The organism is Thalassospira mesophila (genome assembly GCF_002115755.1).
Classification (GTDB): domain Bacteria; phylum Pseudomonadota; class Alphaproteobacteria; order Rhodospirillales; family Thalassospiraceae; genus Thalassospira; species Thalassospira mesophila.
Window position 1 is genome coordinate 57,672 of the sequence record NZ_JFKA01000011.1, and the last position, 57,671, is coordinate 115,342.

General features: G+C 52.6%; 38 protein-coding genes (2 of these 38 cut by a window edge). 17 read left to right on the forward strand and 21 right to left on the reverse strand.

Annotated features, from left to right (window positions below):
• The 10 genes from TMES_RS18180 to TMES_RS18225 all read right to left on the reverse strand — a co-directional run.
• A protein-coding gene (locus tag TMES_RS18180) for an LEPR-XLL domain-containing protein (RefSeq protein WP_085585199.1) crosses the window boundary here: on the reverse strand, positions 1-1,036 show its start. 11,120 nt of this gene lie to the left of the window's left edge; 1,036 of the gene's 12,156 nt are visible here — the first part of the coding sequence; the start codon lies at positions 1,034-1,036; its stop codon lies beyond the left edge, outside the window.
• A 582-nt stretch (positions 1,037-1,618) separates the two neighbouring features.
• Positions 1,619-2,047 carry a universal stress protein gene (locus TMES_RS18185; protein ID WP_085585201.1) on the reverse strand — a complete coding sequence of 143 codons (429 nt, stop codon included), beginning with the start codon at positions 2,045-2,047 and terminating at the stop codon, positions 1,619-1,621.
• Positions 2,048-2,059: 12 nt separating this feature from the next.
• Complete coding sequence (locus TMES_RS18190; protein ID WP_085585203.1) at positions 2,060-4,657, reverse strand: TRAP transporter permease; 2,598 nt, start codon at positions 4,655-4,657, stop codon at positions 2,060-2,062.
• A 188-nt stretch (positions 4,658-4,845) separates the two neighbouring features.
• Entirely contained in the window at positions 4,846-5,823 is a 978-nt protein-coding gene (locus tag TMES_RS18195; protein ID WP_085585205.1) for a TAXI family TRAP transporter solute-binding subunit, read from the reverse strand.
• 212 nt (positions 5,824-6,035) lie between these two features.
• Entirely contained in the window at positions 6,036-6,887 is an 852-nt protein-coding gene (locus TMES_RS18200; RefSeq protein ID WP_085585206.1) for a beta-keto acid cleavage family enzyme, read from the reverse strand.
• Positions 6,884-8,224 (reverse strand): aspartate aminotransferase family protein, encoded by a 1,341-nt coding sequence (locus tag TMES_RS18205; RefSeq protein WP_085585208.1) that lies wholly within the window; start codon positions 8,222-8,224, stop codon positions 6,884-6,886. Before TMES_RS18205 ends, TMES_RS18200 begins: the two co-directional genes overlap by 4 nt.
• The gene (locus tag TMES_RS18210; protein WP_085585210.1) at positions 8,221-9,156 is read right to left on the reverse strand and encodes a MurR/RpiR family transcriptional regulator; all 936 of its coding nucleotides are present in this window, start codon (positions 9,154-9,156) and stop codon (positions 8,221-8,223) included. The genes TMES_RS18205 and TMES_RS18210 overlap by 4 nt, the downstream gene beginning before the upstream one ends.
• A gap of 360 nt (positions 9,157-9,516) precedes the next feature.
• Complete coding sequence (locus TMES_RS18215; RefSeq protein WP_085585212.1) at positions 9,517-9,750, reverse strand: hypothetical protein; 234 nt, start codon at positions 9,748-9,750, stop codon at positions 9,517-9,519.
• 177 nt (positions 9,751-9,927) lie between these two features.
• Positions 9,928-12,315, reverse strand: coding sequence for a PIG-L family deacetylase (locus TMES_RS18220; protein WP_085585214.1), 2,388 nt, complete (start codon positions 12,313-12,315; stop codon positions 9,928-9,930).
• 13 nt (positions 12,316-12,328) lie between these two features.
• Positions 12,329-13,558 carry an ROK family transcriptional regulator gene (locus TMES_RS18225; protein ID WP_143589720.1) on the reverse strand — a complete coding sequence of 410 codons (1,230 nt, stop codon included), beginning with the start codon at positions 13,556-13,558 and terminating at the stop codon, positions 12,329-12,331.
• Positions 13,559-13,752: 194 nt separating this feature from the next.
• On the opposite strand from TMES_RS18225, the gene TMES_RS18230 reads away from it, so the two are divergent.
• The 6 genes from TMES_RS18230 (at position 13,753) to TMES_RS18255 (ending at position 20,336) form a co-directional block, all read left to right on the forward strand.
• Positions 13,753-15,006 (forward strand): sugar ABC transporter substrate-binding protein, encoded by a 1,254-nt coding sequence (locus tag TMES_RS18230; RefSeq protein WP_085585216.1) that lies wholly within the window; start codon positions 13,753-13,755, stop codon positions 15,004-15,006.
• A gap of 80 nt (positions 15,007-15,086) precedes the next feature.
• Positions 15,087-15,956, forward strand: a complete 870-nt coding sequence (locus TMES_RS18235; protein ID WP_143589721.1) for a carbohydrate ABC transporter permease — start codon at positions 15,087-15,089, stop codon at positions 15,954-15,956.
• A 1-nt stretch (position 15,957) separates the two neighbouring features.
• Positions 15,958-16,806: a carbohydrate ABC transporter permease gene (locus tag TMES_RS18240; RefSeq protein WP_211275955.1), complete on the forward strand. Its 849-nt coding sequence runs from the start codon at positions 15,958-15,960 to the stop codon at positions 16,804-16,806.
• Between the two features lie 4 nt (positions 16,807-16,810).
• Entirely contained in the window at positions 16,811-18,322 is a 1,512-nt protein-coding gene (gene argH, locus TMES_RS18245; RefSeq protein ID WP_211275956.1) for an argininosuccinate lyase, read from the forward strand.
• Positions 18,319-19,398, forward strand: coding sequence for an ABC transporter ATP-binding protein (locus TMES_RS18250; protein WP_085585222.1), 1,080 nt, complete (start codon positions 18,319-18,321; stop codon positions 19,396-19,398). Before argH ends, TMES_RS18250 begins: the two co-directional genes overlap by 4 nt.
• On the forward strand, positions 19,395-20,336 hold the full coding sequence (locus TMES_RS18255; RefSeq protein WP_085585224.1) for a carbohydrate kinase family protein: 942 nt from the start codon (positions 19,395-19,397) through the stop codon (positions 20,334-20,336). The genes TMES_RS18250 and TMES_RS18255 overlap by 4 nt, the downstream gene beginning before the upstream one ends.
• A 164-nt stretch (positions 20,337-20,500) precedes the next feature.
• Here the strand turns inward: TMES_RS18255 and TMES_RS18260 are convergent, their stop codons facing one another.
• From TMES_RS18260 to TMES_RS18285, 6 genes are all read right to left on the reverse strand, one after another.
• A complete protein-coding gene (locus TMES_RS18260) occupies positions 20,501-20,977 on the reverse strand; it encodes a GNAT family N-acetyltransferase (RefSeq protein WP_245835505.1) in 477 nt (158 codons plus the stop codon).
• A 67-nt stretch (positions 20,978-21,044) separates the two neighbouring features.
• Entirely contained in the window at positions 21,045-21,611 is a 567-nt protein-coding gene (locus tag TMES_RS18265) for a helix-turn-helix domain-containing protein (protein WP_085585226.1), read from the reverse strand.
• Between the two features lie 432 nt (positions 21,612-22,043).
• Positions 22,044-23,162, reverse strand: coding sequence for a replication initiator protein A (locus TMES_RS18270; protein ID WP_245835506.1), 1,119 nt, complete (start codon positions 23,160-23,162; stop codon positions 22,044-22,046).
• Between the two features lie 753 nt (positions 23,163-23,915).
• Entirely contained in the window at positions 23,916-24,401 is a 486-nt protein-coding gene (locus tag TMES_RS18275) for a hypothetical protein (RefSeq protein ID WP_085585228.1), read from the reverse strand.
• On the reverse strand, positions 24,401-25,276 hold the full coding sequence (locus TMES_RS18280; RefSeq protein WP_085585230.1) for a ParA family protein: 876 nt from the start codon (positions 25,274-25,276) through the stop codon (positions 24,401-24,403). The genes TMES_RS18275 and TMES_RS18280 overlap by 1 nt, the downstream gene beginning before the upstream one ends.
• A gap of 1,319 nt (positions 25,277-26,595) precedes the next feature.
• Positions 26,596-27,804, reverse strand: a complete 1,209-nt coding sequence (locus tag TMES_RS18285) for a winged helix-turn-helix domain-containing protein (protein ID WP_085585232.1) — start codon at positions 27,802-27,804, stop codon at positions 26,596-26,598.
• Positions 27,805-28,989: 1,185 nt separating this feature from the next.
• Here TMES_RS18285 and TMES_RS18300 point away from each other — a divergent pair.
• The 3 genes from TMES_RS18300 to TMES_RS18310 are packed head-to-tail and all read left to right on the forward strand — an operon-like array spanning position 28,990 to position 45,584.
• The gene (locus TMES_RS18300; protein ID WP_143589724.1) at positions 28,990-30,699 is read left to right on the forward strand and encodes a ShlB/FhaC/HecB family hemolysin secretion/activation protein; all 1,710 of its coding nucleotides are present in this window, start codon (positions 28,990-28,992) and stop codon (positions 30,697-30,699) included.
• A 15-nt stretch (positions 30,700-30,714) separates the two neighbouring features.
• Positions 30,715-44,763, forward strand: coding sequence for a beta strand repeat-containing protein (locus TMES_RS18305; RefSeq protein WP_085585238.1), 14,049 nt, complete (start codon positions 30,715-30,717; stop codon positions 44,761-44,763).
• 47 nt (positions 44,764-44,810) lie between these two features.
• Positions 44,811-45,584 carry a SapC family protein gene (locus TMES_RS18310; RefSeq protein ID WP_245835507.1) on the forward strand — a complete coding sequence of 258 codons (774 nt, stop codon included), beginning with the start codon at positions 44,811-44,813 and terminating at the stop codon, positions 45,582-45,584.
• A gap of 104 nt (positions 45,585-45,688) precedes the next feature.
• On the opposite strand, the gene TMES_RS18315 is transcribed toward TMES_RS18310, so the two are convergent.
• A complete protein-coding gene (locus tag TMES_RS18315) occupies positions 45,689-46,459 on the reverse strand; it encodes an IclR family transcriptional regulator (RefSeq protein WP_158091271.1) in 771 nt (256 codons plus the stop codon).
• Positions 46,460-46,578: 119 nt separating this feature from the next.
• Between TMES_RS18315 and TMES_RS18320 the strand changes: the two genes are divergently transcribed.
• From TMES_RS18320 to TMES_RS18355, 8 genes are all read left to right on the forward strand, one after another.
• The gene (locus tag TMES_RS18320) at positions 46,579-47,550 is read left to right on the forward strand and encodes a mannonate dehydratase (RefSeq protein WP_085585242.1); all 972 of its coding nucleotides are present in this window, start codon (positions 46,579-46,581) and stop codon (positions 47,548-47,550) included.
• Positions 47,551-47,557: 7 nt separating this feature from the next.
• Positions 47,558-48,496 carry a carbohydrate ABC transporter permease gene (locus TMES_RS18325; protein ID WP_085585244.1) on the forward strand — a complete coding sequence of 313 codons (939 nt, stop codon included), beginning with the start codon at positions 47,558-47,560 and terminating at the stop codon, positions 48,494-48,496.
• A 9-nt stretch (positions 48,497-48,505) separates the two neighbouring features.
• Positions 48,506-49,348, forward strand: coding sequence for a carbohydrate ABC transporter permease (locus tag TMES_RS18330; protein WP_085585246.1), 843 nt, complete (start codon positions 48,506-48,508; stop codon positions 49,346-49,348).
• A 49-nt stretch (positions 49,349-49,397) separates the two neighbouring features.
• Complete coding sequence (locus tag TMES_RS18335) at positions 49,398-50,675, forward strand: ABC transporter substrate-binding protein (protein ID WP_085585248.1); 1,278 nt, start codon at positions 49,398-49,400, stop codon at positions 50,673-50,675.
• Positions 50,676-50,776: 101 nt separating this feature from the next.
• Positions 50,777-51,526 carry a ribonuclease activity regulator RraA gene (locus TMES_RS18340; RefSeq protein WP_085585250.1) on the forward strand — a complete coding sequence of 250 codons (750 nt, stop codon included), beginning with the start codon at positions 50,777-50,779 and terminating at the stop codon, positions 51,524-51,526.
• A 45-nt stretch (positions 51,527-51,571) separates the two neighbouring features.
• Positions 51,572-52,654 carry an ABC transporter ATP-binding protein gene (locus TMES_RS18345; RefSeq protein ID WP_085585252.1) on the forward strand — a complete coding sequence of 361 codons (1,083 nt, stop codon included), beginning with the start codon at positions 51,572-51,574 and terminating at the stop codon, positions 52,652-52,654.
• A gap of 169 nt (positions 52,655-52,823) precedes the next feature.
• The gene (locus tag TMES_RS18350; protein ID WP_085585254.1) at positions 52,824-53,585 is read left to right on the forward strand and encodes an SDR family oxidoreductase; all 762 of its coding nucleotides are present in this window, start codon (positions 52,824-52,826) and stop codon (positions 53,583-53,585) included.
• 20 nt (positions 53,586-53,605) lie between these two features.
• Entirely contained in the window at positions 53,606-54,025 is a 420-nt protein-coding gene (locus TMES_RS18355; RefSeq protein WP_085585256.1) for a cupin domain-containing protein, read from the forward strand.
• 75 nt (positions 54,026-54,100) lie between these two features.
• Here the strand turns inward: TMES_RS18355 and TMES_RS18360 are convergent, their stop codons facing one another.
• The 4 genes from TMES_RS18360 to TMES_RS18380 form a co-directional block, all read right to left on the reverse strand.
• On the reverse strand, positions 54,101-54,898 hold the full coding sequence (locus TMES_RS18360) for an IclR family transcriptional regulator (protein WP_085585258.1): 798 nt from the start codon (positions 54,896-54,898) through the stop codon (positions 54,101-54,103).
• Between the two features lie 50 nt (positions 54,899-54,948).
• Positions 54,949-56,145, reverse strand: coding sequence for an aminotransferase class V-fold PLP-dependent enzyme (locus tag TMES_RS18365; RefSeq protein ID WP_085585260.1), 1,197 nt, complete (start codon positions 56,143-56,145; stop codon positions 54,949-54,951).
• An 11-nt stretch (positions 56,146-56,156) separates the two neighbouring features.
• Positions 56,157-56,648 carry a RidA family protein gene (locus TMES_RS18370; protein WP_085585261.1) on the reverse strand — a complete coding sequence of 164 codons (492 nt, stop codon included), beginning with the start codon at positions 56,646-56,648 and terminating at the stop codon, positions 56,157-56,159.
• 186 nt (positions 56,649-56,834) lie between these two features.
• Positions 56,835-57,671: the 3' portion of an ABC transporter ATP-binding protein gene (locus TMES_RS18380; protein WP_085585265.1), read on the reverse strand. It continues 75 nt past the right edge of the window; only the last 837 of its 912 coding nucleotides appear in the window; its start codon lies beyond the right edge, outside the window; it ends in the stop codon at positions 56,835-56,837.

Below are 57,671 nucleotides of genomic sequence, written 5' to 3' on the forward strand. Positions count from 1 at the left end.
TCACCCCGACGACATGCCCGGTCACCGTAATATCGGGGGTATCGCCAACATCGATACCTGAAATACCGGCAGCCGGACCTTCAAGGGTCAGGGGCAGACTTGCCAGAACGGAATTATCGCCGCCATTATTTTGCGCGCTGACGGTAAGGACGCTCGACAAATTTGAAATCGATGACAGTTGGGACGTTGTAAGGTCATCAAGATGGCCGCTATCGGCAACATTCAGTGTAACGGAATAGTTGATACCGCCCTGTGTTGAATCATTGGCAACACCGCCAACCGTTAACGGGATAATACCCAAGGTCAATTTATGCCCGGTCAAATCCTGATCAACGGTGCTTTGCAGGCTCAGACTATCGAGGCTGAATGTAATCGCGGATGTTTCATCAACGCTTTTATCAATCTTGATGGTGAAATTGATATCAAAGGTCAATTCCATTTCGCCATTGGTATCAAGCGAAATATTGTAGTCGTGGTTGGGGTCATCCACGCCAATGGTAAATTCACGGTCAATCGTCTGCGACATCGACACCGCGTAAATTTCATTCCCGTCAACGGTAGTGTGGGTAATGTTCAGCGTGCTGTCGCCGTCGGCATAATAGCCGGAATCTTTAAAAAAGGTCTGCCAGTCTGTTTCAAGATTGGAAAGTTTATCGTCCGGGTCATCCTGGCCGTCATATTGAATGATCTGGCTTAGCGGATCGATAATGTTCTGTTTGAAAATATCGCTCAGATCCGCAAGCGCACCCGCGCCCGAATTTTCATCTGTGCCAAACACCATTGGCAGCGGGTCCGCAAACAGGTCGTGCCCTTCAAGATTGTCGAGCAGGTTCTCAACCTGGGTCAGGGCGTCGCTAATGTCATCGGCATATTTTGCTTCCAGCGGATCAGCGGACAACAGAATACGGGGTTCAATTGGCTCCACATGCAAACGCCGCGTGTTCCGTACCGGTGCAGCCATCAAGGCAGCATGACTAACTTTCACGTCGCGAACGTGCTTGCGCCTGTTCGACACCCAGTCCCGGATTGTCCACATCGAATGAAGCCTTTCCCCAAATAACCGCCGAGCCCCCACGCCCGCACCCCTGCGAACGTCACTATACCTTAGTGGTGCCCCTCAAATTTTATACCGCAAACTTTCCGCAAACTGGACTCTGAAAATCTGACAAATACTGACAGATTTTCACATGATCCCCTTCGCCCCTGCCGCAGCGCGAAACGCGCTTGATATCATCCAATGCACTGAAACTAATAGTTTATTTATGTGGATTTTAAATGACGGGAAAAATAATCGCAATCATTGTTGCAACACAAAAATTTCTACCATTAGGTATTAAAGTACGGACGATTACTCTTATACATACGTCGAATTTAGCCTGTTTTTTAATCAACCCCGAAGATATTTCCGGGTCAAACAAATGCCTTTACCTGTTTGTAAATTAACAAATTTTAATCCAGACGGACGCTGCTGCCCTAAACGCGGCGTCACAACGGTACATTGACACGCCCGATCAATTCCCGGTCGCGGGCACCACCATTACAAAATTGCGGTACGAACAAAAAAAATGGGGCCCTCAAACGAGCGCCCCATTTCCAGATCCGTGATTTGTCCGACAGCCTAGTCACGGACCACCAGGACCGAACAATTGGCATGGCGAACCACGCGTGCGGCGTTTGGCCCCAACAGATAATCTTTCAGCTCCGGGCGATGCGCGCCCATAACGATCAGGTCACAATTGGTTTTTTCGGCGATTTGCAAAATCACCTCATAAACCGTGCCCTGACCGACGATGTGCTGAACCTTGATATCGCTCGGGACATTGGCCGCAACAAATTCGTGCAAGCGGTCGTTATAGGTGGCCAGGACTTTCTTTTCGTACCCTTTGGGAAAGAACTGCCCCACCATCGACATGCCAACTGTGGGAACAACGGTTAAAATATGTAACCGTGCCCCATCAATTTTAGCTTCCCGGATGGCGGCAGGCAGTGCCTTTGACCATGATTCATCATGATCAAAGTCGATGGTAACAAGGATATCCTTATACATCTTGATCCCTCCTTACGCGTTGCCGGTTGCGGTGTCGCGATGACGGCGCCGTTGAATGAAAATAATCAGCCCCAGCAACAAAAATGCCGGCAGGAAGAAAATTTCCTTGGGCATACGATCGGCTTGCAGCTTGATCGCCGTGATTTCAAAGTCGAAATCAAGACCAACCTTTTCCGCCGGGCCGCCAAACACCACGTCATCAATAAAGATCCGGCCATCTTCGTTCCGCACCACAATACCGGCATTTTCCAGGCGATCTTCGCCTGATGCCTGCGGACCCAACGGCAACATCACCGATTTTTTAACCTCATCGCCTTCAAGGCTGGTGCCTTCGACATCAATGCGCAAATTGGCATTGGCGGGAAGGGTGGCAACCTGTTCGACAATTTCAGCAGGGTTCACATTGTTAAAAGGCGGCTCAACCATATCAAGCCAGAAACCGGGCCGAAACAGGGTAAAGGCCACCAGCAACAAGGCCGCACTTTCCCACAGGCGCGAGCGGGTAAAGAAATAGCCCATCGTGGCTGCGGCAAAAACCAGCATCGCGATAATCGCCACCGCAATCACCCATATCGCCTCAAACACATGATCAATACCAATCATCAAAAGCTGGGTATTGAACAGGAACAGGAACGGCAAAACCGCGGTACGCATACTGTAGAAAAAGGCGACAAACCCGGTTTTCATCGGATCCGCCCCGGATATGGCCGCCGCCGCAAACGACGCCAGCCCCACCGGGGGTGTTACATCGGCCATGATGCCGAAATAGAACACAAACAGATGCACCGCTATCAACGGCACGATCAAACCATTTTGCGCACCCAGTTCAACAATGACCGGTGCCATCAGGCTGGAAACCACAATGTAGTTTGCCGTCGTTGGCAGGCCCATGCCCAAAATCAGGCTGATAAAGGCCGTCATGATCAAAATCAGCATCAGGTTACCACCCGATACGATTTCAACAAATTCCACCATCACCTGACCAATACCGGTCAACGATACCGTACCAACAATAATACCGGCAGCAGCGGTCGCTACCCCAATGCCAATCATGTTCCGGGCACCGGTGGCAAAACCGTCAATCACATCGGCAAAGCCATTGCGCAGTTCTGCCATATAGTCCGGTTGCTTGCGGAAAAACGCCTTGACCGGCTTTTGCGTCAGCATGATGAAAATCATCAGGCATGTGGCCCAAAAGGCCGACAGGCCGGGTGATTTCAGCTCGATCATCAAAAACCACACCAGCACCACAACGGGCAGCAGGTAATGCAACCCGGCCTTTGCGGTCTCACCGAGTGCTGGCAATTCCAGCACCGGCTGGTTGGGGTCATCCATTTCAAGGTCAGGATATTTCGAGGCATAATAAAGCCCGGCGAAATAGACCGCCGCACATTCCACCGCAACAATCCAGCCAACACCGTCGCCAAACAGCCGTTGTTGCCATTCCAGCACATAGTAAACCGCACCCGACAAAATCACCAGCGAGCAGATAAAAATCAGCGAGCGCAGAAGGCTTTGTTTCAGGTTCGGTGCTTCGCGGCGCGGCAGGCCCTGCATGTTGGCTTTCAGGGCTTCAAGATGCACGATGTAAATCAGCGCGATATAGGAAATGGTCGCAGGCAGAAATGCATGCTTGATCACCTCGGGATAGGGAATACCAACATATTCCACCATCAAAAAGGCGGCAGCCCCCATTACCGGCGGCATGATCTGGCCATTCACCGAGGAGGCAACTTCAACCGCACCGGCTTTTTCAGCCGAGAAACCAACCCGCTTCATCAGCGGAATGGTGAAGGTGCCGGTGGTCACCACATTCGCAATGGACGAGCCGGAAATAAGCCCGGTCATGGCCGAAGACAAAACAGCGGCCTTTGCCGGGCCGCCGCGCATATGGCCCAGTGCCGCAAACGCCACCTTGATGAAATAGTTGCCCGCCCCGGCCTTATCAAGCAGGGAGCCAAACAGAACGAACAGAAAAACAAAGCTGGTTGAAACACCAAGGGCGATCCCGAAGACACCTTCGGTCGTCAGCCATTGATGCGACATTGCCTTGGAAAAACTGGCCCCGCGCCATTGCAAGACATCGGGCACCCACGAACCATTGCCAAAAAAGACATAGGCCAGAAAAATCAGCGCAACGCACATAAGGGGCGGGCCAAGGGCCCGGCGGGTTGCTTCCAGCAGCATCACCAGGCCAACACCGGCAACAACCAGATCGGTCGTGGTTGGCAAGCCGGGACGCCCGGAAAGCTGAACATAGGCAATGTAAATATAGGCCGCGCAAAATGCCCCGACCAGCGCCTGAACCCAGTCAGCCAGCGGAATATATGAACGCGGTGATGATTTGAATGCCGGATAGGCCACAAAAGCCAGAAACACGGCAAAAGCCAGATGAATGGACCGTGCTTCGGTCGAATTGAAAACACCGGCATGAAAGATATAGGGCAAGGGCGATGCCAGCCACAGCTGAAACAACGACCACGCCACTGCCACATAAAGCAGAAGTTTGGCTGTAAGACCCGTAGGTTGTCGCGCCCCGGTATCTGTTTCGGCAATCAGGTCCTGAAGGTCCTGGTCCTTGCCGTCATTGACGCTTTTATCGTTCGTCATGCTTTTTCCCCGGTCAAAACGGCTAGGCCGTTCCAATTTCACCCAGAAACTGCGCGATCCCCGCCTGTACAGACAAGGGACCATGAGCGGACATGTTTTTGGTTTCTTTGAATTTTAATGTCCGTGCGCAGGATAGGACAGACAGGCAAAACGGGAGGCACATTGTGCCCCCCGTTTCCAAAGCGACCTTACATCAGGCCTGCTTCTTTATAGTATTTAACCGCGCCATCATGCAGCGGAGCAGAAAGACCGTCTTTGATCATTTCTTCTTTTTTCAGATTTGCAAAAGCCGGATGCAGCTTTTTGAAATCGTCAAAGTTTTCGAAAACCGCTTTGACAACATTGTAAACAACGTCTTCGTCGGTTTTGGTCGAAGATACAAAGGTCGCGCCAACACCAAAGGTTTTAATGTCGTCGGGGTTGCCACGATACATGCCGCCCGGAATGGTGGCGACACGATAATAGGGGTTATCGGCAACCAGCTTGTCAATTTCCGGGCCGGAAACATCAACCAGAACCGAATCACAGGCCGTGGTGGCTTCCATGATCGAACCCGCCGGGTGACCCACAGTGTAGATCATGGCATCGATTTTGTTATCGCAAAGGGCCTGCGACTGTTCAGCCGGTTTCAGTTCGGATGCCAAAGCAAAATCGTCAACCGACCAGCCTTTGGCGGCCATGACAACATCCATGGTGTCGCGCTGCCCGGAACCGGGGTTACCGATATTGACGCGTTTGCCTTTCAGATCATCAAAAGTTTTGATGCCGGAATCTGCACGGGCAACAACGGTGAACGGCTCGGGATGGATCGAGAAAACCGAACGCAGTTCCTTGAACGGGCCCTGATCAGCAAATTTGCCGGTACCGTTATAGGCATAATACTGGATGTCGGACTGGGCCACGCCCATGTCAAGCTCACCCGCGCGGATGGTGTTGATGTTGTAAACCGAACCACCAGTAGATTCGACAGAACAACGGATACCATGATCCTTGCGGCCTTTATTGACCAGACGGCAAATTGCGCCGCCTGTCGGGTAATAAACACCCGTAACACCACCGGTACCGATGGTGATAAATTTCTGTTCAGCAGCCGAAGACTGGCCCGCAAACATCGAAATGCCTGCCAACGCAACCACGGCACTTGCAATAGCAACAAGTTTTTTCATCAGGATTGTCTCCCTTAACACCCTGTGGAACGATTCAACTGCGCCAGAAGGCAGCAGAAGAATTTCGATGGAGCAGCTACCATCACTGATAGCTCCTCCGATTTTCGGGACTATATTTAAAGCTGTGGGATTATGAACCCAACAGCTTCGGAAGTGGCCCTTATTCACTTCCTGACTGTGAAGCCGATCACACTTTTTTTATATTTTCGCGATCACCAGTCGGGGCGAAGCAACTTGCGCGCCATATCGGCAGTCGCAACCTTTCGTCCCAGCATGGCAACACCCCGCCGGGCCTGATCGATCAGGGCGGCATTGTTGGTGGCCATTTCCCCGTTAATCAGCGCCATATTGTTTTCAAATCCAATGCGCGCATGGCCGCCCAAGGCAATGGCCGCCATGGCACAGGCGTTTTCATACTGACCAAAGGCACACATCATCCAGTTTGACACCAAAGCGGGCTGTTCGCGCACAACGGGGGATGTTAAAAACCCCAGCAAATCTGCCGGGCTGGATTTTTGCCCGACCGTATAGCGCCCCAGCACATAAAGCAGCGGAAACCCGGTACCCGGAATGATGCCGCGTGCCACCAGGTCGGCAAAACGGGCGATGTCTTCGGGTGCGTATAAAATGAATTGCGGGCGAATATCGGCTTCACGCATGAACGCGCAAAACGTTGCCAGTTTGGCTTCATCCCCCCCTTCGGGGGCAATTTCGCGAATAGCCAGCGACACTGCCTCTGGCACCAGATCGCGCACCATCGCCATTTGCTGATCGGCATTATAAATGCCCACCGCCTCGCTGGTCACCTGGATCAACAACGCATCACCAACAGATTGGCGAATTTCGGCCATCGCCTCGCGGTAGCGCCCGGTATCAAGGCTGTGCCCGCCATTATCATCGCGCACATGCAAATGAATAACCGACGCCCCGGCATCGCAGCACAAACGTGCTTCGCGTGCCAGTTCAACGGGCGTGATCGGCAAATTAGGATAATCAGCCGGTAATTTACGCGCACCATTGGGGGCGACTGCCAGAATGGCCGGAATATCGGCGTAACCGGTCATATCAGCCCCTCGGCGGCAAAAACCTGGTCTACCGTTTTGGAAAACAAATCAACAATATCGCCAATCTGGCCTTCGGTCACAATATAGGGCGGGGCAAACAAAACATGGTCGCCGCGCTGACCGTCAATCGTGCCGCCCATCGGGTAGCACATCAGGCCATTTTCAAAGGCGGTTTTTTTGATTTTGGCGTGGATCTTGCGCGACGGATCAAACGGTTCCCTGGTCACGCGGTCGGCCACAAATTCGACCCCGCGAAACAGGCCGCGCCCGCGCACATCGCCCACATAAGGATGATTGCCAAACCGCCCGACCAGTGCCTTTTGCAAATTATCACCCTGGGTAACCACATTTTTTAACAAATCGCGCTTGCGAATGGTGCGCTGGGTGGCAAGGGCGGCGGCACAGGCCGTGGCGTGGCCCTGATAGGTATGACCATGCTGAAAAAACCCCGTGCCGCTGGCAATGGCCTTGTTAATTTTGTCCGACACCAGAACCGCGCCAATTGGCTGGTAACCAGCACCAAGCCCCTTGGCAATGGCTTGCAAATCGCCGGAAATACCTTCCTGCTCAATCGCATGTAGTGTGCCGGTGCGGCCCATGCCACACATCACTTCATCAAGGATCAGCAACACGCCGTAACGGTCGCAAATTTCGCGAATACGTTTGAAATAACCCGGCACGGCGGCAACCGCCCCCGATGTTGCCCCGACAACCGGTTCAGCAACAAAGGCCGCAACCCGGCCCGTACCCAGTTGCAAAATGGCTTCTTCAAGTTCATTGGCAACACGCAGGCCGTAATCTTCGGCGGTTTCGCCTGCTTTCTGGTCGCGATAGGCAAAACAGGGCGATACGTGGCTGGCATTGATCAGCAAGGGTTCAAACTGGCGACGGCGCCACATATTACCGCCGACCGACAAAGCACCCAGTGTATTGCCGTGATAGCTTTGGCGCCGCGCAATCACAAATTCACGATCCGGTTCGCCAATTTCCAGAAAATACTGCCGTGCCAGTTTAAGCGATGCTTCAATCGCCTCGGACCCGCCAGAAACAAAATAAACCCGTTCCATCCCGGCCGGAGCATGGGCGATTAAATCGTCGGCCAGTTCTTCCATCGGGTCGGACGAAAAGAACCCGGAATGGGCATAGGCCAGCTTGCCAACCTGTTCAATAATAGCGGCCCTTACCTCGGGGTCGGAATGACCCAGGCAGGAAACTGCCGCTCCGCCACAGGCATCAAGGTAACGTTTGCCGTTTTCATCGGTGATATAAATGCCTTCGCCCGAAACGGCACGCGGCGGCTGGATCAAACTGTTGCGGTGTAAAACATGTGTCGTCATGATCGATTGTTCCGTTTGGGACCTTGGTCCTGCCAATAAGTATCAAAAACCGAGAGCTGTTTTTCGGCCACAGCAATTTGTTGCAGGGCCGTTTCGCCGCCCCGCGCCACCAGCAGCGTTACCAACGCCTGCATGATGGAAACTGCGGCTGTAAAACTTTGAAAAAACGATGGCGATGCATCAGACACGACCAGATTAACGCTGGCGTGACGGGCAAGCGGCGACACATCGGAATCTGTCACACTGATGATGGTGGATTTTTGCGCCAGCGCATAATCAACCATTTGCAATGTGTCGTTGGTATAGGGGCTAAAACACACCGCCAGCATCACATCGCGCCGGCCCATGCCGCGCAGTTGATCGCTAAACGTGCCCGCCACACCATCGACCAGGGTTAAATTGTCGCCAAACAGACGATAGGCATAAGCAAACTGAAATGCCGCAGGAAACGCCCCGCGCCGCCCCAGCACAAAAACCCGCCGCGCGCCTTCAATATGGGTGCAGGCCGCGATCAGGGCAGCGCGCATGTCGGCACCGTACGAGCGCACAAGATTGCCGTGTTCCTGATGCAGGATTTCGTCAATCAGCTCGTTTTCGCCACCACTAACCACATCACCCTGATTTATAGCCGTTTCACCACCGACACCACGATGCTGCAACTGGCGTGCGCGGCCCGCATAACTTGCCGGCATGTCGCGCAACCGGTTTTGATAGCCAAGGCGAAATTCCTGATACCCGTTTACACCAATGGTTTTCATAAGCCGAACAATGGTGCTGGGCGGCACATCGGCCGATACAGCAAGCGCACGCATCGATTTCAGGGCAACGTCGTCAGGGTGATCGAGCATATAGCGCGCGGCCCGCTGCAATTGCGGGCTCATCACGCCGTACCCGGCAATCAGCCGTTCCCGAAAATCGGTATAAGCCCCCATCAGCACCTAAGCTCCCTGCCGTCTTTGTAACAGTACGCCATAGAAAGCAGCGCGAAACAACAAATGTTTCAAATCACCACAATATGAAACATTTGTTTCTATTGTTGTTTCATTTTGCACCGGATTTTGGCAGTCAAAATCACGTTAAAACAATTATTTGCATGATATATTTCGAGATTTTTTTGTTTCTCAAATAATCTTAACTGTTTCATTCACACGGGAATCAATCGCGCCATAATTGTACTTGGGAACGAATCGGCCCTGAAATTTGACGGCAATATTCCGGGGAAGCCGGATATCAAATGTTTTATCATCCCCGGAATATCAAAAAGCGAGGGTACGAAATAACGTTCGCTCCAGTTAACGCGTAGCGGCAAAAACCTGTGTCGGTGCGCTATATGTGCCGGTAATTGTCTGGCCGAGGGCATATTTTTCAACCGCGTCCATGACAAAATCAAAGCCAAGGCCGGGTTCCTGCGGCACAGCAATTTTCCCATCCCGCGCTACAACCGGGTTATCGATCAGCTTGGCAAAATTCAGGATGTCGCGGGTGGGAAAATATTCGACAAATTTGGCTAAAGGTGGTGCGGCCATCTACCAGTTGTTGTCTTGTATAACTGTGGGCGCCATTTGTACCGCCAACGTCAAGGCACCATCCCAAAAACAATCGTCATATCGCGGACAATAACGCGTCCGCGATATGACGATCAAAACGGGTTCGCACCGCTGACAAAGCATTGAAATAATACGAAAACCATTTCGAAAAAACGATTATCGTTGCCCCTGCACCAGATTTGCCAGCAAGCGAAACGCGCCGGGCACACATTTATCAAGCTGGTGATGCAAAATAAGGCTGGTATGGGTATGTCGCCCCAGCCCGATTTCGGCAGATATCAGCCCCCCTGTCAGCGGGGCTTCCCCCGCATCGGAAACCGAAATTAGTGCCTGATAGGCGTCATCCCATTGTGCGGCAAAATAAAGCCCACGTTCCTTGTCCCATCCCGCCCAGTCATCGGGGCCGATCTTGTTCGGGCCATTTAACAAGACATGATCAGGTTGCAGTATTTTTACCGGAGCATCAGGGTCGGTCACACGCCACCGGAGTGACGGCGACCCGATGGTTATTGGCAGTGGGGGTGTTGCGGCACTGTCCCAGCCGTCTTTCGGGCGATGATACAATGTAAGCAAATGCCCGCCCCGACGGACAAATTGATGAATGTGTGCCGCAGACGCCCGCAGATCAGGGCGCATGCCGAAGGCCAAAATGCCAATCACCAACGTGTCATATTTTGACAGATCGCCTGCAAGGTCGTCGGCATCAAGGATGGTAACATCAAGCCCCATGCGCGCCATCCAGACGCCAACATTGTCAGATCCGCCGCCGACATAGCCAATCCTGGTATTTTGCGGCAATGCCAAATCCAGTGCCAGAACCCGCAACGGATCGCGCCGGTGATAGACCAGCTTGCTGACATGGGGATAATCAATCACGGTTTTTGTCACCAGCGGCAGATCATCGCGAACCGGCAAAATATGATACACCCCGGCCGAAACCCCGGCCGGTGCCGTAATTTCAATTTCAGTGTCCGATATTGCCCCCGCGGACCAACCGACCGGCGTTTTAAAACCAAGTTCGCCCCGCGCCACATTATGGTCCAGTACCGCGACCCATTTTCGCGTTGATGATGAAAGCGGCAAAATCACAGCATCGTCGGCCCAGTGCCCTTCAAAGGCGGGAACAATTTGCACTGTTTCGGGCAAATCAAAATTACGTTCTATTGTTTGCCCGTCACATAGCGCCCGCATGCGAAAATAAACCGGGCCGTTTCCGTGGTTGGCATAAAACAGGCGCGGATAAACCGACCCTACCGGCGTGTCCTCATTCGCCACAAGGGCAAAGCGAATATGCCCTTTATCCGAGGACAGCATTTGACTAGAAATGCCGTCACAAACAATTGGGACAATTTCTATATTTTTCAGCTCACTGGAACTTGAAAAACGAATATCGATTATCGTGTGTCCGCCCGGGTGGAGAAACGGGTTGTCGATGGCGCTATTGAACTTCACCTGCGCTGCTTCAAACAGGGCAATCGCAATTTCATGTTTTTTACGAACCAGCCGGTGCAAATGCAAAGCGGCAAAATCGTCGGGTAAAGTTGCAATCGCCTGGACCAGCCCGGCATAAGCGCGGCTTAAAAACGGACGAATGGCATCCCGGTCGGGGAAGGCTGCAATGGCGCGGTCAAGGGCGAGCTGTACTGTTTTTAACAGTGTCGCCACATCGGGCGAACAGGTGCCGCTTTTGGCAAGGTCTGACAGGGATGTGGGCAGATTATCGGTGATATCGACTTCATCGTGACCGCCCTGAAGGTGCAAATCCCAGTGCGATTTGGGGCGATACAGCCACTGCCCCATCCCCTGCGAATGATGATAAGCGCGCGACCATTGCCCGATTTCGTCATAGCTAACACCGGTAACAACATCATCGTGATCGGCATGCACCGACACCGTCACCGGGGGTGGCGGTACTTCGTCGTCATAGGCATCACTGGCCCCGGACCATGCCGGCAGATAAAATTTTGAAACTGTCCACGGTGCCAGCCCGTCGCAATCATAAACCGGGTCGGCAGCGAGGGCGATGGCCAGTTTCGCCGCCAGGGTCATGGCGCGGTGATGGCCATGCTGGCCGGGAACATCCAGAAAAGTCGGGATGACGATATCGGGTTTTTCACGACGATAAGCCCGCACCATTCGGTCGATCAGCAAATATTCGCCCCAGCGCGCCAGTGTTTCTTCGCCGTTTTTGGAAAATCCGAAATCAAATATCGGGTCTTCCGGCCCATGCCCGACCCAATGCACATCACAATCAAGCTCGCGGGCGGCCTGTTCCATTTCGCGGGTTCGCAATGCACCCAGTGCGCCCTGGCGTTCGGGGCCTAAAATGTTTTGCCCGCCTTCGCCGCGTGTCGAACAGGTAACCACGACCCGCATCCCCCGGTCATAGCGCAAATATGCGACCATCCCGCTTTGTTCATCATCGGGGTGGGCACCGCCATGCATTACCGTCACAACCGATTTTAACCGCGACAATGCGCGGTGCAAACGAATGATCGCCGGGTCTGATTTCTGGCGGCTCAGGCGTTCTCGATCGTCAAGCACGGGTGTTCTCCTGTCAGGCGTTAGATATGGTGACTTTGGTATCAAGTTTCGGGGTCATAATTTCCCACAAGGGCAGCGTTGCTGCCCCCAATGCTGCGGTTAACTGCCCGGTATGACCGCGCATCAGGCGCGGCTGGGTGCGCACAGCACGGGTCGACACCGACCTTGGCAAGGGATTAATACGCGCGATTAACGCATCGACAATTTCATCGGGCAAAGCCCCGCCCAGAATAATGGTTTCAGGGTCCAGTATGTTTTCCAGTGTTGATAACATCGGTGCCAAATGCAAACTGGCCTCGCTTAGCCATTCATCCATCACCGGGTCGTTATTGCGATGCAGGGTAAGCAAACCCTCAAAATCGGGCCGTTCGCGCCCGGCCTGGCTCATTTTTTCATAAAGCGCATACAGGGACGCATAGCGTTCCAGGCAACCGCGTTGCCCGCAGGTGCAGGGCCGCCCGCCCGGCGATGAAACCGCATGGCCAATTTCACCCGCATTGCCATACGCACCCCGATAGGGCCGCCCTTCATGAACAATGCCAAGCCCCAGCCCCGCCCCGAAATAGACCAGCCCGAACGATGAAATGGATTGGGCGGCACCAAAAAACCGTTCGCCAACCGCGGCCGCCGACGCATCGTTTTCCAGCACCACGTCTTCGCCTGTTGCGCTGGACAACAAGGTCGCCGGGTTTTTGCCCTGCCAGCCCGGTAATGTTGTTGGCCCGACCGATGTCATGCCATCAATTTCAAACGGGCCGGGCATGACAAGGCCAATGCCCTGCAATCGCTCGGGCGCGATGCCGGTTTGCCCGCGCAATTTGGCCAGTTCTTGCAAAATAATCGGAATGATGTGGTCCGGGTCGGTATTTTCAACCTGTATCACCCGTTCCGCCCGCAAAGTGCCGACCATATCAAGGGCCACCAGCACCAGATGGTCGGCAGCAATTTCAATGCCGACAGTAAAGGCCCCGTCAGGATTTACTGCAAACTGGATTGGCGGTTGACCACGCCCGGACCGAAGCCTGCCCTTTTCAATCAGCAGCCCATCGGCCACCAGTTCATCAACAATGTTGGTAACCGCCTGTGGGCTGAGATGGGCCAGTTTGGCAATTTGGGTTCGACCCATCATCCCGTGGCTGCGAATGGCATCAAGCACCACGCGCCGGTTATGGCTACGGCTGCGCCCCGGGTTATTGCCGATGGGCAGTTGGGTGTTGTCGGGCAATTTGCGGGTTTTGGGCACGATGGATGTCCTCCTTGGGCTATCATTTGCGTCCCATTAAAATAAATCAAGTAAATTATCTTATTGACAGAAACCGTCGATCAAGCCGAAGCTATAGGGGATCAGGGTTACCCAAACCGGGGCTTAAGCGCGTCAAAAAAGCCAAAATCAATGTTGGGGAACCTTTCAGGGGCTTTACATAACTGGAGACGACAATGCGTAAATATCTTGCACTGACTGCGATTGCAGCCGGTCTTTGGGGGGCAGGTGTATCACAGGCCCATGCCGTCGAAATTGAATATTGGCAGTATCTGTTCGATAGCCGCGTCACCGCCATGAACGAACTGATTGACCGGTTCGAGGAACTTAATCCTGATATCACGGTCAAACAAACAACCTTCCCCTATGCCGATTACCAGACCCGCCTGGTTGCCGCGAAGGCCGCTGGCAAAAGCCCGGAAGTGATGCAGCTGTTTTACGGCTGGCTCGACAAATTTGCATCGGGCAAACTGTTGCAGCCGCTTTCCGAAGACATGTTCCCCAGTGCTGAAATCGAGAAAGACTTTTTCCCGATTGTGACGGCAATGAAACGCGACGGTAAATATTACGGTCTGCCGACCGCCGTTCGCTCTCTGGCATTGTTTTATAACAAAAAACTGTTCAAGGAAGCGGGCCTCGACCCGGAAAACCCGCCGCAAAACCTTGATGAACTGCTCAAAGCCGCCAAGGCCACCGTCAAACAGGATGGCAGCGGCAATATCGTTTCAGCCGGTATTACCCTTGATATGGCCGGGCAGGATCAGCATTGGTGGCGCGAAGTTCTGGTCCGCCAGTTCGGCGGCGATCCCTATGCCGATGATTACACCAAAGTCACCTATGACGATGAAGCCGGCAAAAAGGCTCTCGAATTTTATACCGACCTGCAAACCAAAGAAAAAGTCGGCAAAGTCGGCTTTATGGATGAAGGCCAGGCTGCTTTCCGTGCCGGGCTTGCGGCCATGACCATCGATGGCACCTTCCGCCTGGGGTCGTTTTCGTCGATCAAGAATTTCGACTGGGGTGTGACCGAACTTCCCGCCAATGCCGACGGTTTGCGTTCTAACTATGCCAGCTATTTTGCCAATGGCATTGCCGCCGGTGTTGAAGGTGAAAAACTTGAAGCGGCCGAAAAATTCCTGAAATTTGTTTCGTCAAAAGAAGCAATGGATGTGTGGCTGAAAACCGTGGGTGAACTTCCGGCCCGCCGCGACGCCGCCATGACCGATGAAAACCTTAAAGATCCGATCTATGGTCCGTTCTTAAAGGGGCTTGATTACGCGCATACCACCATGTTTGTTGATGAATCAGCCCAGCGCCAGGTTTCTATCGACATGGTCAACCGCGTTTTGTTGCAGGACCAGGCCCCGGCTGACAGCCTGAAACAGGCGGCAGAAGCCGAACAAGCCATCATCGATCACAGCAAAAAATAAAAGATAGGGTCAACGCCATGACCTCGGCCAATAACACACAGGTTGCGCCCCCCGCGGGGCGCAGCCGGAAACGCCTTCGCATGCAAACCAAACGGGTTTTGTGGGCGTGGGGCTTTCTGGCACTGCCGATTATTTTCTATTCCTGGATCCGTTTCTATCCAACACTGGATGCCTTCTGGCTGTCCTTTACCGACTGGGATTTGTTAAGCGAACCCAACTTCATCGGTCTGGACAATTACCGGCATCTGTTTAACGATCCGCAATTCTGGCAGGTCTTTAAAAATACCTTCACCTACCTGCTGGTCGGCACACCGCTTAGTCTGTTTTTTGCCTTCATCATTGCCTATTTTCTGGACCGGGTGCGCTATCTGCAGGGCTTTATTCGTGCCCTGTATTTCCTGCCGTTCCTGACCACGGCATCGGCAATGGCCTGGGTCTGGCGCTGGTTCTATCAACCTGTTCCCATCGGTATTATCAACGGTTTTCTGGCAAATTTCGGCATTGCCCAGCAACCTTTCATCCGATCGGTTGACCAGGCATTGCCATCGGTTCTGGCAACCGCAATCTGGGCCGGGGTTGGTTTTCAGATTGTAATTTTCATGGCGGGCCTGCGCGCCATTCCGCAAACCTATTATGAAGCCGCGCGCATTGACGGACTGGGTGAAATCGCGATCTTGCGCAAAATCACCCTGCCCTTGCTAAAGCCGACCACCGTTTTTCTGGTGGTGTTTTCATCGATCGGTTTTTTGCGGATTTTTGACCAGGTTTACAACATCACCACCAACGATCCCGGTGGGCCGCTAAATTCGACCAAACCACTGGTTCTGATGATTTATCAAAGCGCGTTCTCGTCCTATCAAATGGGCTATGCCGCCGCACAGACAGTGGTTTTATTCACCATTTTGCTGGTTGTTTCGCTGATGCAGCTTTGGGTGATGAGGGAACGTTGAGATGAGCACGATAATTTCCGAAGGCCTGATGCAGGCCAAAGCCCACCCCGGACGCATCATAATCTGGGCCGTTCTGTTGATCGGTGGCCTGATCATGATCACCCCGATCCTGTTCATGTTTGGCACATCGTTTAAGGATGCCAGCCAGGTTTACGACATGCGGCTGTTTCCCGAATATCCGACGCTGGATAACTATATTCAGGTGCTGTCGGACGGGCGTTTTCTGCGCTGGTTTGGCAATTCACTGGGCATTGCCACCACCGTTACCCTGTCGAACGTGTTTTTTGACAGTCTGGTGGGTTATACCCTGGCGAAATTTGACTTTCGCGGACGCTATCTGATTTTTCTGGCCATTTTGTCGACATTGATGATCCCGACCGAAATGCTGGTGATCCCGTGGTATTTGATGGCAAGCAAGCTGGGCTGGATTGATACCTATTGGGGGGTGATGTTCCCCGGCATGATGACGGCCTTTGGCACGTTTTTGATGAAACAGTTTTTTGAAACCGTGCCCAACGATTTTCTGGAAGCCGCCCGCATTGATGGCCTGAATGAATTTCAAATCTGGTGGAAAATCGCCCTGCCACTGGTCACCCCTGCCCTGTCAGCCCTTGCCATTTTCACGTTCCTTGGCAACTGGACAGCCTTTTTCTGGCCGCTGATTGTGACCACCAGTCAGGAATTTTATACCCTGCCTGTTGGCCTGACCAGTTTTGCCATCGAACAATCCATCCAGTGGGAAAAAATCATGACCGGTGCCGCCCTTGCCACCATTCCCACCTTGATTGTGTTTCTGGTTCTGCAACGCTTTATCGTGCGCGGCATCATGCTGGCCGGGTTGAAAGGATAATATCGTGGCAAAAACACCTTACACCGATCACAGCACATTTCCCGATCCTGTCTATAAAGACACGGTTCTGGGCCCGTTATTTGATGGCGCACGTGACCATTTCGCCCATGATTTTCAACGCATTGACCGTGCCCATCTGGTGATGCTGCGCGAACAGAAAATTCTAAGCGACGATCAGGCTGGCAAAATTGCCAAGGCCCTTTTGGCAATCGAACAGGAAATTGACCCGGCAACGCTGGTGTATACCGGCGAGGTCGAAGATTTTTTCTTTCTGATTGAAAAGGAATTAAAGGCCCGGCTGGGGGCCGATCTGGGCGGGCGCCTGCACACGGCGCGGTCACGTAACGATATCGACCATACCTTGTTTAAATTGCAGCTCCGCGCCAAAATTACCGGGTTGCTGGGCAAAATCCTGACATTGCTTGAAACCGCCATTAACAAGGCCGAGGCCGAAAAAGACACCCTGATTGTGGCCTATACCCACGGTCAGCCAGCCCAGCCCACCAGTTTCGGGCATTATCTTGGTGCCCTGATCGAGGTTCTGCTGCGCGATGCAAAACGCCTGCTTGATGCCTTGGCGACGGTGAACCTGTCGCCAATGGGGGCTGCTGCCATTACCACATCGGGCTTTAACATTGACCGGCACCGGATGGCGGAATTGCTGGGTTTTAACGCCCCCTTGCGCAATTCATACAGCTGCATCGCCGCGATTGATTATGTCAGCGGCACCTATGGGGCGATGGAATTGCTGTTCCTGCATCTTGGCCGTCCGATACAGGATTTTCAGTTCTGGTCGAGTTTCGAGGTCGGGCAGCTTTATGTGCCCAATGCGCTGGTGCAAATTTCGTCGATCATGCCGCAAAAACGCAACCCGGTGCCGATTGAACATATGCGCCTGCTGGCCAGCCAGACCTTTGCCCGCGCGCGCGGCATGATCGAAATCATGCATAACACGCCCTTTACCGACATGAATGACAGCGAAGGCGAAACCCAGGCTTTTGGCTATCAGGCCTTTGCCACGGCGGGCCGTGTGATTGACCTTATGACCAGCTTTGTTTCCGCTATTACGATCAATGACGACAAGGTTTCGGAAAATATCCGCAAATCCTGCATTACCATTACCGAACTGGCCGATGATCTGGTGCGCAATGAAGAGTTATCGTTCCGCGAGGCCCATGAAATTGCCGCCCATGTTGCTAAAACCATTGTGGCGATGAACGGCGATTTAACAATTGATGGCTATGCCCCGTTCAAACAGGCCTTTGCCCAAAGCACCGGCCGGGAAACGAAAATGGATGCCGAGCGCTTTGCCATTGTGGTTTCGGCCCGCCATTTTGTCGCCGTGCGCGATCGTTTTGGCGGCCCCGGCGACACAGCCATAACCGGGGCCCTCGCATGTTATCGCGATGACGTATCAAGCCTGCGCGCGGGCCTTTCGGCTTGTAGCGAGCGCGCAGCAAGTGCTGATAACCTGCTTCAATCAGAATTCAATGCCTTGCCGGGAGCCAGCGCATGACCGAAATTCAACTGGAAAAAATCACCAAAAAATATGGTGCCATTGAAACCATTCACGGCATCGACCTGACGGTTACCGATGGCGAGTTTGTTGTTCTTGTTGGCCCGTCGGGCTGTGGCAAATCAACCACATTACGCATGATTGCCGGGCTGGAGCCGATCACCGGTGGTGATTTGCGCATTGGCGGCGAAATTGTCAACGAACACGAACCCAAAGAACGCAACATCGCCATGGTGTTCCAGAACTATGCGATTTATCCGCATATGTCGGTGCGTCAGAATATCGGTTTTGGGCTTTATACCGCCAAAATGTCAAAGGCCGACAAAAACAAACGCATCGAAGAAACCGCCGAGATGCTGGGTCTGGTGGAATTGCTGGACCGTAAACCATCCGCTCTTTCGGGCGGGCAGCGCCAGCGTGTTGCTATTGGTCGCGCCATGGTCCGCAATCCGGTGGCGTTTTTGTTTGATGAACCGCTTTCCAACCTTGATGCCCAGTTACGGTCACAAATGCGCATCGAAATAAAACGTCTGCATCAGCGCTTAAAAAGCACGATTGTCTATGTCACCCATGACCAGGTTGAAGCCATGACCATGGCGGATCGTATCGTTGTCATGCGCGATGGGCATATTTTACAAAGTGGCTCGCCGACCGATCTTTACGAAAACCCGTCCGATATTTTCACCGCACGGTTTATTGGTAACCCGTCGATGAACATGATTACCGCGATTGCCACGCAAAACGGGCTGGTTGCCGAAAATGGCAATGCGGTTCTTTCCGTCGCGTCACCAGATGTTGCGATTAATAGCAAGGTTTCCGTCGGGGTTCGCTCCCACGCGCTAAGTGTCGGCGTGCCAAACGGGGCCGCGGGGTTAACTCTGACCGGGGAAATACTGGTTCTTGAACCGCTGGGCTCGGAAACGCTGGTTCATATTGATACAGCAGACGGTGTTGTTATTGCATCGGCCCCGGCCCTTCATCAGCTCACCGCCGGTCAAACCGTTTCGGCCTTTGCCAGTGTTGAAAACCTGTATTTCTTTGATAGTGACAGCCAGAAGGCTTTGATGCGCCCATGAGTACCAAAACTTCTGTCCGCAATGCCGATGCTGCCGGTGCTGGCGATGCCCGTGGCGTTCTTTGCATCGGCCGCACATATTGCGATTTGCTGTTTTCCGGTGTCGAAACCATGCCGGTTCTTGGACGCGAGGTTTTTTCAAAAAACCTTGCCATCGAACCGGGCGGCGGGGCCTTTATCACTGCAGCACATTTGCACCATTTCGGCCGCCCGGCGGCCCTGCTAAGCCGGGTTGGCACCGATCCGTTATCGATTGTGCTAAAATCTGCGCTTGATCAAAGCGGCATTGACCTGCAATTTCTTGAAATCACTGGCGATGCCGGCCCACAAGTGACCGTGGTAACCATTCAGGACAATGACCGGGCGTTTTTGTCGCGCCGGGCGGGTTCGGCCCACCCGGCAACTCTGCCTGCCGCCTGGCAATGGCAAAATGCCCGCCATTTGCACATTGCCGAATACGCCACCTTGCATGAAATTCCCGATCTGGTTTTTCAGGCCCGAAGCCACGGCTTAAGCGTCTCGCTGGACCCCAGCTGGGATGAAACCCTTATTCACGGGGCGCACATTCTTGATAATGCCGCTGGCATCGATATGTTTATGCCCAATCTGGAAGAAGCCCGCGCCATTACTGGCCACGATGACCCGGTTGCGGCCCTGAATATACTGGCAAAACATTTCCCGGTGGTGGCGCTTAAAATTGGCAAGGAAGGGGCTTATCTGGCGATAGATGGCGATATTTTGCATCAAAGTGCGCCTGATGTGGTTGTGGTTGATACCACAGGGGCCGGGGATGCCTTTAATGCCGGTTTTATTGATAGCTGGCTAAATAAACGCCCTGCCCTTGAATGCCTTAACTCCGGCATTCAGGCCGGTAGTCAAGCGGTTCAGATGGCTGGTGGTGCCGGCAAGCTCTCAACGTACCAACCCGCTGTCGCATAGGATTTTTCTGCCAGTTCTGGCCGTCTTTTTGTTATTTTCCCCGTGAGAGAATATGAACCCTTCGGCACTCCTGTTTTTACAGGGGTGCTTTTGGCGTTTACCTGAATGCAGTGTTATCCATGCGAAAATGTCAGGGTATTTCGCCGGGTTAATCGACGATAACTTTAAAGCAATTTATACATAACGGTTGTTGCATCAAACCTGTCGCTAACCGGGTCTTTGGCATAGTCGGGGATTGTACCAACCGTTTGATAACCCAACGACCGATATAACGGTTCTGCATGGTCATTTGTGCGCGTATCAAGGGTGATCAGGCGACGTTGGCGTTGAGTGGCCTCTGCCTCCAGTGCAATCATAAGGGCGCGTGCTATGCCGTTGCGACGAAAGCGTGGATGCACCAGGAGCTTTGCCACCTCGGCACGGTGGGGCTGATTGGGTGGGGTATCGCAATCAAGCTGGACCGATCCGGCAAGACATCCTTCAATTTCAGCAATCAGGACCACCCGATGACCGGCAATAACGCGCGGAAGAACTTTTGAGTTCCAGAAATCGGCAGCGGATTGCAGTGCAAAGGGATGGACAAAGCTGATACTCGCCCCGTCTTGCACGCAGGCATGCAGCAAGTCCGAAAATTCCGCCATCCTTGCCTGCATCTGATCAGCCGTGCAGCTTGTAACCGGGCATGTGCTTATTTTCGTCATGATTGTCTCACAGGATAAACAAATGGTAGCGGGCCAATGAATGTCGCGGCGTTTGAAAGCTGCTTGAGCCAGTAAGCTGATAGCGTAGGCAATCACCCTGTGTAAGTTCATAGGGCGCGCCAGCGATGATCAGGGTTAGTTCTCCCTCTTGCATCACCAAATGATGCTCCAGCCCTGTTTTAGGCGGCTGGGCATATGTTATCGTGGTGTCGGGTGGAATGATGCATTCAAGAACTTCGCCGTCAAGCTGGCTTGTTGGCGGGGATAGTGATCGTCGGGTAAATCCTGTTTCGTTGTCTTTCCAGGTTTTCTGATCAGCCCGTCGTATGAGCGGTTCGAATGTTGCCTCAACCAGATGCATTAATCGTGACAGGGTGATTTGATGGGTTGCACATAATTTGGCTAATAGTGCCGTTGTAGGACTAACCTCAGCCTTTTCAAGGCGGGAAAGTGTCGACTTGCTGATGCCGCTTTGGCTGGCAAGGTCATCAAGCGTCCAGCCTTGGGCCTGTCGCAGAGCCTTTAGTCGGGTCGCTATTTGCTGGTCAATCGTGGTTTGCGGGGCTTGTTTCATAAACGGGATTTATTCCCATATGCGGTTCTCTGGCAAGTGATTATTTGGTCGCAGCCATTTTTTGAGATATCGCGGACGGCTTTAAAAGACGCGGTATTCGGTTGTTGCTGTTATGGGTAATGCCTGCCAAGTGGTTTTATTCATTAATAAAATATTAATCCAGATATAACGTCCCCTGCCCTTAGATTTGTTATATGAGTTAATAAAGAATGTTAGAGTTAAGTTAAGTTAGTTACGCAGGCGAGAGACTCCTTTTGCTTTTGGGGAGTCCGGGCTGGTCGTGCGTCCGCGATATACCGATCAAATGTCCGCGATGTACCAAACAGAGCGTCCGCAATAACACGACCGTAAAGTATCGAAGCTTTGTCCGCGATGTACCGATCTTTGGTCCGTGATGTGCCGTTGAGTGGTAAAAGTTATCCACAGAAGGGCTTACAGATCGAGGCTGCGATTGGAAACATAGCGCTCGCAGAACGCGATGAAGGCCTTTTCAGGGTCCTTGATGACCAGTTGGTTTCTTTGGCTTGAACCGGCCCATTCGCGCTCCAGATGGTCTATGTCCCACTCAGGGAAGCGCTCACGGGCATTATTAATGACGTGGATCGATAATGGTTTGGGCCGGAACCGCGCATCGCCGATTTCAAACAGTTTATCGGGGCTTTCTTCGGCTGGATTGGCCGCTGTTTCAATAACCTCGTCACTTCGCGGACGTATTGGCCGAACCTCCAGCATCCATTCTTTCGGGTTCCTGCTTTTGAAGGCGCTGTCAAAATCGGCGGATTTGCCCATTTTCAGGGTATAATCAGGGATATTGGCATCGATAATGATTTTCCCCAGATCGGCACGGAACTTGCGCTCTTCGCGGTCTGATCCGCATTTTTCCTTAAGCGAGGGAATGCTGATCAACCAGCTGCGCTGCTGGCCACAATGTTTGCGGGCCAGTTCGTAAATCCGGCGTTCAAGACCTTTGGAAAGATCAAAATAACGCGGGCTGATGGTTAGCACGCGCCGGTCAATGACAATGGCCTTGAACATCCATTCATTAAGCGTCACTTCGACCCCCGCCATCATGGAACGGCCGTTTTTGGTTTTGCGTTCGATGATGCGATAGCTTTCGATCCAGCCAAAACCGGACCGGATTTTATCGTTCCCCGATTCAACGTTTGTCCGCACACGTGTACCGTCAAGTCGTTCCAGCATATCAAGAAACAGCGTATAGCCGCGCTTTGATGTCTGACGTTTGGTCGATCGTAAAAAGTCATGAGCGGCGAAGGTGATTTTGCGGTCGCTGACTTTTTCGCCGCGCTCCAGCTTTTCGTTGATGATCGAGCCCAGATACATCAACAAGTCCTTGTCATAGATATTCGCCATGCCCTTGGCACCCGGTTCGATCCGGATATCCACCCCGCCCCGGCTGTAATGAAACGGGGTGCGACGCGGCTGCTTGGTCAGGGAGAACCACGGGTGTTCCATCAGCATCCGGTCGTCTTTAAACGGCGCACCGTCGACCAGTTGATCGAGAAAAAGATCTACCTGTTGAGAACTCGCCACCTGTAAACCCTTTTTCCATTTGTCCGCGTTGTGACGAGTTTGGTCAAATGTGCCCGATATATCAATGCATTGATTCGCATTCGTCCGCGATGTGACGAGTAAAAACGTCCGCGATGTAACGAGAAATATCAGGGCTAGATGCTTGAATCTTCGGCATTTCACGGGCGCATTAACCCTAACCGTGTTCGGCGCATTTTTTTAAGGTCCCGTTTCGGGGCTTATCTGGTCGCACTTTATCGGTTTTGTCCGCGTTGTGACGAGGTGTGGAGCCCCGGTTTCGGGCGGAGGAATAAGGCGGTTTTATCAAGCCATTGTTTTGGAACGATATTTACAGTTAAACCGATGCTTTAAAAAGTGTTTCCAAAAGATTAATGCCCATTTGTCCGCGATATAACGAATCGTTTCAGCGCCGAATCGTTACATCGCGGACATTTCAGGATGTCCCTGCCCCACTTGCCGGGCATGTTTTTGCAAAGAATGACCCGATCTGGCGATATTAGACCGCGTTTGGGCGGCAAAACAGTCCGTGAAATGCCGAATGGTTAACCGGAATGGGTGATCAAGCCTGGTTACCGGTCCGCCTTTTAATAAGGCAAACGCTTAGGGCCGTGTTGTTGTTGAAATACGGCGCTTTGGACCCGGAGGCATGGTGCGGGATGATGACAAAAAACGGCAGATTCCCTTGGAAATCTGCCGTTTTTCGAAAACATGCCTGTCTGGATGGCCAAGATTTGTCCGCGATGTTACGAACTATTAATCTTCTTCCATGACCTTGCGTTGAAGTTCGATTCGATCATCAAAATTGGTATCGAGATCGCGGCAAAAGCGGATCAGCGCTTCGCGCATGAAATCGGCCCGGGTATATTCCTCGCCTTCTGGCAGCGGGTCGTTTTTTTGCAAGTTTGCTTTGCGTTTGCGTACCAGCATGCGGATCACGTGATCCACAGCCTCGTCGACTTTGGTCTCAATTCGCAGCAATCCAATATATTCTTTGCCAGAGTGCACATCGCGGACATTTTGCGTCGCCGGTGCGACGGGCGCGGTTTGGCTATTTGTCGGCGCTATCTCGGGCGTATCGCCTGTCAGACCGGGTTCTTCTGCTCCGTGAGACCGGGCATCGGCGATATCGTCCTCGGTTTCGTCGGGGCTCCAGATTTCAGCAAGGTCTTCCGGGCGTGGCGGAACCTTTTTGACCCGTTCACGACGACCCAGACGGGCAAAATTTGGTTTGGTTGCCATTACGCTTCCTCCTTGCTCAGACGTGTCAGCAATTCTTGTAGAAAACTATACATTTCGTCGGCTGCATTGCCGCGCTGATACCGGGTTATGGGCATGCCAACGGTTTGTGCTTCCTGAAACGCCACGCGTTTTCCCAGTCTGGTTTCGAATATTTTATCGCGAATACCGAAATAGAACTCGTCGGGGTCTGCCCCCTCGCCGCGCATCAGCTCGACATAATCTTTTTTGATTTTGGAGCTGTTATCGACGTCATTAAGGATTACGCCCAGCAGGTTGAGGCCCGGATTATATTTGCGTTTGAACCGGGTAATAGTTTTGACGACATTTTTAATCGCATCGGACGAATATTCATCGGCATTTGCAGGAGACAGCACATAATCGGCCGCCATCGCCGCAGCGGTAACGTGGTTTCCCGGTGTTGGTGGGCAGTCAATGATCATGACATCAAACTCGGTTTGGCGGGCCAGATATTCATCAAGTTCGAGCAACAGATCGTGTTGAATACCCATCAGGGCAACAAGATTGGTATTGCCAGTATTTAGCGAAAGGTTATCGCTTACCGGCACCGGCTTAACCCGTTCATTTGCATTGGAAAAAATTGTCATCGAGTTGGCGCGGTCGATATCGACGTCGCTGAAAACGCGGTCATGTTGCAACTCGCCATAGCGCAAGGTGGTTTTGGTCAGGTTTCCTTGTGGATCAAGGTCAACGGCCAAAACTTTCAATCCGGCTTCTGCAAGATGCACGCAAATCTGAAAAGTTAACGTGGTTTTGCCCACGCCGCCCTTTTCATTCAGGGTGGCGACCACCATCGGCCCTTTTGCCCGCACTTTTTCGATCAGATCTGACGGCAAATCGTAATTATAGCGTGCCATATGAAGTTCCTTGATCCCGGTTGCGTCGTGAGGTCCTGGTTATTAACCAGATTACGGATATCGACTTTTCAAAGTGCGAAGATCGGCCATCGATATGCGTAATCCGGAAACCGGCTTTCGGCTGTCGTGTCATGACTGTCCGGAACCCGATATACGGTTGTTGATGAAACGGAGCCCGAACGTCGTTTATTCGCGTGTCTCCTGTGCGGTCATCGAAAGAACGTATCACGTTATTCGGTCTAACGCGTTTTACATAACCGAAACCCGCAATTCGATTTAGAACTTTACGATCACCAATTCCTGCGTTTGCGGTTTCCGGAAATCGGGAATTGCACATCTGTGTTCCGTTTATCGTCTTCACGATATCGCAGTAAACGGGTAACGATCTCCGCTTTTCGGTTTGTCGTTAAACGAACAACGCTTAACTTGTTTCCGATATCCGCTCAACGATCCTACGCACTGCGATAATCAAATATCGATTATTCGGTAACCGTATCACGGTGACGCACATTTCGCAAACCCAATTTCCGATTTCTGTTTCTCGTGTTTGCGTAATTCGATTAACGGTTATACGTAAATTACATAATCAATATCCGTAAACCGTTAATTTGTTTAACGTCTAGTCGTTATACGATCACCGATCACCGATCACCGATTAGCGATTAGCGATTAGCTTGTTTACGATATCCGATGTCCGATATTCGATCACCATATATCGGGTGAGCGGTGACCGATTAGTGAGCAGGCGGTTTTCGGGTAGCGTTTATCCGATTTCTGACTAAGCGATATACGGTCACAGAGTAGACGTCTATCGCGCATACGGCAGTCGACATACGGTTATCGATTTACGTTTACGATTACACAACTAATTGAAAATAAATAATTTTGTTGTGTAGATATTTTGGTATGTACGCACAATCTCGTTGCGTTCGGCGAAAGAGTGCCTGTTCTGTAGGCTTGATGCGCCCGGTTTCCTACATGATCTTACCATCCGGGATCACATGTTCGTTGTCCTGTTTGTATCGTGAACGCGCAAACGATGCATGAGGCGAGGGGCGTGAGAGGCAGCGCAGGGGGGGCAGGGTGGATGTAATATTCCCGGCTGGGGCCTACAAGCAGATTTGGTCCCGCACGTATTTTACGTTTCGCTATAATATAGGTCATAGCTCGGGTTCAGCTATCCATTTAACAAGCGGGATACCTGACCAAAGTGTGATGTCTCCGCAAGCAGATGCGCGGCAATGTCATCGCGACATCTCCGTGATATGATAGTGTTGTTGTGCGGGTTTTTGCGGTTGGGATTAAGCCGGGTGATGCTGTTAAATTTGCAGCAAGACATCGAGAAAATAATGCCCTCCCATGCGGCCACGCGGTCCGCGTGTTATAATGCCAGCCTTTAACAGCCTTTTGATCTGATAGTGGGCAGCTTGCGGCGTGATGTTGCATTCGGAAATAATGTCGCTCACACAAATACTGCCACACTGAAACAGCTTTTTGTTAATGCGCACAAGGCTGGACCCGCGGCCCTCGTTCGCCAGCAGAGCCGCATGATCCCAAGCCTGTTTCATTTGCCGATCGATATGATCCAGTTTTTCAAGCGCGTCCGCTATTATCGCAACCGTAAATTTGCGGGCCATCCGTGCCGGTGTTTTGCGCTGTAGCAATTCGGCAATTTTTGGCAGGCGTAGAGTAAGGGCTGCCCCGGCAATAACGGGCACATGAACGCCTTGGCAAAAATGCGCAATTAAATCGGCGATCATGATTCTTGCAATCCGGTTCCAATAGGCTGTTTGCGGATCATCCATTTCAATATGGATGTTTTGTTGTGTTGTTGTGACAGCAAGATCAAGGCTGCCCTGATGTGACCGGTTCAATATATCGAGCACTATATATAAGGCATCGGCAGCCCCGATCAGGCCTGCATTTTGGGGAATTTCCGAAATGCGGTTATACAGCCTTTCAATTGAACTGTCAGGGACCGGGCAGGGGACTTGCCGGTCGGCGACGATTTTGCGCCATTCCGATATTTGATCAGGTTCTAGCCAGTTTCGCGACCGGATGCTTGACCGTGTTGCTATTTGTGTGATGCGTGCGGAGGTTAGGGACCGGTGGGGTGAGCTATAACAGCTTTGCAATGTCTCAAAAACGTCAGTAGCCCCGCCGAGATTTTCGAAATGAGCTGATGTTTCACCGCCATGAGCCGAAAATTGCAATAAACGTCGCGGCGTTGCGCCGCGTCCTTCCGCCGTTACCGCTTCACATGCATCAACGAGTGAGGATGCCAGGGCCGCATGTGCGTGTCGTTCCGGATCGCGCAATCGTTCATCTAATTGGCCAAGCAACCGTTCGCCATCAAGTGCCGTTCTGACATAATCCGGGTCATCATTAATTTCCGCCGCGGCGGCCGGGGGTGTTTCAGCCTCTATCTGGCGATATAACTGTTCGGTTTCTCGCGCAATCTTTTGCCGGTCTCCGGCAAGGTCCTGGCGGAGCTTGTTTAACGCCAATTCGAATGCATTCTGTCCCAAATCAATTTTCCTTTTCCAATCTCCATTTACTTGTGAATACCGAACATTAACATACCATTTTAAAATTAACTGCATCTTTAATTTGATGTAGTCCGGTAATGAATATCTGCGGAGCTTTTGGGACGGCTGTCAACCCCGGCTTGTCCGAGGCAAGCGTTGGGTCGAGGGCGTATAAATGGCCACGTTTACGGCGTGCAGGTCCATCTATGTCGGTCGTTGCACTGCAACTTAGCTTCTTTTTGTCGTCGGAAACTGGTGTCGCCTGTGTTTCCCGCAGCAAAGCGAGTAGCCATATAATTCGACCATGCGATTTGATCAAAACTGCCTGTCGCAACTTGCCATTCAGCCGTGCAATGACAAGGTAGCCGCGCAATATAACTGGTTTGATGACGATTGCCTGATGCAGGTCGGACCTCACCTCGATCAAACAGTCGGGGTTTGCGTTGCCATAAGACCGTTTTCCCCAAACCCCCGTGTCGGGGACCAATATGATCGCCCAGATCCCACGTCGGCGTTTTTGAACGTGCCTTTGCAGGGCATGCATTTCTGTCCAAATTATAGTTGTAACATGACCGCGGAAAATTGTGTCGGCGGTGAACGGCTGCCGTTTGGAAAAGACCTGATAGCAGTCGTCATTTTTAATCGATTCGCGTGGCAAAAAATTCGGTTTGGGGTGTTTATCGGTTTTGTGGTGACGTTTTGGCGGGTGGGAACAAATTTATTTTACCTGAATTTCAGGTGGCGGTGTCGTCGTGTGTTTTCGGCAGCATAGCGGCAAGATTATCATATTTCCATCGCATGTCCTTATTGTTGCGTATATCCAGAATGACCGGAGACCTAACCCAAGGTACTGTAATGCTATACTCTTAGATCGGGTTTTTGATGCTGTTTCATTAACAGGATTAATTCAAAATTTCCTTAAATTTCGAACCTTCCGCCGCTTCACCCGTCAGTACAAATTTCGGGCGAATATTTATCTGCCTCCGCACGCAAAAAAAAATTGCACTGCTATTTGTGAGCCGCTTATAAATATAACAGACCTATCTGATGGTATGTAATGGTATCGGGCTGGTCTCGCCAAAATGGATAGGTGTTCGACTGTTCGCCCTTTCGGTTTTGGCGGGGGTCAACTGACCAAATGTTCAGCAATGCTGTTCAAATAAATTGGGTTCTTGGGGGAATCGCGTGAGAAAAATTATCGAGGTTCTGCGCCGCCATTGTGCGGCAGTTGCAACATGTGCATTCTTTGTTTCGGGGTTTGCCCATGATGTGATGGCACAAACAGTACCCTCACAACTTCCCTCCGGGGCGGAGGCTGGCCGCGAGCTTGCCAAGCCGGAACTGGCCCTGCCGTCAAGCAAGGCAGGCAGCATTTCGGTGCCGGGCGCGGCCGCTGTTGAAGTACCCGCGGGCGCGGATAAAGCCAGCTTTGTGCTGAAATCCTTCGAGATTGAAGGCTCCACTGCCTTTTCCGCCGATGAACTGGCTCCATTTTATCAATATATGATGGGTAAAACCATCAGTGTGGCCGATGCCTTTCAGGTTGCTGCCAATATCGAACTTAAATATCGCAATGCCGGTTATGTGATTTCGCGTGTCGTGGTCCCGCCCCAGGAGGTCACCGATGGCAGGTTTAAAATTCGCGTGGTTGAAGGTTTTATCTCCGACATCGTTGTGCAAGAAGATGTCGGGCCGGTTAGCGCGGCGGTTAAGCGGCTGCTCTCGCCGCTGATCGGCAAAACCCCGGTCACTGTCGACGAAATGGAGCGGCGCCTGCTTTTGGCCAATGATCTGGCCGGGATGACCGTGCGCGCCACCCTTAAGCCATCAGAAACTGCGCCTGGCGGATCGGAAATGCTGGTCGAGGCCGACCGCGTTGCCACCACCGCCACCGTTTCGGCGGATAACCGTAATTCCCCTTATTCCGGCAATGCCGAAGGCATGGCGCTGGTGCAGTTTAATTCCTTTGGGTCGCATGCGGACCAATTGGGCATCCAGACCCAGATTTCCTCACCGATTGAACGCTCGTGGTCGGTCAGTGCCAACTATCAGGGCATGTATTCTGAAGACGGGCTGATGCTGGGGTTTAGTTCCAGCTATGGCCGCTCGCGCCCGGGCAAGGAGCTTGAGGCGTTGGAAGTCAACAGTGTGGTGATGGCCGAACGCGCGATTGTTACCTATCCGCTGATCCGCTCGCGCCTGCAAAACCTGCGTATTTCGGGCGAATATGAATATCGCGCGATTGATACCGACGTGCTTGATGACGAGTTCAATCAGGACCGTCTTCATATCGCCCGTGCCGGCATCAGCTATGATTTGACTGACAGTTTTCAGGGCATTACTGCCGTGCGCGCTACCATACATCGCGGGCTTGATGTGTTTAACGCCACCGACAAGGATGATCCGCTGGGCTCGCGTGCCGATGCCGGTGGGTCTTTTACCAAGACCACCATCGATTTAACCCGGGTGCAGCAGGTGACGGATCGGGTGAGTATGCTGCTAACCGCGACCGGGCAATATGCGGTTAATCCGTTGCTGGCGAGTGAAGAAATGGCGCTGGGTGGCGGCAATTATGGCCGGGGCTTTAATAATAACGAGTTTTCCGGCGATGATGGCTGGGCAACCTCGCTTGAAATTCGCTATTCACCGGACCTTCCCGAGATTTTCCCCAACGGGGTGCAGTTTTACAGCTTTGTCGATAGCGGGCAGGTCTGGGACATCGATGAAAATGTCTCGCATGATCGCACCAGTGCCTCGTCCTTTGGTGGCGGTATTCGGGTGAATATTCTCGAAAATCTTTATGCATCGGCGGAAGTGGCCAAGGGGTTTCGAAAACCCACGGCGGATTCATCAGCCAAGCCCCAAGCCTTCTTCACCGTTTCAGCCAAATTTTAAGTGCGGGTCAAAATCATGAGCAAGAACAGCTTTTCCAATCCGTCACGTCGTCCCGTAAAATCAGCCACCAGTCGGTCTGCTGCTCTGTGCGCAACGGGTGAGGCTTTGGCCCCCGCACGCAAGCGCCCGCTGATGGGGCTGACGCCGTTTAACATTCTGGCGGGTGCAACTGCACTGGGCTCGTTTTTTTATGCAACTGCCCATCCGGCCTATGCGCAATCGGCTGCGGCGGCTTTGCCGCAGGGCGGTACGGTTGTCGGCGGTGATGTCAGCATTGCTCAGTCCGCCCCTGATACGCTGAATGTGGTGCAAGGTTCGAACTCGGCGATTGTCAATTGGCAAAGCTTTAATGTGGGCAGCGGCAACACCGTTAATTTCCAGCAGCCTGGCTCGAGCAGTGTGATTTTGAACCGTGTGGTTGGCAATGACCCCTCGGCGATTTTTGGCACGATTACCGCCAATGGCACGGTGATGCTGGTTAACCCCAACGGGGTGGTGTTTGGCCAGGGGTCGCGGGTTGATGTCGGCGGGCTTGTCGCCTCGACGGCCAATATCCGCGATGCTGATTTCATGAGCGGCAATTATAATTTTGACATTGCGTCGGCCAATCCCTCGGCCAGCATCGTTAATGCGGGCGACATCAGCATTCGTGATGCCGGTCTGGCCGCCCTTGTGGCGCCTAATGTGCAAAATGCCGGTGTCATTCATGCCCGTCTGGGCAAGGTGTCGCTGGGTGGGGCGAAAACCTTTTCGCTCGATTTTCACGGCGACGGTTTGCTGAGCTTTGGTGTCGGATCGGATGTTGATACCGCCCCGGTGGGGACGGATGGCAATCCGGTTGAGGCCTTGGTCAGCAATAGTGGTTCGATCATCGCCGATGGTGGAGTGGTGTCGATTTCGGCGCGTGCGGTCAAGGACGTTATTGATAACGTGATCAACACCAGCGGTGTGATCCAGGCCAATAGTGTTTCAAGTGCCAATGGCCGGATTATTCTTTCTGGTGGCGACAACGGCACGGTTCTCGCGGGCGGCAGCATAAAAGCCACTGGCGATGATAGCGGCGAAACCGGCGGCAGCATTGTTGCCACGGGCGATAACATTGCGGTTGCCAGCGGCGCCAGCATGGATGCCTCGGGCGATGCAGGCGGCGGCCTTGTGGCGATTGGCAGCGAAGGTGACGGCGCAAAAGGCCGGGGCACGGGCGCGTGGTCCAACACGGTCAGCATTGCGAAAACAGCCAGCCTGAAAGCGGATGCGATCACCAGCGGTGACGGCGGTAATGTCGCGGTTTTGTCTGAAACCCTGACCAGTTTTGCCGGTAGCATTTCGGCCAAGGGCGGGGCCACGGGCGGTAATGGCGGCTTTGCCGAGGTGTCGAGCCACAAGGGTGTCGAGCTGACCGGCATGGTCGATTTGACAGCCCTGAATGGTGATACCGGAACCTTCCTGCTTGACCCTGATAGCCTGACGATTGTTGCGGGAACCAGTGGTGCCGGTACCCAGGATACCGCCGCTGGTGACGGAACAGTTGCAGAAAATGACGATAATAACGGGGCGAATACAATTTCTGCCGGTGTTCTTGAAGGAATTGCCGGAACGACCAACATTGTTCTTGAATCAACCGGTCTGATTACGGTCAGTACCAACCTTGATCTTCAAACCACCACCGGCCACAGCTTTACCCTGAAATCAACCGGTCTGGGCGGGATCACATTTAGTGATGCAAGTTACAGAATTGTCACCCAGGGTGGTGACATTGTATTGCAGGCCACATCACCAGGCGCATCGATTACCAATATTGGTCAGTTGTACTCAAATGGTGGGATCAGTCAAGTCTCCGCTGGCGGTAATATCACTGTGCTGGCCGCCCGTGATATTGAGCTAGGAAATTCAATTTATACCACAGGCTACAGCACGGGTGGTGTTGTTGTCCTTAATTCCGTTGCCGGTTCTATTTTCAATAAAGCTGGTGGTAGCTCGTCGTTAAATGGTAAATCGGTAAAACTATCCACGGGCACTGGCAATATTGGCGCATCTGATAGTGTTATTTACGTTAACGTAAATGATCTCGAGATCAACGCGGGTGGAAGTTTTGCCGTTGCTACGAACGGCTTTTTGTCATCGGTTAATCTTACGCTTGATCATTTGCTGTCAACAGACACCCAGACTTATCTACTAACGACAGGTGGGGCCCAGAGTTTTGCTCTGACCGATACGGCTGATGCCTATGTTCTGACAACACTTAATGACCACACCCAACATATGAATTTCACCTTTAGTGGTGAAAAAAGTCTGACCCTTGGTGCCGTTGATGTTGGTACGGGTAATATTTCGCTGAGCGTAAATAGCGGATCGGTGAAGGGGGCCGAGGGCGGCTCTGTCAAGGCTGGTAATTTGTCCATTGCGGCACGCGATGGTATTTCAGGTCTTTCAAGCGGCATAAACGGGCTGTCAACCGACGTCAGCTCGCTGAATGCGACCACAGAAACGGGCGGGATTTATATTTCCAATACGGACGGGGATAATAGCGGCCTGGCGGTAACCAATTTTGAAGCAGCAGGCGGGCAGGGGACGTATTCATCCGCAATTACCTCAACCGGAAATCTGAGCGTGGGTCATGTGTCGGTTCAGTCGGGCACCACGTATATCGAATCTGCATATGGCATTTTTGACGATGGCAATGATACGACGTCGATTAGCGCCGAAGCACTTACGCTGCGGGCAAAAGGTGCCATTGGCACCACAAATCGCAGCATTGAAACCAGTTCAAAAAATCTGTCAGTGACGGCTGACAACAGCATATATCTTGAGGCGACAGCGACGACCGGCACCGTCATCTTGAGCAATGTGCAGGCCAATTCCGGCGAGATCAAACTAACCACCCATACCAGCACCAAAATCAATGATATCGGGCATAAAAACTTTGATAGCAATGAAGCGGGTAATTCCGGAAATATCGCGATCACGGTTGATTCTGCCGCAACACCGAATACCGCAGCATTCCTTGATATCGATGCGCTGGATGCTGGTGCGACAGGCGATGTTACGCTTTCGCTGACCAACGGTTATGTTAATGCTGACAGCCTTAAGGGCGATGATCTGGTGGTTTTAGCTACCGTGCTGTCATCGGCGTCTGGCAACTCAACCAATAATTTGAAGACCACCGTTAACACAGTCGATGTTACAACCTCGGGTGAGAGCAAAAATCTTGTCATTGCTGAAACCGATGCCTTGACGGTCAACAATGTTCAGACGGGTGCGGGGACTTCATCAATTACCATTGGGAACCAATCGGGCGACCTGACAATTGCGAAAATTGACAGCACCGCCGCCGTTTCCCTGAATGCAGCGGGCGGTGCAGTCGTTGCGCTGGACGGCAATAGTGTCAAGGGGACGACGCTGAAGCTGGCGGTAAACAGTGCCATTGGATCGTCTGAACATGCCCTTAATACATATGTGACTGAGCTTGATGTTGATAATACGGGTAACATTTACATCCAGAATATCGCTTCAACACTGACCAGCCTTGTTATCAAAAATGCTCATAATCAGAACCAGTCTGGCAGTGCGAACACAATCTCACTGACATCTGATCATTTGGCATTTGATGTGTTGGATAACGGGACGTCGGTAGCACTTAATAAACTTACCAGTGCGAACCTGGAGACGGTTTCCTTTGAGACAGACAGCAATCTTGTTGTTGGCCAGATTGGCACGGCCAATGCGTCTGTGACCTTAAATGCTGGTGGCAACATTGCCGACGATGGCAATACAAATACCCGTATTGTCACGGATGGCAAATTGTCGCTGACGGCACAAAAAGCTATTGGCACCAGTGATCATTCTGTCGAAGTAATCGCAGACGATGTTACCTTGAATGCCGGATCGGACGTTTATTTCCGTGATATCTCGGACCTTGATAAATTCTCGTTGACACTCGGTAACGCCGATACCGCGCAAGCAAATAATTATAAAATTGAAGCGCAGGGGCTTGAATTTGCGCTGATGCACAGCCTTGAGACGGGCTATCATCTTGACAAAGTGTTTGATCTGTCTGGCCTGACATTTGACTTTAGTACCGATGCCGATCTGTCGGTTGGGGCGCTTGATGTCAGCTATAGTACCAGTAATTCGATTACACTGCGGTCCAAAGGTGCCATTAAAGACGATGGCAGCAGCACGACAAGCGTGCTTGCAAACACCATCACACTTTCTGCTGACAAGAATATCGGCGTAAGCGATGATCATTTGTCATTGATGGCTGAATCCCTTACGGCAAGGGCTGCTGATGGCGGTGTTTACATTGATGTCAGGAACCCGACCGGTTCGTCTAACTATGCCGGGGCCCTGTCGGTTAAGTCGCTTAACGCCGCAGGTGATATTGTTCTGACCGCCGACCATGGCGATGTCATTCTGGCGGGGCAGGTTAAAACCAATGATCACAACCTTACTCTGACCGTAGAGGACGGTTCCCTTCTTGGGGGAAGTGATGGTTCGATTAATGCTGGAAGTGGTAGCGCCACTGTTAAAGTTACATCGGGCGACATTGGCCGCGATAGCGACGGTGACTACAACAATGTCTTCACTGTATCTGCGGGGAAACTTGATCTTCAGGCCGGTGGACTGATTCTGACATCAGGCTCGCGTGCGGCGACGATTGCGATGCAGGCCGGTGGGGATACTGCGTCATACACGCTCAGCAATGGTGATTTAACCGTGCAGGCTATTGCTGTTGCGGATGGCAATGGCACGCTCAATTTAACGGCGAAAAGCGGCTCGATCATTGACGATACGCAAGATCAGGGCGTGATCTCGGCCGACAAGGTTGCGCTTGTTGCGCAGTCAGGCAGCATTACCGGTATTTCATCGACTGCGACCGATGCGGCCTTAACTGCGGCTAACGGTATTTCCTTTACGTCATCGAGCACGCTGACCAACCTGTCGATTGATGCCAAATCAACACTTGCGGGTGGCGCAACAGTTGGCGCTAACGGGCAAAGTGTTGCTGTTTCTTCTGCAAATTCGGTTCTTACCGTTGGCAATGTCACCGGCGGTTCAGCGCTGGATTTCTCCTTCACAGCGGTTAACAATGTTGTGTTGGGGCAGCTCGCACTTGGCACTGGTACGGCTGCGATTAAAACATCAGGCTCAATCCTGGATGACGGTGATCATACCGATACCAGAGTTACAGCAAGCAGTGTCAGTCTGACTGCGGGGTCCAACGGTGATATTGGTGCCGATGGTAATGCCATTGATCTTGATACAGCGAAGCTGGCGGTTTCTGCGGGCGGCGATGTTCGGGTTTCCAGTACGCGGGATCTGACGCACCTGGCGGTTACAAGCACCAATGCGTCGACCAGTTCGACCAAGGTTTTTGACTTTGGCGCAGGTTCTTTCGTTACGCTTACCGATGAGGGGGATCATCTTCAGCTTGGCGTGGACAATACGGGTAACCCCATTACCGATTTCAGCCTGACGACGGCAAAAGATATTCTTGTCGGCGATGTCTATGCTGATGGAACAGTGACGCTGGAAACAACCAGTACCGGCCAGTATAGCAATATTAGTCAGTCCGGAAGTGACACCAAAATTGAAGCCGGGAAGGTTGTTCTTAAAACCGGTGCTTCGAATAAAACTTATGGTGCCATCGGCACGGCCGATCAGGCGTTGGTTCTTGCGACCAGTGATTTATCGATTACCTCAAAGGGTAGCATCTATATTAATAACAGCAACACGGCACTGACGGGGTTGAACCTTGATCTTGCGCATGTTGATAGTAACAAAGCGACAAAGCAAACATACAGCTTTACCAATATTGCCGGAACAACGGTTACGCTAGCTGACAATGGTACGGACGTGGCCTTAGGAATGAATTCATCCGGGGTGATGAATTTTGCCCTGTCCATGGATCGCCAGATTACTGCGTCCACGATTGACGCGGGGACGTCCTCTTCCGGTTCTGTTTCTCTGACCACGACAGGCCAGGCATCGGGGCAAGACGAACATGGATCAATATCTGCTACGTCTATTACGGCCGGAACCGTTACGCTGAATTCCTTTGAGTCTGTTTCGGCAGCGACCACGACAAAAAATCTGTCCATCAATTCCAGCTATAAGGTCAATGTTACTAACAACGCGACGCTTGATAGCCTTAAACTGGACCTGGACCGGGCGAATGTTGATCAAACTGACAGCACGAAAAATATTACCTACGCGATCTCCAGTACAGACCTGACTTTTTCTGGCGTGACCGATAATTACTCTGGTAGCAATGGGCTTGTGCTGGGCAATATTACCCAATCCGGGCTTGATCTGGAAATTACGTCGGCAAAAACGGTTACGGTTACCAAGGTCGATGTCGGGAGCGGCAAATTTACCCTGAATGCCGGTGATAGCTCTATCAGAGCCGAAACGAGCAATGCCGTGATTACTGCTGACCAGCTGACGTTGAATGGCGGGAATGTCGGTCGGTCTTCGTCGGGCTATTTTACTGTCGATGTAAATAAACTGTCAGGCAGCGTTAAAAATTCGGTGGTGTTGTCGAACTCCGGTGATTTGGCCGTTTCTGATTTGTCGATCAAGAGCGATACTGGTTCGATTAATCTGCAAGTTACCAACGGAAATTTGACAAGTGTTGGCAATAACGGCATTTCTGCCAGAGATGTTTACCTGCATGTGGCCGATGGCAACATAGGTGTTACTGGCAATGCCTTGAAAACAAAGACGTCAAATCTAACGATAGATGCGGGCGGCGACATTATTTTGTCGAATGCGTCAGATCTGTATTCTCTTGATGTGACGGCAAACCATAGTGCGAACACTGATTATGCCTATGACCTTCAGTCGCATGGGCTTTCACTGTCGATTACCGATAGCGGCTCGATCATGCAGCTGGTTAATCTGACTGAAGATAGCGGACTGAACTTTGACTTTACGAGTGACCGCAACATTGCGGTCGGCACACTTGCTGTCGGTGACGGGCGTTCCCTTACGATAACGACCACGGGTGACGACCACAATATTTCTGCCTATGGCAGTTCAGCCTTGTCCGGGCGCAGCATTAAGCTGGTTTCGACAGGATCGATTGGTGTGGCTGGTGCCGAAGCAACAGCCCATATTCAAACCACAACCAAATCGCTGACGCTGAACACGCACGCGAATGTTTATGTTGATAACAAAACTCATCTTGCATCACTGTCTTTGACGTCGGATCAGGCAACCGGAGGGGATGCGCCTGTTTATATTTTGACGTCCTCTGATTTGACTTTTGATGTTACGGATAACGGCACTACAAATGTTAACCAGGTTACCGACAATGCTAACGAGGTAAACGATGCAGTCCTTGGGCTGATTTTTAATCTTAATACTCAGCGTGCACAGGTCATTGGTACAATTGATGCGGGGTTAAGCGGTTCTGTTACGCTTACCAGCCCGACCAATATTACTGGTGCCGACACTGACAACCATATTACCGCAGGTACGGCGACGTTTAACACCGACGGCTATGCCGCGTTGGGAAGCGATGCCACCCCTCTTAATCTGACCGTAGCAGACTTGACGACCAATACGTCCAGCGACATTTATCTCGCAAATGACCGACTGCTGAGCAATCTCGCCATGACAACGCATGGCAACACAGATGCAACAATTCGTATCGTCGGGGCAGCCAATAATCCGAATGGTGAAAACGTACTTGTTTCAGGTCTCGTATCTTCTGCAAACGGAACTGAATACAGCACAATTGACGATAATACCGGTTTAACACTGTCACTTACCGGTTCGGGTGATGTTACAATCAAGGACATCAACCTTGCGGGGATTGGTCAGCTTACGGCAAATAGCAGTGGCGGTAATCTCTACGGCGACAATGACAGCGCGACGACCATTAATGCAGCGATTGTCGGCCTGTCTTCTTCTGGCGGGTCGGTTGGAACCGATGGCAAGACAATCCATATTAAAGGTGGGGAACTTACTGTTTCTGCTAGTGGCGGTGCTGACATCGGTCTTTTGGGACGCACTAATTTTGACTCATTGAAGGTTGGTAGCGCCAGTGCCAAGGTGGTGAACACGACAGGTGATATCGCTCTTGGTGATGCTGTTTCATTAAATGGCCAGGATTTTTATCTTAACAACGCTGGTGGATCGATACTGAGCGGACAGCTGTCATACGCGGGTAAGATCACGCTGATCGCAGCGGGTTCCATTGGTAATGTCAGCGCGATTAAAACGACTGCCAGCGGAAACGGAACAACCACGTTAACGCAAATTTCGGCGACCACCAATGATCGGGGTGCGACAGGTTCTGTCAATATTGCGGAATCCTACGGGTTAACGGTGACCAGCCTTTCGGCAGCTTCCGACGTCACCCTGTCGGCCGGGACAACCGAAAACTCCACACGGACACTTACGACCGGAAATATTAATGCAGGCACCGCGACTGTCAGCTTAACGTCTGGTCATGGCGCTGTAGAGGCAAGTTCTGGTACGTTGATTACGGCTGGTAAATTGATAATTTCGGCAACCAGTGACCATATTGGCAGCAGTGGTTCCGCTGTGAAAACAACGGCGACTGCTTTGGATTTACGCGCCCCTGGCGACATTTATGTCCAGGCAACCACCGGTGTTACATCAGATGTAGACTTGTCCAGTCTTTCGATTGATCGTAGCAACAATAAAACCAACAGTGATCATAGCTCCGGGACTGTTTCGATATCGGCAAAGAACCTGACATGGACTGTTTCTGACGCTGAATTTTACACTACCCTAACCAATGTAACCGATACCACCGGGCTTGATTTTACTTATAAATCAATTGAAGCGTTAAGAATTGGAACCATCGATACCGGTGCAGACGGGGCCGTAAATCTTTCAGCGTCTTACCGTAACCTGGATAATCTTAATGAGAATGATCCCAGATATTATGGGGATATTACTGCTCTGGATGGCAACTCCCTGATTACGGCAGGATCCGTCAAACTGACCGCTCAGGGCAGTGCTGCCGCGATTGGTTCGTCTGGAACGTCCCTTAAGATGAACACCAAAACGCTGGAGGCATCGTCGCAAAGTGGGGGCATTAATGTCGCGAATGCTTCGGCTCTGGCCTTGAACAATATTACGACGGGTGGTGATCTTAGCGTTACGATCACATCTGGCGATTTGACCATTGACGCATTGTCCTATGGTTCTGGCAAAAACCTGACATTGACGGCATCGAATGGCTATATCTACACCGGAGTAGGCAAATCGCTTTCCTTGAATAGTGGCAATATTTCCCTTTCTGCGTCAGACGGCATCGGGTCGAACACATCGCGCCTGCAATTGTCGGGGAGTGGGTCCGGGGATTTTACAGCTAATGTTACCGGAACTGGCAGTATTTACCTGAATGCCCAGAACGGGATGTCGAACAAACTGGTGGCACATACGGCCAATGGTGCAATTGACATCGTGTCGACCGGCAATATTGTTCTGGCGGACTTGACTGTGGGCCAGGATGCGGTTGGGAACGATATTATCGTAACGGCAAAATCGGGCAATATCACCATTGGTGAGAGCAGCGGTTCGGACGGTGTGGTTGCGGGTGCCAATAACGGCAAGGTTAATCTGACGGCACAAAATGGCACGATTTATGCTGGCAATGCCAGCAGTGCCCTTGGCGCGTTTGAGGTTCGCCTCAACGGCGCAAATGGTGTCGGGCAGGCTGATAATGCAATTGCCGCAAATGGTCAGCGCGTGCTGGTGTCGGCAACAAATGCTGGTGCCGATGTTTACCTGCGCTCTGCGGTCGACGGCACTTTCTCGTCAGTATCAACGAACGGCGGTGATATTTCGATCAAGGGGTCGAATGGCGCCACCATTCTGGTTGACAGCGCCGTATCGGGTGCAGGAAGTGCTTCAACGGCAGGGAACATCACTATTTCGGCAGCGGGCACTGGTGGCGATCTGATCCTGGGCAATATTAATGCCAAAGGGTCGTCGTCCGATGGTCAGATTACGCTGACTTCAACGAATGGTAGTGTGCTTGACGATGATATTGCGGAAACCCGTATTGTTGGCAAGAATCTTGCCATAAATGCGAATAGCGGTGTGGGATCGACCAGCGATCATTTGCAAACAACCGTTTCGACGATTACCGGTATAATTGGCTCCGGTACGGCCTATATTGATGATAACAGCAGTGCGGGTGTGACGCTGGGTACGGGTAACTCCGCGCTTAGCCTGATCAATGGTGATCTGGTTTTTGCCGCGACCAACGCGGTTACCCTGACCAATCTTCAAGCCCAAACCGATGGCAACAAACTTTCGGTAACGGCAGCTAACGGCGATATCACCGTTGGATCCGTGATGGCCGGTGCCACATCATTTACACTACAGACAGCTCCGACAACATCCAAAGTTACCTTAACATCGACCAATGGTGCGATCCTGAGCGCACGCAGCGATGACATACCGGTTTTGATCGCCGGATCGCTATCGCTGAATGCGAAAACCAATGTCGGGTCTTTTGTGTGGGAAGATGGCCAGCAGGCCGATATCAATGCCTTGCAGGTGATTGTGACAGGTCTGGACGCCACCACCCAAACCGACGGATCGCAAATTGCCATTTTCAACCAGGGAACAGGCGCAATCAGTCTTGGTGATAATATTACTGCCCAAGGCAACCTTTCCCTTGCTGTTGGGTCAAAAGGTGATGTGAGCTGGGGTACTTTTACCGGTAATACGCTTGATAAACTGTATTTGACATCGGGCGGTACCGTGACATTGGCCGATACTGTTACAGCTGGGACGGTTTATGTCTCCGGTGATACAGACATCATCGCTGGCGAAGGGTTACGCACCCTGACAATTGAAGCAACAGGTGCGAACGGTATTGAACTGCACAGCGGCTCAACCGGTGGTACGACCACTTTGAACAGTACGGCAACGGCACTGAATGTGCAGCTTGCTGAAGATGGTGGGGCGCTGGTTATCAACAATAGCGGCGCGCTGACCAAGGCTAATCTGTCTGCTGATAATAACGTGACACTGACCAATAATGTCGGGGTCTCTGGTGCAACGATTACGACGACTGATGAGAGCCATACCGCACGTATTACAGCGACCACGGGTGATGTGACAGTTGGTACGATCAATTCCGGGCAGACCGGGACTGTGGAGCTTACAGCGACGCAGGGTTCCATTGGATTTGTCGGTGACCAGTCGGTGGTAACGGCGAATGTGTTAACCCTCAGCAGCTTCACCGGTATCGGCACCGAACAACAGAGCTTCTCTACGAATGTAAATACGCTGAACGCCACGGTAACCGGCACGGGCAACATTTACACCAGCTATAAAGCCAACAGCGCAACCGGCCATCTTGAGGCGCACGATGGCGATATTTACGTGTCGGGAACGTCAAGCCTTGATGTGAACCTTCACAATGTCTTTCTGGAAGACGGCCCAAATAATGTGAGCAGGAAACTTGTTGTTACTGTTATTGGCGGCGACGTAGCTCTAAGCAATGCCCTGAATGGTGGCAATACGGTTGCCAGCCTTGAGGTTACAGCCGCCAATATTTCAACCGGCGCGCTGACAACAGGCGGTAGCCAGAGCTATACCGGGACAACGACCCTGAATGGTAACCTGACTGCATCGGCCCTTTCCATTAACGGGAATGCCATTCTTGGCGCAAACACCACGACGCTGGCATCCACCAATGGTGGCAATGTTTCGATCAGCGGCAGTGTTACGGGTAAAAATGACGATACAGGTACGTCGTTAACGGTTAATGCCGGGGCAGGAGACGTTACAGTTGGTTCGGCCACATCGTATATTTCCGAGATCGCTCTGACCGGTGGCACGATATCGGTAGGCAATGTGACCACCACCGGCAAACAGACCTATACCGGTGTAACCACGCTGGGTGGCGGCAACTACATCTCCGGGGGTGATTTCAAGGTTGCTGGTGCAACCCTGCTTGGGGCCGCAACATCTGTTTCCACGGCGGACAGCAATGCCAATGTCACGTTTGGCGGCACCATTGATAGTGTCAACAACCAGTCTCGTTCTCTTTCGGTAAATACCGGTTATGGTAGCATGGCCTTTGATGGTGCCATTGGTGGAACAACGGCGCTGGCCAGCTTGTCACTAACCTCTGGTGCCAATTCCGACAGTGAGGCCGCACTTCCGGGCGACGGGGCAATTGCTTTTGCTTCGGGTGCGAATGTGAAGCTGTTTGGTAACTTTACCCAGGATGGCGGTCGGAAAATTACGCTGCCGGGAACAATTACCACGACAGATGGCAATATTAACGTTAGTGGTCCGGCCACACTTGCTGCGGGCGTTTCCAGTTTCTCGGCTGGAACGGACAATCCGGGTGGCGAAGTGCAGTTCTTTGATACTGTTACCGGCAATGGAACCCAACTGACGGTGAACGCGACGGGGCAAGTGAAATTTTCGTCGTCATATATCGATGAAGGGAATGGCTCCAGCCTTGCTGTTACAGCACCGGAAATTTCGATAAAGGACGTAACAACCAAAGCGGCACAGTCTTATACAGGTGCCACACGGATTGATGGCAATTTGACAGCGGGATCAATCCTGTTCGATGGCGCGGCATCTCTGGTCACTCAGGCTCCAACGTTTGTGCCGTTGCCGCCAGATACCACCACGTTTGACACCAGTGCTGCCAATGGCAACATCACCCTGACAGGGACACTGGATGGTGGCAGTGATATCGTCATCATGAAGGCCGGAACGGGCGCAGTTTCTGTTGCCGGTGCCACTACCAGTGTGAATAAGCTGACCATCACCGGCGGGACGATTTCTGTCCATGATGTCACAACAACAAATACACAGGATTATACCGGTGTTACGACCCTTAACGGGACGTATCAGGTTGGTAATGATTTCACGATTACCGGGGCATCCTGGATCGGCGATGACACTACAATCAACACCCAATACGGTGCGCTGGCCCTGAATGGGACAGTAAACAGTGCTGCTCATGCGGATCTGACGCTGAAGCTGAACCTGAATGGCGGAAATACCACCACTCACTTTGATTATGCGCTTGGCAATACCAACGCCTTGGGCAAGCTGACTATCAATGCCGGTGAAAACGGTGTGACCGAATTTGCCCGCACGGCGAGTATTTCGGTGGTGGACGGCCTTGTTTACACCGGTGGCATCAAACTTCTGTTGCCAGCCAATATTACGGCAAGCAACGGACCAATTAAACTTGGCACCCTGAAACTGGTTGAAGATACCGATCCCCTTGCCGAAATTGCGGTTAAGCCGCAATCCATTTCGGGCGTTATTGCAACGCTGCCGTCGGGTAATGTCACCATCCGCAGTGGTGATGACATTACGATTGCCGGTTTGATTGGCAAAAACACCAATCTGGTCATGACATCTGGAACGGGCGATATTCGCATCGGGTCGAAAGAAGGTACAAGTGATCAGAAAATCGATGTGAAATCGTTGAATGTTGCAGTTGCCCACACGGCAAACCTTTACGGGACCATCGGCGGCATTACCGGGTTTGATGCATCTTATGAAATCGGGCCGCTGAAATTTGCGCCTTATTACATTAACGATGCTTTCTGGCGGAACCGTGATTTGCCGCCCGCAGCAACCAAAACCGCACCGTTGCCAAAACCGCCAAGCACACCGCAGGTTGACCGTCTGTTTAACCTGGGCAATAACAATGCAGCCGGTATCACACCCAACGTGATTGCGGCGTTTGCGGCACCGACCGTTCTGAGTGTTGGGGTGACGCCGACCAATATTTCGGTGGCACCAAGCCCGAGCGTCATCAGCACCCCGACATCGTTCGTCGCCCCGGTGACGTTGCAAAGCACCAGCGGAGTGACATCTGGGGCCGCCGCGCAATCGGTGCCGGTTAGCGGCGGTTCAGCCGGAGCTTCAGGCGGCGTTGCCACGGGCGGCGGAAATACCTCATCGGGGGCCTCGGCAACGGGTGGGGACGATGCCAACAGCAATACGAGCAGCGACGGCGGCAACCAGCCCGGGGTTGTTGATGGACAATCGAGCGATAGCGACCTGATCCAGTCGAGCGACCAGTAAAATGCTTCGCGCACGACTTAATACAAACCGAAAATGTGAGGGATACCTTGGCTAAGGAAAGCAAAACCAACGCTGCGGCAAAGAAAGAACCAGCGGGCGCAAACCTGCCGCTGTTTTATGGCAAACCCCGTGCCGTTCTGGCCGAGCGGCATGGCAACATGTCGCTGACGCCAACGTCGGATTTTTCGTTTGCCGGCACCACCAATTCCGTGCCGGTTGTGGCGACGGAACTGCCGATGGTGTGCAAGCATTATCCGATCCTGTTTACCGACGGCGCACAGCCCCAGATGGTGGCGTTGCTGGGTTTGCGGGCCTCGGAAAACCTGATGGTTGACGGCAAGGGCAATTGGACCCCGGGCACTTATGTTCCGGCCTATATCCGTCGTTATCCGTTCATCTTTTTTGAAAACGAAGACAAAAGCCAATACACCCTGTGTGTTGATGAAGATGCAAAAACCGTTGTTGAAGGCACGGAAAACCCGTTCTTTGTCGATGGTGAACCGTCTGAATTGACCAAAAGTGCATTGGATTTCTGCCGCGATTATCAGGCCCATTACGCCGCGACGACGGAATTTCTTAAAGCCATCACCGAAGCTGGTCTGCTGGTTGAAAACCGTGCCGATGCCACGCTGGCCGATGGCCGCAAGCTCAGCCTGTCGGGCTTCAAGGTAATTGACGAAGCGAAGTTTAATGAGCTGGACGACGAAACCTTCCTCGCATGGCGCAAACGCGGCTGGGTCCATCTGGTTTATTGCCACTTTATTTCCAATGGCAACTGGTCAACCCTGGTTGAACGTGCGGCCCTGAAGGTTGCGAACTAACCTGATCTTTGCCGGTTGGTAAAATACAGATATAGCAAAACCCCGGACTGTGATGGTTCGGGGTTTTGTGTGTTTGTGCTACGGGTTTCAGGTGGTTCGGGTATTTAATGCGAGACAATGGTTTTGCTGATTTGGGCCGCGCCGGAAAGCGCGGCCTGTTTGATTTTTTCGACGGTTTCCGGGGGCGTTCCCGCCAGATAAGGGATGCTTAAGGCGGCAATAATTTCAGCGGACTGGTTATAAATCGGCGCTGCGAACGAGCAGACACTCAGGCTGAATTCACCAGAATCATGCGCCCAGCCCTGTTTGGAAACGGTTTCAAGTTCGCGGTCCAGTAAGGCGCGGTCAATGATGGTGCGCTCGGTTAAGGCTTCAAGTTTGCGGGGCAGGATCGCGTCGCGTTTGTCAGGGGAAAGACTGGCAATTAAAACCTTGCTGGCCCCCCCGGCATGCAGCGGCAAATATTCGCCCACGGTGTAGCTAAGGGAGTGCGGGGTTTTCCCGCTGGCACCGGCAACAACCATAATAGCATCGCGTTCCAGCACCGACACCTTGTGGGCCTCGCCAAGATTAAGCGCCAGACGGTCCAGCAAGGGATGGAGCAGGCGGACAAACGGGAAAAACGCGCTGGTTTGGGTAACAGACTCGGCAAGTTGTAAAATGCGGCTGCCAAGGCTGTAATTGCCATCGGCAGACTGGCGCACCATGCCATGTTCCTCCAGCGAATTTAACAGGCGATAGACGGTGGAGCGGGCAATTTGCGTGCGTTGCACAATCGTGCGCAACCCAAGGCTTTGCCTGCTTTTTTCCAGCTCGGCAAAAATCAGCATCACCCGGTCTATGGCCGGATTCCCGTTTTGCTCGCTTGATTTCATGTTGTTACCTCCCTCAACAAATTCTTGACCCGTTTGCGATTGTTCGGTTAAGTTTAACATATGAACTTAATCAATTCAAATATGAACTTATAAAAATCCATCATCAGATGGGAGGAAACATGAAAATCGCCCTTGGGTTAGAACCCGACGTAAATTCCAAATGGCATTACGCCGCCCAGATGGGCCTGCGCCATGCCGTTTCTATCCGTGATGTTGCCCTTGATTGTGCAATCTGGGATCTGCCGACCCTGGCGCGGGTTCAGCAATCCTATGCCGATTTCGGGTTTGATCTTCAGGTCATCGAAGGCTGGATCCCGATGGATAACATCAAACTGGGACGGCCCGAAGGCGAAGAGGAAATGCAGCGCCTGGTTCGTGTGATCGAAAACATGGGCGCGCTGGGCATTGGTGTGTTTTGTTATAGCTGGATGGCGATCCACGGCTGGATGCGCACATCGACCACCACCCGTTTGCCAGGCGGGGCGCTGACCACCAGTTTTGATCATGCCCTGATAGCCAAAGACCCGCGTACGTTGGGCGAGGTCACGGTCAGCGAAGACCTTCTGTGGGGGACGCTGGAAAAGTTCCTGAAACGCATTGTTCCCGTGGCCGAAAAGGCCGGTGTCAAACTGGCAATGCACCCTGATGATCCGCCCTTGTCGCCCCTGTTAGGGGTTGGTCGTATCATGCGAAGTGTTGGCGCATTTGAACAATTGCTGGCCCTGCATGACAGCCCGGTAAATGGCATTACCCTGTGTCAGGCCAATTTTGCCGCGATGAATGCCGATGTTCCGGCGACCATCCGCAAATTGGGCCGCGATGGGCGTATTCATTTTGCCCATTTCCGCGATATCGAAGGCGAAGCCCATAAAATGATGGAGACATTCCATGATGCGGGCAAAACCGACATGTTCGCGGCGATAGAAGCCTATCGCGATGTTGGCTTTGAGGGCTTGATGCGCCCGGACCACGCCCCGGTTCTGTATGGCGAACCCAATGAAAAACCCGGCTACGAAGCCCTGGGTCGTTTATACGCGGTTGGTTATATGCGCGGGCTGATCGAAGCTGCCCGTGCTGTTGCGAACCGGTGAGGGTGGTATGGCCAGATTATCCTCGTTACCAGACGGGTTTGACAGCCCGCCAATGCCAACGGCCAAGCGCCGCCGGACCCGGCCTGACTGGCTGGTTGCCTATGTATTTTTGGCCCCGATAGCGGCGGTATTTGCAGCCTTTATCGCCTATCCGCTGGCGGATGGCATATCGACAGCCTTTACCGATCGCGCCATTGCCCATGCGGGTAACTTTGTTGGTTTGCAGAATTTTGTCACCCTGTTTAATGACCCGGAATTTCTGCGCGCCGCCTGGAATTCGTTAACCCTGACGACCGGGGTGGTCACCATTAAAATGGTTCTGGGCATGGCATCGGCGGTATTGCTGTCGCAAACCATGCCGTGTCGCGGGTTGATCCGGTCTTTGGCATTTTTGCCCTGGGCCGTGCCGGGCATGATCGCTGCCCTGGCGTGGAAATGGATTTTCGACGAACAAAGTGGTGTCTTGCAATCTCTGGTCTTGCAGCTGGGCCTGTCTGACCGGCCGGTTTACTGGTTGTCGGACCCGCATGTGGCGATGTTTTCAATTGCACTGGCCATGATCTGGCAGGGCTTGCCGTTTTTTACCATGATGTTTCTTGCCGCCCTGGCGTCGATCCCGTCCGATTTGAACGAAGCCGCAGCAATTGACGGGGCAGGGCCCATTCGACGGTTTTTCTGCATTACCTTGCCGCAAATGCGCGGGGTCATTGCCGTAACCGCCATGCTTTCTGCGATCTGGACATTCAATTCGTTCCACATGGTGTTTGTTTTAACCGGGGGGGGGCCGGCGGGGCGCACCCATATTTTGCCAACACTGGCCTATGAATATGGCATCGCGCAAAGTCGCCTTGGCATGGGTTCGGCCGTTCTGGTGTCGGTTATCCCGGTCTTTGTCATCCTGATTGTTTTGCTGACCGGCCGCATGTTGCGGCAGGACGAGGCATAGGAGGGAACCATGGTTGAACGTCCCCGCACAAAAATGGTCCGGCGTTGCATTGTTGCCTTTGGGCTTGTCCTCGCCCTGTTCTGGTCGCTGGCACCGGTTTACTGGGTGGTGGTAACATCGCTTAAAACTTCAAGTGAAATCTATGCGTTACCGCCCACGCTGTTTCCGCATCACCTGACATTTGAGAATTATCGCGTCGCCCTTTTTGAATCCGACTTTTTACGCTTTGTGCTTAACAGTGCGCTGGTGGCACTGGGTGTTACCGTGGTTTCTGCCATCATTGGGGCCTTGGCGGCGTATCCGGTGGCGCGCATGCGATTTAAAGGCCGGATGACATCGGCACGGTTGATTGTGATGGCATATTTGTTGCCGCCATCGCTTTTGTTCATTCCGCTGTTTTTGGTGTTGCAGCATCTTGGGCTGGTCGATACCAAAACCGGGCTGATTTTAGCTTATCTGACCTTCACCGTCCCGTTCTGCACCTGGATGCTAATTGGCTATTTCGGCACTATCCCCGCCGAACTTGATGAAGCGGCCCGCATTGACGGGGCCAGCCGGTTGCAAACCCTGAGCAAGGTCATTTTACCCATTGCTACGCCGGGCATTACGGTGGTCGGGCTGTTTGCCTTTACCCACGCCTGGAACGAATTTCTCTATGCGCTGGTTTATGTTTATTCGAAAGATTCAAAGACATTTACCGCCGGTTTAAGTGGGCTGGTGATGGGCGACACCTTTATCTGGGGCCAGTTGATGGCAAGTTCGGTCATCGCCATTGTGCCCATCCTGATCATTTATATCGCGGCCCAGAAATATATCGTCGAAGGCTTGGCCGCCGGCAGCGTCAAAGGCTAGCCGCACGAGTGCCCTCGACACACAAACAGCTAAAAAAACGGGAGGAAACATGCGTAAAATACAAAAATCATTGCTTGTTGCCACGGCATTAAGCTTCGTCGGCTTTTCCGCAGATGCGGCAGATCTGACCATCTGGGGCTTGCAGGCTTTTAACAAAAAAGCCGACGCCCTGATTGAAAAAATGGCGACAGACTTTGGCAAGGAAAAGGGCATCGATGTTGATTATATCGTTGTCCCGGCCAATGTGCTGACCGAACGGCTGGCATCGGCGTTTGAAGGCCATGCTGCACCGGATGTTTACATGCAGTTGGGCCAAAAATCGCAATATTATGCCAAGCAGGGTCTAACCCAGCCGCTGGACGATGTGCTGGAAAAATTGCGGTCAATGGATGGTGGGATTTATGAAAGCCTGGTTCCGCAATCCATGTATGACGGCCATGTTCATTCGGTGCCCATCGAAGTTGACGTGGTGCCGATGTATGCCCGTACCGACCTTTTAAAAACGGCCGGGTTGGAAATTCCCAAAACCTGGGGTGAATTGCGCACTGCTGCCCAGGCCATTGTTAAGGCAAATCCGCAATATACCGGTTTGGGTTTGCCGCTCAGCAATGCCAACGATGCCGAAACCGATTTGCGGATGCTGATCTGGTCCTTTGGCGGATCCATGTTCTCCAAAGACGGGTCGGAAGTGACCTGGAATACGCCTGATACCGTCAAGGCCTATCAGTATATTGCCGATATGTTCGAGGAAGGCACCATTCCGCGCAGCGCGCTGACATGGGATGATGCCGGTAACAACACCGCCTATCAAACCGGCCGGGCCGCGTTCATTATGAACCCGCCCAGCGTTTATTCCTGGATGAAGGATAACAATCAGGAATTGCTTGATAATACCGCCCTGATCAATATTCCGTCGGGGCCGGGCGCAAATGGCCGTTCGGCAACGATGCTGGGGTCTTTTTCGTGGCTGGTCAGTGGTGAAACCGAAAAAACCGATATGGCCAAAGACTGGCTTTCGTATTTTTACGCGCCCGACCATTACAAGGAAATCATTCAGGCGACCAATGGCCGCTGGGTGCCGATTTTCCCGAAACTGACAACGACCATGCCGCTCTTTACCGACAATCCGGCTTTTGCCAGCTTTGATGCCTTGGCAAAAAGCGGGCTGGTTGATGGCTATCAGGGGCCGCCGTCGCCGCTGGCGTCGCAGGTTTATTCGTCCAAAGTGATCACTAAATCGGTCCAGCGCATGCTGGTGGATGGCGATAGTGCCGCCGATGCGGTGGCATGGGCGCAGACACAAATCGAAGAAATGTCTGCCCAATAATCATGATAGCTGGCGGCATCTTTTGCGGTTGCCGCCAGCGACAATCCCGGTGTGAAAACGGCACTGACCCTATCATCGACATTCAGGAATGCCTCCCTAAAATGCAGAATATACCGACCATAAAACGCCCCGATAAAGCCCTTGTTGCCGCACTTGCCGAAATTGGCAGTGCGACGTTGGGCGGCGAAATCAGCAAACTTGGTATTCGCGATGCGCATATACGGGGGCCTGTGCCGTTTCTTACGGGCAAAACCATTGCCGGGCCGGCTTTGACCCTGCAATTCATGCCAAAGCGCGAAGACGTGTATAACGTCGATGAATACGAAGACCCCGAAGCACAAATGCACCGCCATGTCCTGTATCAGGTTGAACAAGGGGATGTTGTGGTGGTCGATGCCCGTGCTGATATGTCGGCCGGTGTTTTTGGCGAAATGATGCTGACTTATATGAAAGGTCGCGGCGGGGCCGGGTTGATCGTGGATGGCTGCATTCGCGATTCCCGCAAGGCCCGCGAGCTTGATTTTCCAATGTGGGTGCGCGGTGCCACGCCAAATTTTCATACCCAGCTTGATATTTTTCCCTACGCCGTCAATGTGCCGGTTGCCTGTGGCGGGCGGCTGGTTTTGCCCGGCGACATTATTGTTGCCGACGATGACGGGGCGGTGGTGATACCGGTGCAAATGGGACAAGCGATTTTGGATAAAGCCGGTGCCCACGCCGAGTGGGAGGATTTTTCCCGGTTGCGGCTGTCGCAGGGCGGCGATCTTCGCAAATACTATCCGCTTAGTGCCGATGCACGTCACGAATATGAAGAATGGCGCCGCAACCAGAATACGACCGACAAAGCCTGAAAACAGGCAGGTGCAATATCCGCCACGCGCGGGAGGAAACGGGTTATGACCAATTTATCGTTACAGGCTGTTAAAAAAGCATTCGGCCCTGTTGAAGTGTTACACGGGATTGATCTTGAAATTGCCGCAGGTGAATTTGTGGTGTTTGTCGGCCCGTCGGGCTGTGGCAAATCTACCATGTTACGGTTGATTGCCGGGCTGGAGGAAATAACCAGCGGCACACTGGAAATTGGCGGCGAAATCGCCAATTCATTGCCGCCTGCCGAACGCGGTATTGCAATGGTTTTTCAGTCCTATGCGCTTTACCCGCATATGACCGTTTACGACAACATGGCATTTGGCCTTAAAATCAGCGGGATGGCAAAACCCGAAATTGATCAAAGGGTACGCCGTGCGGCCGATATGTTGCAGCTAACCCCGTATCTGGACCGCCACCCCAAAAAACTTTCGGGTGGGCAACGCCAGCGCGTTGCCATTGGCCGGGCTGTAACCCGGGATCCAAAGGTATTTTTGTTTGACGAGCCATTATCGAACCTCGATGCCGCCTTGCGGGTGGCCACGCGGATTGAAATTGCCAACCTGAAAGAAGCCATGCCCGATGCCACCATGGTTTACGTTACCCACGATCAGGTTGAAGCCATGACATTGGCCGACCGGATTGTGGTTTTTAATGATGGCCATATCGAACAGGTGGGCACCCCGCTTGAACTTTATACCCAACCGGCCAACCTGTTCGTCGCCCGGTTTATTGGCTCGCCCGCGATGAATATCATCCCGTTTGATGTGCTTAAGGGTGGGGATCGCCCGGCTTTGCTGATTAAGGGTGTCAGCGAAACAGTTGTTTCGCTTGGCCCGGATGATAAAATTTGTGCGGGTGGCACGGGGTATCTTGGTATCCGGCCTGAACATTTGCGCGTGGCGCGCGATGGCGACATGGCGCTTGAGGGCGCGGTTCTTGTTTCGGAACGCTTGGGCGAATTGACAAATATTCACCTTGATATCGGCCAGGATGATCCTTTGATTATCAAGGTGCCAGGCATGATAGCCCCCCGGCGCGGTGAGAAAATGAAAGTGACGTTTGACCGCGAAAATATTCACCTTTTCGAGGCTGAAGGCCTGGCGGTGTGACACTGCGTCACATCGTTTATTGTTGCCTCATCAGGCGCATTTTTCGGAAAATCCCGAAAAGTGCGCCTTTGATGTAACATCGGCACCTTGTGTCTCGTCCTTTTTGTGAAGCCATGCAGCTACCGGTTCACGGTGGTTGTTTTGCAACCGGAAAAGACGGGAACGCAAAATGAAAATTGTTGTTATTGGTGGTACAGGCCTGATCGGCTTGAAAACCGTTGCTTTGCTAAAAACACAGGGCCACAACGTCGTGGCGGCCTCGCCCGCAACAGGGATTAATGCCGTTACAGGCGAGGGGCTGGACGCCGCCCTTAAAGGGGCGGAGGTTGTCCTTGATCTGGCCAATTCACCATCGTTTGAAGACGACGCCGTGATGGCATTTTTCAAAACGGCAGGCACAAACCTGTTGTATGCCGAACAAGCCGCCGGTGTGCGCCATCATGTGGCCCTGTCGGTTGTCGGCACCAAAAACCTGCAAGATAGCGGCTATTTCCGCGCCAAGCAGGCACAGGAAGACCTGATCAAGGCAGGCAATATTCCCTTTACCATTATCCAATCAACCCAGTTTTTTGAATTTCTGGGCAGCATCGCCGGTTCCGCATTTGATGGCGAGGCCGTTCGTTTGTCAAATGCGCGGGTTCAACCCATTACATCGCAGGATGTTGCCGCGGCCGTTGCCCGTGTGGCCCTTGCCGCCCCGACCAATGGCACGGTTGAAATTGCAGGACCACAGCAGTTTGGCCTGTGTGATCTGGTTGAACGTTATCTTGCCCATACAGGCGATGTCCGCCCGGTGATCTGTGATGCGCACGCGCGGTATTTCGGCGTGGTTTTAAGCGAATATTCGCTTGTTCCGGGCACGGGGGCATCATTGGGGCCAACCACATTTGAAAAATGGTTGGGGCAGTCGGTGTTGGCAAAAAGCGCGTAACAGGAAAACGGAACACAATAATGATCAAACAAATGATGACGGCGGTGGTTCTGTTTGGGGCCGTCTTGGTGCCAGGTGCGGCACAAGCCAGTGATGCGGCAGATGAACAGGCCAAAATCACGGTGGTTTACGACCATAAACTGCCTAATGTGCCGGGCAAAAGCCTGAAAGGTGTTTTGGTGGAATATGGTCCGGGTGGATCATCACCGGCCCATACCCATCCGTCATCGGCCTTTATTTATGCAACGGTTCTGACGGGTGCGATCACAAGCCAGGTTAATGGCGGGCCGATCATAACATATCATGCGGGCGAAAATTTCTCGGAAAACCCCGGTGATCACCATAGTGTCAGTGCCAATGCCAGCGACAGTGAACCGGCAAGTTTGCTGGCCGTTTTTGTTGTTGATAGCGACGAGAAAACACTCACAACACCGGAATAACCAACCATGTTTTAAGCAGGTGGTTTGCTCGCAAGGAGCGACCCACCTGTTTTCATGGCGCCGGACTTACACAAATCAGGCCCAGCCTAACCGGCTTTCAATGCGTTTGGCGCTGTCTTTTACCAGTTTGATCAGGTCGGGTTCGTTCTGGTTAACCTTGATATCGGGCACGACGATGGAAATGGTGGCAAGGCATTCACCCATCGGGTTGCAAACCGGCGATGCGATGCAGGCGACCGAAAAATCGGATTCACCGGCTTGAATGGAAAGCCGGTCAGACAAGGCACGGGCTGCCTTTTGTGACAGGGTAACGGGATCAACTTCTGCCCGCCCGGTCGGCGAGTTTTTGGCACAGCGGCTAAAAATTTCGACCTGTTCATTTTCGGCAAGGTGCCCAACCAGCAAGCGCCCGGATGCCGTCCAGTTTAACGGGGTTCGCGTACCGACCCGCGAGGTCACCTGAAAATGATCGCGGCCTTCTTCCATTGCCAGAACCACCATCATGTCGTTATCGCGGCCACAAATTTGCACGGTTTCACCCGATTTTTGCGAAAGTTCGTGCATTTCGGCATTGGCCACACCTAACAGGTCCAACCGGCGCGAATAGGTAAGGCCGTAATAATACAGGCGCGGGCCAAGCCATAAGGCACCGTCATTCTGGCGGATCAGCAGGTTTTTGCCGACCAGGTCTTCGACAATGGTGTAGATGGTCGATAGTGGCGCACCAATGCCATGCGCAATTTCATAGGCAGTGGCGGGTTTTTCGGCTGCTTGCAAAAAATCCAGAATCTGGAGGATGCGGTCAATGCCACTGGTGCGCGACCGGCGTTTGGGTGCGGCTCCTGTTGCGTCCTTGATGGCAACTGACGGCATTTTGTCCTCCGGGTTCTGTTTGTTTTCTAGTTAATAAGGGCGCGATTTTGTCAGTCAGGCCAGTTCAGGATCGCCCGTTCCTTGTTTAGCGTCCGTTCTTCAAACGGGGTCGCAATAAGGTCGTTGGATTTTTGGGCAATATCAAGTTCTTCGGCCAGGCGGGCGGCGACAATCTGTTCCTGATCAGGCTGCAAGTTGCAGGGATCAAGGAAGAAATAGCCATGTTCAACTTCATGATCGCGGGCAACAATAGGCTGCGCGCCTTTCGCCAGCCGGTCGACCAGATCCCACGCGGTGATGTGGGCTGCCATGCTATCGATATCGATGCGCAGGCGGTCCAGCGGGTTGTGGGTGGGGTCTGGCATAATACGCACCGATACACCGGGACGGCCGTTTAAGGTTGCGTGCCACAAATCAAGGGCGCGCTTTTCGCGTGCGCGAATGGCGGCATGGTCGCGGGTTTTCCAGGCTTCCAACGCGGCGATGGCCCCGGCAATGCCTTCCTTGCCTACTTTCATACCCCGGCCAATGCCGCGGTTTTGCAGGTAAATATTACGCACAATATCCTTGCGGCCCGCAACAATACCCGATGTTGGGCCACCCAAAAATTTATGCCCGGAATAAAGCACAATATCCGCGCCATCGCGGATAAAGCCGGTTAAATCATATTCGGACGCGGCATCGACAATAACCGGAACATTATGTTCATGGGCGACAGCAGCAAATGTTTTGAACGGAATTTGCCCGTATTCCACCGTGTGGTGCGACACAACATATAATGCCGCCAGTGTGTTTTCATTAATCGCACTGGCAAGATGAAAGGCCGATGCGCTGGTGGCCTGCCCGATAGGAACCACCGTTGCACCCGATAGCCGAACGGCCTGATCAACCGGAGCACCGTAATTAATCATATGGCCCATTTGCATGATGACATCGGATTTGGGGCCAACATGGTTTGGCAAGCGTTCGATCGCACCCAGATCATTGCCGGTCATGAGTGCGGCGATCGACAGGGTAATGCCCGCCGAACAGGATGCGGTAATAAACCCGCACTCCGCCCCGGTCAGGTCGGCAATGGTTTTGCTGGCCCGGCGTTGTAGATCGTCAATTTCAACAAAATTACCCAAAATACCGGCAATCGACTGAATGGATTGCTGCCCGACGATGGAGGCCCCCAGGCCCGTCATGGTGCCAGATGCGTTGATAACGTGGCGCAAGTTCAGTTTTGCAAGAATATCAGCTGACATGATGTTTCCTGTTAGTCGTCGTTAAGGGCAATGATGGCTTCAATTTCGACCGTGATCTGGTTGGGCAGCGACCCCATGCCAATGGCCGAACGGGCATGAACACCCTGCGGGCCAAACACATCGTTAAACAGGTCCGAACAGCCATTGATAACCGCCGGATGATCGCAAAAATCAGGCGCAGCATTGACCATGCCCAACAGTTTGACAACCCGTTTCACCCGGCTCAGATCGCCAAGGGCTTCTTGCATCACCGCAATCAGGTTGATGCCGGTCAGGCGGGCATCGGCATAGGCCTTTTCAACGCTAATATCGGCACCAACCTTGCCTTTGCTAAGGATACCATTGGCATCAAGCGGCCCTTGGCCCGAGAGGAACAAAAGGTTGCCTTCGCGCACATGGGTCACAAAATTGGCTATCGGGGCCGGAGCCGGGGGCAGGGTAATGCCCAGTTCGGCAAGGCGCTGATCGGGGTGGGTGCCGGTTGCGGCTGAAATCGTCGACATTTTAACAAAGGCTCCGTTTGGCGGGGGTTAACCGCGTCATATATTGGGCGCACAAACTGCCGGGTCCGTTTCGGATCTGCGGCGAGTGTTTGGTGGCTGCGCAATGGGTGTGTTCTGCATATTTCATCCCGGTTGTGGCGTTTTGTGCCTGCCAGCCCGGGTTTTTAAGGGATGCAAAACGTGAATTCACGCGGCAGTGTGCCGGTAAAAATGGTTTGGTCCTGCGGTTTTGACATGTGGATGCAACTGTTTGGCCTGTTCGCGCACAGCGTTGACCGCTGTGGGGTCAAGGCGCGATTGCGGGTCGTCAAACCGGATTTCCGGGTTGGGCACGGCCGATAACAACATGCGGGTATAGTCGTGCTGCGGGTTGGACAGCACGGCATTAACATCGCCCCATTCCAGAATTTGCCCGCCATACATGACCATAATGTCCTCGGCCACATAATGGGCGGTGGCAACATCGTGGGTGATGTAAAGCAGGGCCAAACCCAGATCGCGTTTCATGCGGTTTAACAGTTCCAGAACGCCCTGGCGCACCGAAACATCGAGCATCGATGTCGGTTCATCGGCGATAATGACCTTGGCGCCAACGGCAAGGGTGCGGGCAATATTGATGCGCTGGCGCTGCCCACCGGAAAGATCATGCGGGTGTTTGGGTGCAACAAGTTCCGGGTCCAGCTCGACCTGGCGCAACAGGGCATGAATTTCATCGGTGACGGCTTTGCCCTTTAGGTCGCGGCGGTAAAGTGCCAGCGGGCGGCGTAAATGATAATCCACCGTATGGGCCGGGTTTAACGATGCAAACGGGTCCTGAAAAATCATTTGCACGTTTTTGCGATATTGTTTCAACCCCTTGGGCGTATTGTCGGTAACCGGTGTGCCGTGAAATAAAAGCTGGCCTTCGTCGGCGATATATTCGCGCATGATGATGCGGGCACAGGTGGTTTTGCCACTGCCGGATTCCCCGACCAGCGCCAGGGTGCGCCCACTATGCAGGTCAAAGGAAAGGTCGTGGGCACC

Bases quoted from the DNA above. Each gene is read 5' to 3' on its own strand.
- TMES_RS18185 (WP_085585201.1), bottom strand. From the start codon at position 2,047: ATGTATAAGGATATCCTTGTTACCATCGACTTTGATCATGATGAATCA.
- TMES_RS18190 (WP_085585203.1), bottom strand. From the start codon at position 4,657: ATGACGAACGATAAAAGCGTCAATGACGGCAAGGACCAGGACCTTCAG.
- TMES_RS18195 (WP_085585205.1), bottom strand. From the start codon at position 5,823: ATGAAAAAACTTGTTGCTATTGCAAGTGCCGTGGTTGCGTTGGCAGGC.
- TMES_RS18200 (WP_085585206.1), bottom strand. From the start codon at position 6,887: ATGACCGGTTACGCCGATATTCCGGCCATTCTGGCAGTCGCCCCCAAT.
- TMES_RS18205 (WP_085585208.1), bottom strand. From the start codon at position 8,224: ATGACGACACATGTTTTACACCGCAACAGTTTGATCCAGCCGCCGCGT.
- TMES_RS18210 (WP_085585210.1), bottom strand. From the start codon at position 9,156: ATGGGGGCTTATACCGATTTTCGGGAACGGCTGATTGCCGGGTACGGC.
- TMES_RS18215 (WP_085585212.1), bottom strand. From the start codon at position 9,750: ATGGCCGCACCACCTTTAGCCAAATTTGTCGAATATTTTCCCACCCGC.
- TMES_RS18230 (WP_085585216.1), top strand. From the start codon at position 13,753: ATGCGTAAATATCTTGCACTGACTGCGATTGCAGCCGGTCTTTGGGGG.
- TMES_RS18235 (WP_143589721.1), top strand. From the start codon at position 15,087: ATGCAAACCAAACGGGTTTTGTGGGCGTGGGGCTTTCTGGCACTGCCG.
- TMES_RS18240 (WP_211275955.1), top strand. From the start codon at position 15,958: ATGAGCACGATAATTTCCGAAGGCCTGATGCAGGCCAAAGCCCACCCC.
- TMES_RS18250 (WP_085585222.1), top strand. From the start codon at position 18,319: ATGACCGAAATTCAACTGGAAAAAATCACCAAAAAATATGGTGCCATT.
- TMES_RS18255 (WP_085585224.1), top strand. From the start codon at position 19,395: ATGAGTACCAAAACTTCTGTCCGCAATGCCGATGCTGCCGGTGCTGGC.
- TMES_RS18260 (WP_245835505.1), bottom strand. From the start codon at position 20,977: ATGGCGGAATTTTCGGACTTGCTGCATGCCTGCGTGCAAGACGGGGCG.
- TMES_RS18265 (WP_085585226.1), bottom strand. From the start codon at position 21,611: ATGAAACAAGCCCCGCAAACCACGATTGACCAGCAAATAGCGACCCGA.
- TMES_RS18275 (WP_085585228.1), bottom strand. From the start codon at position 24,401: ATGGCAACCAAACCAAATTTTGCCCGTCTGGGTCGTCGTGAACGGGTC.
- TMES_RS18280 (WP_085585230.1), bottom strand. From the start codon at position 25,276: ATGGCACGCTATAATTACGATTTGCCGTCAGATCTGATCGAAAAAGTG.
- TMES_RS18305 (WP_085585238.1), top strand. From the start codon at position 30,715: ATGAGCAAGAACAGCTTTTCCAATCCGTCACGTCGTCCCGTAAAATCA.
- TMES_RS18315 (WP_158091271.1), bottom strand. From the start codon at position 46,459: ATGAAATCAAGCGAGCAAAACGGGAATCCGGCCATAGACCGGGTGATG.
- TMES_RS18320 (WP_085585242.1), top strand. From the start codon at position 46,579: ATGAAAATCGCCCTTGGGTTAGAACCCGACGTAAATTCCAAATGGCAT.
- TMES_RS18325 (WP_085585244.1), top strand. From the start codon at position 47,558: ATGGCCAGATTATCCTCGTTACCAGACGGGTTTGACAGCCCGCCAATG.
- TMES_RS18330 (WP_085585246.1), top strand. From the start codon at position 48,506: ATGGTTGAACGTCCCCGCACAAAAATGGTCCGGCGTTGCATTGTTGCC.
- TMES_RS18335 (WP_085585248.1), top strand. From the start codon at position 49,398: ATGCGTAAAATACAAAAATCATTGCTTGTTGCCACGGCATTAAGCTTC.
- TMES_RS18340 (WP_085585250.1), top strand. From the start codon at position 50,777: ATGCAGAATATACCGACCATAAAACGCCCCGATAAAGCCCTTGTTGCC.
- TMES_RS18345 (WP_085585252.1), top strand. From the start codon at position 51,572: ATGACCAATTTATCGTTACAGGCTGTTAAAAAAGCATTCGGCCCTGTT.
- TMES_RS18350 (WP_085585254.1), top strand. From the start codon at position 52,824: ATGAAAATTGTTGTTATTGGTGGTACAGGCCTGATCGGCTTGAAAACC.
- TMES_RS18355 (WP_085585256.1), top strand. From the start codon at position 53,606: ATGATCAAACAAATGATGACGGCGGTGGTTCTGTTTGGGGCCGTCTTG.
- TMES_RS18360 (WP_085585258.1), bottom strand. From the start codon at position 54,898: ATGCCGTCAGTTGCCATCAAGGACGCAACAGGAGCCGCACCCAAACGC.
- TMES_RS18365 (WP_085585260.1), bottom strand. From the start codon at position 56,145: ATGTCAGCTGATATTCTTGCAAAACTGAACTTGCGCCACGTTATCAAC.
- TMES_RS18370 (WP_085585261.1), bottom strand. From the start codon at position 56,648: ATGTCGACGATTTCAGCCGCAACCGGCACCCACCCCGATCAGCGCCTT.